The sequence below is a fragment of the Sporosarcina sp. Y1004 genome, from assembly GCF_057669665.1.
On sequence record NZ_JBYHFQ010000003.1, the window covers coordinates 57,672 to 115,342 of the forward strand.

Sequence of the window (57,671 nt, forward strand, 5' to 3'; positions counted from 1 at the left end):
TAATTTCCCTTGCTTCATTTCCTGTTTTTCCTGCACATGTTTAACTTCATCCGATTTCACAACTGGTTGTTTTACATCCTTTTTGCGTTCATACGCTTTTCGGGCGTTGAATGTGAAGGTTGTTTTTATTTTTTCTATCATTGCGTCTTCGTCGATATCACCAACAACGTAAATATCAATTTCATCTTCATTAATCATGCTTTCATACGTCTTGTAAAGATTTGCAGCTGTAATTGCATCCACATCCTTATCCGTTCCGTAGGAAGATGAAGACGCTGCGCTATTAGGCCGAAGCAGTTCGAGCATACGTTTTTGAGCATATCGAGACTTGTCATCATAAACCGAACGAATCCGATCTTTGACTGATCTCTTTTCACGGTCGACAACTGTTTCATCAAATTTCCCATCCACTGCGTTTGGGTCAAATATGACAGTTTGAATTAGGCCAAGAACTTCCTCAAGAACGCCGCCTTCAGATAAATACTCATCGTTCACACATTCTGCAGCCAGTGAGACAATATGTGTTTCCCCGCGCTTTCCTGCATCCGTGTACAATACCGTTCCATACAATTCGTCTAATGCATTTCGGAATTCAGTTTGTGTCCGGTAACGACCATTTGAATCTTCTAAAACATTTGCCAATACAGCACGAAGAGCGGATTTTTTATCATCAAGAACCGATTTCCACTTCACAGAGAAGTTAACGGTTTTGAATTGTTCTGACTTACGGATATATAATGTGACGCCTTCTTGTAGCACTACTTTTTTGAACATATGAACACCTCTGTTTTAGTTAATATGCGGAATCCTAACTTCACTATACATTCCGTGAGTCGAAAGATGCAAATATACCGGCGGAAGTATTGTCATTTACTCAAAAAAACTGCCTAGAAGTCTGTTGTAGCAGACTATCTAGGCAGTATCATTTTTATCGATTTCCTTTAATATACGGTTGTCCGCTTGCTTTTGGCGCATTCGACCTTCCGATAAATCCTGCAAGTGCGAGAATCGTCAACGCATAAGGCAAGATGTATAAATAAACGGATGGTACATTTTCCATGAATGAAATACTAGATGAGCTGATAGCAAGTGCCTGTGCGAATCCGAAGAACAATGCAGCTCCCATCGCACCCATTGGATGCCATTTCCCAAAAATCATTGCAGCCAGTGCCATGAATCCTTGTCCATTAATCGTTGCATGACTGAAATCATTCGTCATCGTCTGTGAATAGATAGCTCCACCGATGCCCGCAAGTCCACCTGAAATGATAACTGCAATATAACGAATTTTGGTTACTTTGATTCCCATTGTATCGGCAGCCATTGGGTGTTCTCCGACGGATCGTAGACGAAGACCAAATGGTGTTTTATAAATGATGAACCAAGCTAAGAAAGCAAGTGCTATAGCGAGTATCGAAGACCCATAAATCCCTTTAAAAAAGAGTGGTCCGATAAACGGAATTTCATGTAAAATCGGAACGTTGAAGCGCGGAATACTATGCTGTATGAAATCCGTCTGTCCTTTGTCGAAAATCATTTTTACCGAGAACAAAGCAATCGCAATTCCGAGCATGTTAATAGCGACCCCTGATACGACTTGGTCAGCACGGAATGTAATCGAAGCGACTGCGTGCATAATAGAGAATATTGCAGAAACAACCATTGCGACTAGTAAAGCAATCCACGGTGTCCAAGCCCCGAATGTATCCGCATAAAACAGATTGAACAAAATACCGATAAAAGCACCCATAACCATAAGACCTTCAAGGCCAATGTTAACAACACCCGCACGTTCTGAAAATACGCCTCCGATTGCAGTGAAGATGAGAGGAGCGGCATATGAAATGGTTAACGGAATGATGAAATATAGTATCTCTAGGAAACTCATATCATTTTGCCCCCTTTTTCTTTTTCATCTTGCTCAGAAGAACTCGGATGATATAACCTGAAGCGACAAAGAATATGATTAGTGCAATAACGATGGAAACGATTTCAACAGGAACTCCTGCTTCATTCGGCATATTACCAGCACCATATTTTAATGATCCAAACAATGAAGCACCGAAAACAACACCAAGCGGCGTATTTGCACCTAGTAAAGCGACGGCAATCCCGTCAAATCCAATACCGGTAAACGCACTACGTGTCACCATATTACCGAAAGTTCCAAGTGCTTCCATTGCTCCACCAAGTCCAGCAAATGCACCAGAGACTACCATCGAAAGAATAATATTCTTCTTTACGTTCATCCCTGCATACTGAGATGCATGGTCATTGAAACCGACCGACTTAAGCTCGAAGCCTGTTTTCGTTTTTTCCAAGATGAACCACATGACTACAACCATCGCAAGTGCAACGAAAATTCCATAGTGCATAGTTGAAAAATCAGTCAGATTGGATAAGAATTCTGAACGAAGTGATGCGGTAGGATGAATTTTTTCTGTCTTGTAGCCACCATCGGAAACTGCTTTTATTAACGCATTAACTGTATGAAGTGCAATATAATTCATCATAATTGTGACAATAACTTCGTGCACGTGAAGTGTTGCTTTTAATATTCCCGGTATCAGTCCCCAGAGCGCTCCTGCGAGTGCCGCCGCAAGAAGCGCAAAAGGTAAGTGGATGATTGTAGGTAATTCAAACGCCATACCCACATAAGCTGCTGCAAACCAACCTACAATTAGTTGACCCTCCACACCGATATTGAACAGTCCTGTGCGGAATGCAAAAGCAACAGCTAGACCAGCTAGTAAATAAGGGCTTATTTGACGGATTGTTTCCCCAATTGAGTACATATCTCCGAAAATACCATTCCATAATGCGATATACCCGGCAATCGGATCGTATCCGCTAAACCACATCACGACTGCTCCTACTAGCAGACCCAGAATAATTGAGATGATAGGTACCAGTATATTTACAAACCTATTCGACATGGAAATCATCACCTTCTTTCAGCTCGGAGGTAGCTTGATCCTTAGATTGGCCTGCCATCAGAAGACCTAGTTGCTGTTCAGTTGTCTCCGTAGGAATAACCGTATCGACAATTACACCATCATAAATAACTGCAATCCGATCAGAAACATTCATAACCTCATCAAGTTCAAATGAAATTAGAAGAACGGCTTTCCCATTATCACGCTGTTCGATTAATCTTTTATGGATGAATTCAATTGCTCCGACGTCAAGCCCACGTGTTGGGAGTGCAGCAATTAGTAAATCTGGATTACGTACTATTTCTCGTCCAATGATAAGTTTTTGCTGATTTCCTCCAGACAACGCACGGGCTAACTCATTCTCCCCTTGCGTCCGTACGTCAAACGTTTCTATGATGTCATTCGCTTTTTCAGACACGAGTTTATAATTCATGATGCCATTTTTGGACAAAGGTTTTTTATAATACGATTGCAATGCCGCATTATAACCAACAGTGAAATCAAGGACGAGACCATGCTTGTGTCGGTCTTGAGGAATATGGCCCAAACCAATTTCAGTTATGTCACGCGGTTTTTTTCCTGTGACATCCTTTGAATCCATCAAAATTTTTCCACTTTTCACTTTTCGCAGACCTGTAATAGCCTCTATCAATTCCGATTGGCCATTGCCGTCAATTCCTGCAATACCTACAATTTCGCCTTTACGGACAGATAGATTCAAGCCTTTCACTTTTGGAATACCGCGGTAATCTTCAACAACAAGATTTTCAATGCGAAGGACTTCCTCTTTTGGATAAGACGGTCCTTTTTCAGTTTTGAATGTTACTTGACGTCCAACCATCAGTGTTGCCAACTCTTCAGGATTGGTTTCGGCAGTTATGACCGTACCAATCCCCTGTCCTTTACGAATAATCGTAACCCGATTGGACACATCCATTATTTCTTGAAGTTTGTGTGTGATGACGATAATCGACTTACCTTCACCAATCAACTTTTTCATAATTGAAATCAGTTCAGTAATTTCTTGAGGTGTTAGAGAGGCTGTCGGTTCATCGAAAATCAAGATTTCCGCCCCACGATAAAGCGTTTTTAATATTTCTACCCGCTGTTGCATACCTACTGATATGTCCTCGATTTTTGCATATGGATCCACATCAAGTCCGTAAAGCTTTGAAATCTCAGCCACTTTTTTCGCAGCGTCTTTCACATTAATCATGCCCATTTTTTTAGGTTCATTTCCCAGAATGATATTTTCAGTAACAGTGAGATTTTCAACCAACATGAAATGCTGGTGAACCATTCCTATTCCTAAACTGTTTGCGACATTGGGATCTGTAATTGCAGTCGCTTTCCCACGTACACGGATTTCTCCGCCGTCAGGTTGATAAAGGCCAAACAGCACATTCATCAATGTTGATTTCCCTGCACCATTCTCTCCTAATAAAGCATGTATTTCACCTTTTTCAAGTTGAAGAGTAATATCATCATTCGCAACAAAATTACCGAATTCCTTTCGGATATTCAGCATTTCAATTACATATTCCACTGGGTTCACTCCCTCGCATATACGTATATAAGTTTAAATTAACACAAGAAAAAATTCCTTTTACGGAATCCTTTATTCTATTAATTTAAATGGAAATCATGAAGACCGAATTGAATCGACCTTCATGATACCTTTTCAGACTTATTTCTTAGTGAATTCCGGAACTTCGATTTCACCATCTGCAATTTTCTTAGTGAATTCTTCCACTTCGTCCATTACTTCTTGTGGAATTGCTCCACGTGAATCTGCAAGTGCGATACCATCGTCAGCAAGACCGAACGTAGTTATTTCGCCGCCTGGGAATTCACCTTTAGCTGCTAATTCAGCAGTGTTTTTAACTGCGATATCAACACGTTTAAGCATTGAAGTCAATGTAATGTTATCGTCGCCTACTTTACCTTCATCATACTGGTCAGAGTCAACGCCGATTACCCATACATATGCATTTGGATCTGCTTTTTTACGTTCTTTTGCTTCAGAGAATACACCTGTACCTGAACCGCCGGCAGCGTGGAAAATAATATCTACGCCTGAAGAGTACATACGGTTTGCCGTTGCTTTACCAAGTTCCGCTTTTGCAAAGTCGCCTGTGTACTGAACGTCAACTTTTAGTTCAGGTTTTACTGCAGCAACTCCCGCAAGGAATCCAGCTTCAAAACGTTCGATTACAGGAATTTCCATACCGCCAATAAAGCCGATTTTATCGGATTTCGTCATACGAGCAGCTGCAACACCTGCAAGGAATGCGCCTTCTTGCTCTTTAAACATAAGACTTGCTACGTTTGGAAGGTCAGAAACCTCGTCTACAAGTGCGAAATTGTTGTCAGTACGCTGTGAAGCAACCTCTTCAATAGACTCTTTCAACAAGAAGCCAACACCTACGATTAGGTCGAAATCACGTTGTACAAGTTTGTTTAAGTTAGGAAGGTATTCAGCGTCTTCTTTTGATGCTAAGTAATCAAAACCGCCATCGCCTTTTTCTAGCTTGTTTTCTTCACCGTATTCTTGGATTCCTTTCCAAGCAGATTGGTTGAACGATTTGTCGTCCACTCCGCCTGTATCAGTTACCATTGCAATTGAAAAAGTATCTTCATTCTTACCGCCTGTAGACTTCGTACCCTCTTTTTCTTTATCCGTTCCGCATGCACCAAGAATTGTACCTGCAGCAAGAACCATTGATAAAGCTAGTCCAAATTTACGTTTGCTCAATTTTGGAACCCCCCTGTTTTTTTATTAGTAGGACGTATGAACGTCTTATACCCTTTTACGAACAACATGAAAACTGAACTTATCAGCCCGAAAATAGTTTTTAGAGTAGAGGACCATTTCGCCTTCCTCACTGTAATGATGCTGTAGGAGGACAAGTAATGGTACATCTATCCCACATCGGAGAATGGATGATGCCTCATCATCATACCCAATTGGTTCAATGTGTGCCACTGCTTGAGCGATATGGATCGCGCCAGATTTTTCTATTGCATCGAAAATAGACTCATTCAATAGTTCTTCCGTTCCTGCTGGAAGATTTTTTGAAAGTACCTGATCAATACAAAAAACAACTGGATCGCTATCTGCAGTCCTAACTCTTTTAATCGTAACGAGATTATCATTTTCACCGCACTCAAATCTCGCTTGACTCTCTTCACATGGAATGGTTTCTGAAACATCCATGAAAATCGTTCCTGGTTCCATCCCCGCATCGCGAATCATTGATGAAACGCTGGATAATTGTTCAATGCCTGATGAAAATAACGGCTTCGGCTTTACGAATGTACCGACACCGTGCTTTCTGAGAATGACTTTGTCCTCTTCCAGCACACGAAGTGCTTCGCGGAGTGTTGCACGGCTTACACCAAGCGTGCGGGCAAGTTCAAACTCAGAAGGGAAACGCTCATTTTCTTTAAAGATACCCAGTTCGATGTCTCTCTTCAGACGTTCAATCACTTGCACATATAGATGCCTTTGATCCGTCTTTACCATCATTACATCTCCCCCTGCGAGGTCAGACCTCTGATGTTAAACGTCAACTACTAATCATCCATACTATATCACTTTTGTCTTATAAAATAAACAACACGAATGAAATTATTATTGGTTCGGATTTTGCGGGTATTTTATTGGACCTATTTTGATTCCTTTTTCATGAGTGGATATCCGTATCGTCTTTCCCCATCAAAACTTGACGTGGTTTACTACCTTCGGGTGGCCCAACAACGCCACGCATTTCCATTTGATCGACTATACGCGCAGCTCTCGAATAACCCACTCTGAATCGGCGTTGCAATAATGAAACTGAAGCAGTTTGCATATCTGTTACAAGTTGGACAGCATCATCATACAAGTCATCCGTTTCTTCATGCGGTGCCACTTCTTCTATTTCTGTCGGAATCATTTCTTCTTGATATTGCGCTTTCTGTTGTTCAATCACAAAATCGACAATGGCCTCTACTTCACTGTCCGTAACGAAGGCGCCTTGAATTCTAACTGGTTTTGCAACACCCGCTGGAAGAAACAGCATATCGCCTCTGCCGAGCAGTTTTTCTGCCCCGCCACTATCCAAAATTGTTCTAGAATCGATAGATGACGATACTGCGAACGCGATTCGAGACGGAATGTTCGCTTTAATAATCCCCGTGATGACATCTACGCTTGGACGCTGTGTCGCAATGATCAAGTGGATTCCTGCGGCACGTGCCATTTGCGCAAGGCGGGTAATCGAGTCCTCCACGTCACTCGATGCAACCATCATAAGGTCTGCAAGTTCATCAACGATGACAACGATATAGGGCATGCGTGGATGCTTTTCTTCATTTTCTTCATTCCATACTTCGATATGATCGTTGTACCCTTCAATGTTTCTTGTACCCGTATGTGAAAACAGTTCGTATCTTCGTTCCATTTCAGATACAACTTTTTTTAGTGCTTGAGATGCCTTTCTAGGATCTGTGACGACGGGTGCAAGTAAATGTGGAACGCCATTATAGACATTTAGTTCCACCATTTTAGGGTCTATCATCATCATTTTCACTTCATGCGGTTTCGCACGCATTAAAATACTGACGATAATCCCATTAATACAAACACTTTTACCACTTCCCGTTGAACCAGCAATAAGCACGTGAGGCATCTTGTTCAATTCTGCTAGCATGGCTTGCCCTGTTACATCGCGTCCCAGCGAAATCATTAATTTTGAATCAGGACGGTTGTTCTCTTTCGCTTCGATAACTTCTCGAAGACTGACGACAGCTACGGAACTGTTTGGTACTTCAATTCCAATTGCAGATTTCCCTGGTATCGGCGCTTCAATTCGGATACCACTTGCTGCCAGTGCCAGTGCGATATCATCTGCAAGGCTTACGATACGGCTTACTTTAACACCTGTGTCCGGCAACACTTCATACTTCGTGACAGCTGGTCCAAGATGTACTTCGGTAACTTTTGCTTTAACCCCGAAGCTAAGGAACGTTTTTTCAAGCTTTTGTGCATTCGCTTGAATGGAGTTGTATTCTTCAGATTGATCAACCAGTGGCGTCTGTCTCAGTAAATTTACTGGGGGCAATATATACGACTCGTTCTCTTCTTCTCCTGTGACACCTTTTATATAAGTACTAATTTCACCAGTGATTTCTTTTTCTTCTTCAACGACTGCTGCCTGCTCATCGCTGGGTGCTTTGTCAATTCGTTCACTGAATGCCGAAATAATTGGTTGTGATACAACTTCCTCAATTTCCGCTTGGGAACTCGGTATGTCTATTTGCGGCGGTTCATCAGCAACTTCAGTTCTCTTCGATTTTGAGCGGGTCGTTCTTGGTGCAGTCCGGTCTTTTTCGACTGTTTGTGCTTTTCTAGTAAAGGTCCCTTTCATATTTCCGGCAACCTTTGGCAATCGTTCAGCAAGATATGGAACGAGCGCTTTCCCAGTTATGAGTATGAGACCAATTATAAATAATAGGACTCCAGCGACCGTTGCTCCAGCAGAGTCGAACAGGGAAAAAAACATGGTGAAAAGAAATGCGCCTGCCATACCACCGCCAAGTGCTCCACTCCTTGACGTAATACCATCATTCGTAATAAGCACTTTCCATGTTTCCCTTAGTACTGAATCAGTCATAAGGACACGACTTTCATACAATTCTTTGAACAAATGGACATGGCTAAAGAGAATCAGACTTGCGAGTATGAAAAGGCTACCTGCGACAATTCGATTTTTCCAGCCGCCCATTTTCTGCTTAATCATAAACATGAGTGCCTGAATAATGAGTAAAAGCGGAATTGCGACATGCCAATTCCCAAAGATGAATCTTGATAATGAGGACAAGCCTCTTCCGGCAACTCCGAATTCAAATATGATGATGATTGCTAGTCCAATCATTGCGATGCCCATCACTTCATATAATAACGGTTGCGATTCAGTGGTCTTTTTTTTCCGTGCATTGGATTTCTTTTTATTGTTCGCCTTCTTTTTTGCCATTTCCTTCCGCTTCCTCCTTTTTACAAAAAAGGGTTTCCCGCCGGTCAGACGGCAAGGAAACCCTTCGAAGCGTTTTTATCGATTCAATTTTCTTGAATCAGTATTCCATGATGATAGGAATAATCATCGGTCTTCTCTTGGTCTGTTGATACAGATAAGAGCTTAGTGTATCGCGTATCTCTTGCTTAATGTTTGTCCATTCAAACGTCTCTTTATTCACATACTTCTCTACAATTTTTCTAACGAGTTTTACTGACTCATCAAAAAGCTCTTCGGATTCACGTACATAAACAAATCCGCGAGAAACAATTTCTGGTCCTGAAGCAATGCGTTTCTGTTTGCGATTCAATGTAACGACCACGGTGAAAATCCCATCTTGTGATAGTAATTTACGGTCCCTTAGGACAATATTTCCAACGTCTCCAACACCGATTCCATCAATCAAAATATTCCCCGCTTGTACTCGTCCACTCATGCGCATTTTATCATTTTTATATTCGACGATATCGCCTTTGTCTGCAATAAATATTTGCGCCTTTTGAAGCCCTGTTTCCTGAGCCAGTTTAGAGTGAGCGATTAGCATCCGGTATTCACCCTGAATTGGAATGAAGTACTTCGGTTGCATCAAGTTCAGCATCAGTTTCAAGTCTTCCGAGCTACCATGCCCCGAAACGTGAACATTCTTACTTGAAGTGAGTACATTTGCACCTGCTTTCGCAAGGTCATTCATAGTCTGGAACATGGATACTTCCATTCCTGGAGATGGTGTGAATGTGATTAGAACAGTATCCGATTCTTTGATGCGAACGTCTCTATGCTGTTTACGGACAATTTTTTCAAGCGCTTCAAGCGGCTCGCCTTGGTTTCCTGTCACGATCACTACGACACGGTCATCATCATACTTTTCAATTTCCTTAACTGGAATGACGATATCATCCTCAATTGTTAAATAACCAAGTTTCATGCCGACTTCGAAATAACTCTCTAAGCTTTTTCCGACGACTGCCACTTTTTTACCTGTTTCAAATGCCGTGTCGAAAACTTGTTGAATCCGGATGAAGTTTGACGCATAAAGCGCAACTAGAATACGACCTTCAGCTCCGTGGAACGTTTTAGATAGGCTTTTTTCGATAACGGACTCGGAAGTTGTATAACCCGGGCGCTCCGCTTCGGAAGAATCTGACATGAGGATGAAAACACCTTCCTCACCAAGTAAGGCCATCTTTGCAATATCTGGACGGTACTTGCCTTTAGCTGACTGATCGAATTTAAATTCTCCTGTATGGACAATTGCTCCCTCACTCGTGTGGAAAACGATTCCAAGCGAATCTGGAATACTATGAGTCGTATTAAAGAATGTAACATGCGTACATTTGAAATTCATGCGACTTTTGTTTGTAACTTCAAAAAACTTGACGTTGGAAGGTGCTGGCATCGCTTTCAGATGTTCTTTTGCAAGCGCAATTGTCAATTTAGATCCATAGACAGGTGCTTGTACTTTTTGCAACAAGTACGAAATTGAGCCGATTGCATCTTCATGGCCGTGCGTTAGGAAGATTCCTTTCACACGTTCTTTGTTTTCTACAATATAACTTATATCTGGTATGACGATGTCAATTCCAAGCATTTCTCCTTCAGGGAACATAAGCCCAGCATCAACGATAAATAGTTCTTCATCGACTTCGACTACGTACATCGCTTTCCCGATTTCCCCAACTCCACCGAGTGGGATGACTCTAATTACTTCATTTTTTGGTTTTGTCACTTTGTTTCCTCCTATTAATAATTCCCGTCCATAACGACTAATTTTCATTATACGGGAGAGTAGCTATCTGTACAAACAAAAAAAGCCGGTATTCGCTACCGGCTTTGATTAATTAAATATATGAGACTGCTTTTTATAGTTATCCCATACTTTATCAAATTGGATATCTACTTCTTCAAAAGGAACTAACGGGAGTCTTACCCCTCCGGTTTCAACACCAATTTTCTTCAATGCATATTTCAGAGGTACTGGATTCGGATCGGAAAACAGTGCGCGGAATAATGGAACCAAAGCCCTGTGCATTACTCCTGCTTGTTCTGTTCTACCCTGTTTAAACGCATTAACCATCTGTTGCATTTCGTTTCCGACGACATGTGCCGCTACCGATACGACCCCTTTTCCGCCGATTGCAAGAAGCGGAAGTGTGAGTGCATCGTCACCGCTATAAACTGAGAACCCATCGTCCGTTCCCGAAATGATTGCTGACATTTGCTCAAGACTACCGCTTGCTTCTTTTATTGCGCGGATATTCTTCACTTTTGACAGTTCAATAACAGTCTCCGGAAGCATATTCACGACGGAACGTCCCGGAATATTGTAGAGCAGTACAGGCAGTTCTGTTTCGCCTGCAATTGTTGAAAAGTGTGCGTACATCCCTTTTTGATTGGGCTTGTTGTAGTAAGGCGTGACAAGCATAATACCATCCGCCCCAAGTTTTTCGGCCTGCTTTGTCAGCAGTATGGATTCAGCAGTACTATTCGTTCCAGTTCCCGCAATTACCGGTATTCTTTTATTTACTTGTTCAATTGTAAAAGCCAGCATAGCTTCCTTTTCTACAGTCGTAACGGTCGGCGACTCACCCGTTGTACCATTGACGACCAGTGTATCTGTTCCATTTGCAATCAAATGCTCTATCAGTTTAGCTGCTCTATCGTAATCGACTTCACCTGTAGATGAAAAAGAAGTGACCATCGCTGTAGCAATCTGTCCAAGTTCCATTTATGATCAACCCTTTACTGAGATTTGTTATTTAATCAAAGCTTCTGCGATTTGTACTGAATTCAATGCTGCCCCTTTTAGAAGATTGTCCGATACAATCCACAGGTGGAATCCTGCTGGATGATTTGGATCTTTCCGTATACGGCCAACAAATACTTCGTCTTTTCCTTCTGCGAATAATGGCATTGGATACAGTTGTTTGGAAGGATCATCTTGGACAACAACGCCTGGCGCATTTTCCAGTAAAGTATGAAGTTCTTCCACGGATACATTTTCTGAACCGATTTCAATATAAACGGATTCGGAATGCCCCGTGACGACAGGCAAACGAACGCATGTCGCTGAAACAGAAATTTCTTGATCACCAAATATTTTTTTCGTTTCATTCATCATTTTTAATTCTTCAAGTGTATAGCCTGACGGATCGAATGAATCGATCTGTGGAATTGCATTAAAAGCAATTGGATAGTGACGTTCCGCTGATGCAGATGGTAAGACAGCTGCTTCAATCTCTGAACGTTTTTCAAACTGCTGGCTTTGATTTTCCAGTTCATCAATCGCTTCGGATCCTGCACCTGAAACCGCCTGATATGTCGAAACAATGATTCTGTTCATACCGAACTTTTCACGGATTGGCTGTAGCGCTGTTACCATCTGAATCGTTGAACAGTTTGGATTCGCAATGATTCCGTTATGGTCATTTAAAGCATTCGCGTTCACTTCTGGCACTACTAGAGGAATTTGGTCTTTCATTCGGAATGCGCTCGTATTATCTATAACGACCGCGCCTCTTTTCACTGCTTCAGGTGCAAATTTTTCTGAAATCGATCCTCCTGCACTGAAAAAAGCGATATCAATGCCTTCGAATGATTCCGGTACTGTTTCTTCAACGATATATTTAAGGCCACCTGCAGTAATTTCTTTTCCTGCAGATCGCTTCGAAGCTAATAGTTTAATTGTTTGTACAGGATAATCACGTTCCAGTAACTTTTCAAGTATTTTTGTACCAACTGCCCCCGTCGCGCCTACTATTGCTACATTCACTTTTTTCATCTCTATCTCCCTTTCAGCTTATACAGATGTATAAATAACCAGGACGTGTATAAATAAGTCTTATTTCCGCATCGCTACATTATGTAGCATATTTAATGGAAATACTTTAGTCCTTAACATCGTTAGCAGTTCATTGGAGGAATTATATCATATAAAAGAATATTCTGCCCTGTATTTTTATATTTTTTTATGAATAATCAATAATGGTTGGAGTTGTCTTTTTTCGAGGGCTGCAACAGTTGCGGGTACCATAAGTGTAAAATCAGAGATAAGTGAATTCGGTTTTTTGATTGGATCGTCCTGTCCGAACGGAATAAAAAAGACATTTTTCATATTTACCAGCTTCATGAGGTTCATCGCATTTAAACCGAGTGCATCGTTCGTTGAAATTCCAATGAGTACTGGACTATCATTGCGCAACGTAGCTTTTGCCGCCATCAATACAGGCGAATCCGTGGCAGCATTCGCAAATCTACTCATTGAATTTCCTGTCATCGGTGCGATAATCATGCAATCGACAGGGGTACTTGGACCGAATGGTTCTGCTCCAACAATGGTAGAAATTACTTTTTCTCCCGTCGCCCCTTCGATACGTGCAATCCATTCTTCCCCTGTGCCGAAGCGCGTTGCAGCTGTTAAAACTGAGTGAGTGATAACTGGTATAACGGTCGCTCCAGCATCTTTTAGTGAATCGATAACCGGAATGATTTCCTCATACGTACAATGTGAAGCTGTAATCCCCAGTCCTACTCTTTTTCCCTTTAACATGGAGTTCCCCTTTCATCTTCTATAGATCCTCTCTAGCGCATCCGCTAATGCGGCTGCGGCGTCAACAGGAAAATGTTTTCCCGGTAATCCTAGGAGTACTGTATAGTATTCAGACGAAAGCCGTTCCTTTAGGCAACCCGGGGCTGATGCGAGGTCGAAAATATGCATACCCGGGGTTTCTGAAATCTCCAACCATTTTGCGGGAATCGTATTAATGAGCGTACCTTCTAGCATTGACCACTTACTCGTTAAACGTTCGGTCTTATATCCATGAATGGATGCTTCCCCCAGTTGTTCATCGGACCTAGCGACAACGGTAATATGGGCTCCTAGGGATGCCAGTGCATGCGCAGTCGTCTTTCCAACTTTACCAAAACCCGCAATGTGGAAAGATCTACCGGAAATGCATCTGCCCGTGCGTGAATAATAGTCGTGGATGAACCCCTCCGCAGTGAGTAGTGCATTTTGCCAGATGAACTGTTCTTCTTTAAGATAGGTATGGATTTTAAGTCCAGCCTCTTTGAAGGGCATCAGCCATTCGTCTGATGCCCTTCCTGTATACAGTTCTGTATCTTTTCCTAGCAATGCGGGTGGTAGCGACCCACCCATTTGTAAAATCGGAAAAACGATATGCTGTGGTTTAAGTTCCTCAATCTGTTCACGAAGTTTTTCAGAAAAATCATCAGTCGCACTATGGTGACTGATGAATCCTTTCTCAGACCATATTCGACTACAAGCTGCTAATCTATTATCTGTTCCTATAAAAAGCCACTTATTCTCTGTCATCGCTATCCAACATTTCCATACTATGCGTTTTTCCAAACAGAATGCGGTGTTCTCCAATTAAGACAATCTCATGCCAAGGTATGAATTCATCGGAAGTTTCTTGACGGTTCTTGAATGAAAAGCGACCGAATTTCTTCTTTATTTCAAATCCGATAATATCACCTGTTTTCCCATTAAAAATAAGGTCGGTATCCGCCAAAAAACCATAGCGAACACCGTCCTCAACTTGAATAAGCTCCTTTTGAGCAAGTTCTGATAGTAGCATCGTCAAATCCCCTTTCTTTCATCTCCATTCATCATATGAGTTGAACAAGGAAAAACTGACTGACACGAAAATCATTTTTTATATTCGTTTATAATGTCTTTTGGTGCAATTATTGAAATAGCTCGCTTTCCTGTAAAAATATCATTTGCCATTCTATAAACTTGATTCAATTCGACTTTGTCAATCAGGGAAACGACTTCATCGGCTGTTTTATGTTCTTGCAAAATAAGCTCATTTTTACCATTGCGATGCATCCTAGCTTCTGAACTTTCTAATCCTAGCAGGAATCCACCTTTTAGCTGCTCTTTCGCATTATATAATTCTTTTTCAGTAATGCCTTCATTCAAAACTGAATGGATGACTTCATCGATTGTCTCGGATAATATCTTTAGGTTTTCGGGTGATGTCCCGCCGTAAATCATGAAAGTTCCAGCATTTCGATAGGCCGAGAAATAGGAATGGATCGAGTAAGCCAGGCCACGCTCTTCACGGACTTCCTGGAATAGGCGCGAGGACATCGAGCCACCAATTATACTGTCTAGAACTACTAATTCATGAATCCGTTTATCATCTACAGGAAGACCTGGAAAGCCTAGACAGATATGTGCTTGTTCAATATCTTTAGCTTTAAGCGAAAGACCTTCATGAAATGTTGGAATCGTAGAAAAAGCCTGTTCTTCAACCTTTTCAGTCCGTTTGAATGAACCAAATTGGACTTCAATGAGCCTGATTAGTCGTTCATCATAGTTTCCTGCAAGAGAAATAACAATCCGTTCGGGCGTATAATTGTTCTCCATAAATTCTTCTATCATTTCACGGTTAAATTTGTTGATTGTTTCTTCATTGCCGAGAACCGGTTTGCCGATTGGCTGTTCTGGATACATGGTTGCCCAAAGTCTTTCGTCCACATCATCATCAGGTGCGTCTTCAACTGCCGCGATTTCATCAAGGACAATCGATTTCTCTTTTTCTATTTCCACTTCATCAAACTTCGAGTTGAAAAACATATCCGTCAAAATGGAAAGTGCGCGTGGGGCCTGGTGTCCAAGCACTGTCGTATAATAGCACGTCATTTCTTTGGATGTGAATGCATTGACGTCACCACCGATACGGTCAAATTCCTCTGCGATCGTCCGTGCGCTTCTTGTTGCCGTTCCTTTAAAGAGCATATGTTCAATGAAATGGGCAATCCCTGCTTCTGATTCCATTTCATCCCTTGAACCCGTGCCGACCCATATACCGAGTGCTACCGAGCGTACATGAGGCATCGTTTCATGGATGATTCTAACGCCATTCTGGCATAGATGTGTTTTTATCATTTCTCTGATTCCCCCTTTTAATCTTAATTCTATTATAGCTGTTCCTAGTATAATTAATGAAAGAACAAAAAGCCTCCATCTTCACTTGAAGAGGGGCTTTTCAATCTGTAATTGTAATTCGATTCAGTTATTCGCTTTTTCTGCTGCTTCTTTTTCTTCAAGTATAACAACTTTTCTAGACAAGTTAACTCGTCCTTGGTTATCAATTTCAATTACTTTAACAAACATTTCATCATTCAGTTTTAGAACGTCTTCAACCGCTTTTGTGCGTTCTTCTGCAATTTCCGAAATATGAAGCAGTCCATCTTTCCCTGGGAAGAGTTCGAGGAATGCACCGAATTTTTCAACTCGTTTCACTTTCGCCATATAATATTCGCCGACTTTTGCTTCGCGAACAATATTTTCAATCATTGCTTTCGCTTTTGTATTCATGTCATTATTTGGAGAAGAAATGTAAATCGTACCATCTTGTTCCGTATCGATTTTGACATTTGTCTCTTCGATAATTTTATTGATAACTTTCCCGCCTGGTCCAATTACGTCACGAATCTTATCTGGGTTGATTTTGATGACAATAATTTTAGGTGCGTATTGCGAAAGCTCTTCACGTGGTCCTGAAATTGCTGTAATCATATGATTCAATATTACCAAGCGCCCTATTTTTGCTTGTGTCAATGCTTCTTGCAAGATTTCTCTAGATAGACCTTCGATTTTAATATCCATTTGAAGTGCAGTAATTCCTTTTTCAGTTCCTGCTACTTTAAAGTCCATATCGCCGAGATGATCTTCCATCCCTTGGATATCAGACAGGACAGAGTAGTTATCCCCTTTTTTCACAAGACCCATTGCGATACCCGCAACCGGTGCTTTAAGTGGTACCCCTGCATCGAGCATCGCCATTGTTGAAGCACAAATGGATGCTTGTGAAGAAGAACCGTTTGACTCGAGCACTTCTGCTACAAGACGGATTGTGTATGGGAAGTCAGTATCATTCGGGAGAACTGCTGAAAGTGCGCGTTCTCCAAGTGCACCGTGTCCGATTTCACGACGACCTGGTCCACGAATTGGACCTGTTTCACCGACACTGAAATTCGGGAAGTTATAATGGTGCATAAAACGTTTTGTTTCTTCCAGGCCGAGGCCATCAATGATTTGTACTTCCCCAAGTGCTCCTAGTGTACAAACACTAAGCGCTTGCGTTTGGCCGCGCGTAAAGAGACCAGAACCGTGTGTACGTGGCAAAATGCCTACTTCTGATGCAAGTGGACGAATTTCATCGAGACCACGGCCATCAGGACGGATCTTATCATCTGTAATAAGACGACGCACTTCTTCTTTAACGATGTGCTCTAATACGCCTTTTACTTGTTTCATTGTCGCATCGTCCGCTTCGTTTTCTTTGTAGCGTTCAATGACTTCGTTTTTCACAGCATTGATAGCATCTTCGCGTGCATGCTTCTCAACTGTCTGGATTGCATTAACAAGATCGGTTTCGCAGCTATTTTTAATATCAGACATAATTGTTTCGTCCAATGTGAATAGTGCAACATCTGTTTTTGCTTTGCCAACTTCAGCAATAATTTTTTCCTGGAACTCAATCAGTTTAATGATTTCACCATGACCAAACATGATGGCTTCAAGAATGATGTCTTCAGCGACTTCTTGTGCGCCTGCTTCAACCATGTTGATAGCATCTTTCGTACCAGCGACAACAAGGTCAAGCTCACTTTTTTCCAATTGTGCCGGTGTTGGATTGACGATGAATTTTCCGTCGATTAGTCCAATTTGAATACCAGCAATCGGTCCTTCAAAAGGAATGTCAGAAATCGACAATGCAAGTGAAGAACCGAGCATTGCTGCCATTTCAGATGAACAGTCTTGATCAACTGACATAACCATTGAGATGACTTGTACATCATTACGGAATCCATCTGCGAATAAAGGACGTATTGGACGGTCAATCAGACGGCTTGTTAAAACAGCCTTATCAGATGGACGTCCTTCGCGCTTAAGGAAGCCACCGGGGATTTTCCCAACCGCATACATACGCTCCTCGTAATTCACTGTAAGCGGGAAGAAATCTAACCCCCGTGAATTTTTAGAAGATGTTGCAGTTGAAAGTACTGTTGTTTCTCCGTAGCGTACGAGTACTGCTCCATTCGCCTGTTTTGCAAGTTGTCCCGTTTCAATTGTTAACGGTCGTCCTGCCCAATCAAGTGTGTATACTTTTTTTTCGGTCATAATTGAACCCCTCTCCACATCTCAGCCTGAACTGTTTACGTGTATGTATTAATAGTAGTGTAAGTGATAGCGCTCAGTGAACACAAGTTTTTATCATCATTAACCGTCGTCATGGCACATTTGTATAGTATACCACTTTATTGTCGTTTCTAATATAGAACAAGGTAATTAATGAAGTTTTGATTTTTTGTGGAGATTTGAACAGGTCGAAACGCATTGTACCAGTTACTGACACCAAACACTTTAAAAAACACAAAAAAAAGCGGGCACAAGGCCCACTTTCGATAGTCATCTTATTAACGGCGAAGGCCGAGTTTAGCAATAAGATCACGGTAACGCTGAACTTCATTGTCTCGTAAGTATCTCAAAAGTCTTTTACGAGTTCCGATCATTTTGTAAAGACCACGACGTGAGTGGTTGTCTTTCTTATGAAGACGGAAATGTTCTGTCAGGTTATTGATCTCTTCTGTAAGTACTGCGATCTGGACATCTGCTGACCCAGTATCAGTTTCATGAATTTTGTATTCACTGATCAATTCATTTTTACGCTCTTGTGTTATAGCCATCTTCTTCACCTCCAATAGTAAGATATCCCCGGTTCCCGAGCAAGCGTTGGTGATTCGCGATGCCAAGGAATGGTTTGTGCACATTGGCACGTATTTATAGTACCATGCCTATTTTTGAAATGCAACCATCATTGATGCGCTTCTAGAATGTCTTGTGCGCTAATTTTATCTTTGGCAATTTGTTCAACTAGCAGATCGATAGAAGCGAATTTTTGCTCGTTGCGGATATGCCCAATCCAGTCTACAGATGCTTCTTTGCCATAAAGATCTCCGGTAAAATCGAGTACATGCACCTCGATGACAGCGGGCCTACCGCTCGGATCATGGAACGTCGGTTTAACGCCGACATTGCACACTCCCTTATAAGTTTTTCCTTCCACAATAAACCACACTGCATAGACACCATTTGCAGGTAACACTGTACTACTCTCAGGCATGACGTTGGCAGTTGGAAATCCAAGGAGTCTTCCCCTCTTCTCACCATCAACGACTATGCCCACAGTCCGAAAAGGTCTACCTAGAAGCAATTTCGTCTCTTCAACATTACCTTCAGACAAAAGCTTCCGAATTCGTGTTGATGAAATCTTTTCCTCGTTATCCGTCACTTTATTAATAACCGTTGTACCGAATGCTTCGTCTGCCAATGCAGCCATCTGTTCCATCGTACCTACACCCTTTGAACCAAATGTAAAGTCAAATCCTGCAGTGACATGCAAAACATTGAGTTCCTTCAAGAAAATATCAACAAATTGCTTAGGCGAAAGCGAGGCAAGCGCCCAGTCAAACGTTACGATGAACAAAGCATCAATCCCCATAGCACTAAGCAGCCGAACTTTTTCCTGATGCTGCGTGATATAACCTACCTTATTCTCACCATCACCAAATAGATGAGAGGGGTGTGGATCAAATGTCATAACTGCCGAACGGATGCCAAGTTCTTCAGCCTTTCTCTTCGCTTCGTTGATCACTGTCTGATGACCTTTATGCAAGCCGTCAAAGAAACCGATTGCAAGGGAATAATGCGAGTCGTTATCAACCATTATTGTTCCTGGATAATGTAATTTGTAAATGTCCATTGTAATCGCTCCCCTTACCTGTTCAATGGAAACATTTTTTCAGGCTTCATAAGACCAAGCTTGGTAGGATGCTTCCTGTAAATTGCGAGTGCCTTACCTTCATTCATAAATACGATTACCTCTTCACTTTCAAGCAGTGGATGCTCAGTTAGCACTTGTCCATTTTCTACTTTTTCGAGAAGCTCTTTAGTGACTTCAATGGCAACGAAATCGCTCAGTGCATCTTCCAGCGGACGAAGTATCGTGGAAATTTGTCCTTCTTCCTGAAGTGACCTGACTTCATCCAACGTACGACAATCGTCCTGCACATACGTCCCTGAAGATGTACGGACGAGGGCTGCCATATGTGCAGGATAGCCCAATAGCTCGCCAATTTGTACCGCAAGTGTTCGGATGTATGTTCCTTTCCCGCATGCGACCCTAATACGGAATGAAATCGATTCTCCTGCGTACCATTCTACAGGGTCTAACAATTCGATTTCATGTATAAGAACTTTTCGCTCTGGCCTTTCAACCTCTATTCCTTTTCGTGCATATTCGTAGAGTTTACGGCCGTTCACTTTCACAGCGGAGTACATGGGTGGAATTTGAGTAATTTCGCCTGTTAATTTTGTGAGAACTGCTTCAATTTCGGCCCTTGTAATATGTTTTGGCGATAAGTCTGAAGCTACAATCGCTCCATCCGCATCTTCCGTTTCCGTTGAAGTCCCTATGGAAACAAGTGCCACATATTCCTTCCCAGAGTCCGTTACGTATTCAGCTACTTTTGTCGCTTGCCCGATACAAATCGGTAATACACCTTCTACGCTCGGATCCAGTGTACCCGTATGTCCCACTTTTTTAGTACCAAGAATTTTTCGCAATTTGAATACACAGTCATGCGAAGTCATCCCTTTTTCTTTCCATAAAGGAAGTATTCCATTCATTCATGTCGCCACCTTAGAAGTTACATTAATATGTAAAAATAGGAAGTCGGAAAGTCCTTAGGGACACCGACTTCCTACTCATTTCTTATTGATTGTCCTCGTTCTTCACCTGTTTAAGAAGTGATTCAATCCGAGTTCCGTATGCTACGGAACTATCGAATTCGAATTTAATCTCAGGTGTAATGCGAAGTCTGATACGTTGGCCGATTTCAGTGCGAATAAATCCTTTCGCCTGATTGAGCCCTTTCAACGTATCTTCTTTTTCCTTTTCATGTCCTAGAACTGAAATGTAAATAGTCGCATGTTGAAGATCTCCGGTCACCTCGACATCGGTTACTGTAACAAAACCGATCCGTGGATCTTTCAATTTTTGGCCGATGATTCCACCAAGTTCTTTTTTCATTTGTTCTGCAACGCGATTAGCACGCATTGACATGGGCGGTCACCCCAATCCTGTATTAATAATGGTCAAGCGTCAAGTTGGATAATTCCCAGTCCGGATTTGACTCCAGGAACCGTATCGCTCGTCTAACTTCACGCTCAGCTGCATCTTTTGATGAAGCCACGGCAACTAGAGCGATTGTTGTACGTTGCCACAAATCTTGATGATCTATTTCTGCAATGGAGACATTATAAGCATTTTTCACTCTGTCTGTCATCCGTTTCAAAACTGACCGCTTGTCTTTTAGAGAAGCAGCCATCGGAATGAAGAATGAACATTCCGCATAGACAATCATACTCGTTTAATTTCTTCCATAATGAATGCTTCAATGACATCACCAACATGTATATCATCAAAGTTCTTGATTGTAATACCACATTCGTATCCTTTTGCCACTTCTTTTGCATCATCTTTAAAGCGTTTCAAAGTATCAATTTCACCTTCGAAAATGACGATGTTGTCGCGAACAATACGAACGCTTGAATCACGAGTAATTTTACCACTCGTTACATAGCTTCCCGCAATCGTACCGATTTTAGACACTTTAATTGTTTCGCGCACTTCAATTTGTCCGATAACTTTTTCTTCGTATTCAGGGTCTAGCATACCCTTCATTGCCAATTCTATTTCTTCAATTACTTTATAGATAACACGGTGTTGTCGAATGTCTACGCCTTCTTCGTCCGCCGCACGTTTCGCATTGACGTCAGGACGAACGTTAAATCCGATAACGATAGCATTCGAAGCAGCAGCAAGAGATATATCAGATTCATTAATCGCGCCGGCACCTGTATGGATAATTTTCACGTTAACACCTTCGACTTCAATTTTCATAAGTGAAGAGGCCATCGCTTCAACCGTACCTTGTACGTCCGCTTTAACGATTAAGTTCAATTCTTTAATTTCACCCTGTTTCATATGATCGAACAGGTTATCGAGCGTGACACGCGTTTTCTCAACACGTTGATCTTGCAGCGCTTCACCGGCTCTTGTTTCTCCGATTTGACGTGCTGTTTTTTCATCTTCAAAGACAACAAAACGATCTCCGGCTTGTGGTACGTCGCTTAGCCCAGTAATTTCGATCGGTGTAGATGGTCCTGCTTCTTTCACACGGCGGCCGATATCACTCACCATTGCGCGAACACGACCGTATGTGTTACCTACAACAATTGGGTCTCCAATATGAAGTGTTCCGTCTTGTACAAGAAGCGTTGCAACGGCTCCGCGTCCTTTGTCAAGAGATGCTTCAATAACACTTCCGCGTGCACGGATTTTTGGATCCGCTTTGAGTTCAGCAACTTCAGCAACGAGAAGGACCATTTCTATCAACTGGTCAATCCCTTCACCTTTCAACGCTGAAATTGGTACGAATATTGCATCGCCGCCCCAAGCTTCAGCTACAAGACCCTGATCTGTCAATTCTTGCATAACACGATCGGGATTTGCAGAAGGTTTATCCATTTTATTTACTGCAACGATAATCGGAACATCAGCCGCTTTTGCATGGTTGATGGCTTCAATCGTTTGTGGCATAACACCATCATCCGCTGCAACAACTAGAATTGTAATATCAGTCACTTTTGCTCCACGTGCACGCATTGTCGTAAATGCTGCGTGACCTGGTGTGTCAAGGAAAGTTATTTTCTTGCCATTCTCTTCAATTTGGTATGCACCAATATGTTGAGTAATTCCACCCGCTTCGCCTTGCGTAACTTTTGTATGTCGAATCGAATCCAGAAGTGTTGTTTTACCATGGTCTACGTGACCCATGATTGTTACAACTGGTGGACGTTCAATTAGTTCAGTCGCAACTTCTTCATGTTCTTCAAAATATGTTTCAAGATCAGTTACATCAATACGAATTTCTTCTTCTACTTCAACTTCGTAGTCTGCGCAGATAAGTTCAATCGCATCTTTGTCTAGTTCTTGGTTGATTGTAGCCATAATACCAAGCATGAATAGTTTTTTAATAATAGCGGATGGCTCACGACCTAGTTTATTCGCAAGTTCTGCTACTGAAAGCGACTCATAGTAAGTAATTTTTTCCGGTAATGGTTTCTCCACCTTCGGAATCGGGTTAGCCGGACGGTATCTTCTACGCCCTTGGTTTATACCACGTGCTGGTGGACGTCCACCACGACCTCCACCTGAGCGGTTAGGTGCTCCGCCTGCCGGTCGGCTTGGTCCGCCAGAACTTGGCCGATTTTGACCACCTGGCGCTCCTTGCGCCGGACGGTTACCACCTGTTGAGCCTTGTGCTGGACGGTTGCCACCTGTCGAGCCTTGCGCCGGACGGTTGCCACCTGTCGAACCTTGTGCTGGACGGTTGCCACCTGTCGAGCCTTGTGCTGGACGGTTGCCACCTGTTGAGCCTTGTGCTGGACGGTTGCCACCTGTTGAGCCTTGTGACGGACGGTTGCCGCCTGTAGAGCCTTGTGACGGGCGGTTGCCACCTGTTGAGCCTTGTGATGGACGGTTGCCGCCTGTTGAACCTTGTGATGGACGGTTGCCGCCTGTTGAACTTTGCGCTGGACGGTTGCCGCTAGTAGATTGCGCAGCTTTTGGCGTTTCTTTTCGTTCAGCAGCTTTTGGATATACTTTAGGAGCATTTGGTTTATTCACATTGCCTCCAAATTTACTATCCAGTTTCATAATTACATCATTATCAATTGTTGACATATGATTTGACACACTCACATTTATCTTTCCTAATTCATCAATAACTTCTTTACTCGACCGATTCACTTTTTTCGCATATTCGTGTACTCGAATTTTCGTCATTAGTCCACCCCCGGTTATATTCGTTGAGTAGCCCGGATATTTTTCTGGCAAAACCAGCATCCGTTAGGGCAAGTACTACCCGTGACTCTTTCCCAACTGCATGCCCGAGCTCTTCTCGATTCCCGAAGACATGCTTCTCAACGTTGTAAAACGTACTTTTATCAGTTAACTTTTTCATTGTATTTTTAGATGCATCTTCTGAAACAATTACTAGACGCGCGTTGCCGGAACGGATTTCCCGTACAACCAAATCTTCACCCATGATAAGCATCCTTGCTCTAGCCGCCATTCCAAGCATTTGATAAATCCTTTTCGGATCTGTCATTTTAATGCCTCCCGGCGGATAGCATGAAGAAGATCATCGTATACCTGTTCAGGTACAGCTGTTCCAAGCTGGCTTTCAATCGATCTGTTACGACGCGCGGATTCAACTGCTTCTTCGGATTTAGACACATATGTCCCACGGCCTGACTTCTTGCCAGTGAGATCGACTGAAACTTCCCCTTCTTTTGGGCGGACGATACGAATCATTTCCTTTTTCGGGAACATACCGCCAGTCGCCGCACATTTACGTAAAGGAACTTTTTTCATGTTTGTCATGTGTGCTCATCCTTTCTTTTCAGTTTTCGTTGTCCGTATACAGATCGATTGAATCAGTACTACTAATTTCTGTAGCATCATCCTCAACAAAATATGGATCGATTTCAGTTGACTCTTCTTCTAACAGACTCTCTTCAATCGGCTCTTTGAAAGCTGGCGGATAAATTCCTAGTTCACGTGCATCCGTTTCACTCTTAATGTCGATTTTCCAACCAGTCATCTTAGCCGCGAGTCTCGCGTTCTGTCCGCGCTTACCTATTGCAAGTGACAATTGATAGTCAGGAACCACAACAGTGGTAGATCGATCTTCTTCGTTTACCTGAACATCAATTACTTTCGAAGGACTAAGTGCATTTGCCACAAATATAGCCGGATCCTCGGACCATTCGACGATATCAATTTTCTCGCCATTCAGTTCATTTGAAATCGATTGTACCCGGGCACCTCTTGCACCTACACATGAACCGACCGGATCTACTGCATCATTATTCGTATGAACTGAAATTTTGGAACGGTCTCCCGCTTCTCGTGCAATCGATTTGATTTCTACGATTCCTTCAAAGATTTCAGGCACTTCAACTTCAAACAATCTACGGAGAAGTCCGGGATGTGTTCTTGAGACAAACACTTGCGGACCGCGTGATGTACGTTCAACTTTTGTAATATACACTTTGATTCGGTCATGGGGCTGATAGGTTTCAGTCGGTATCTGTTCACCAACCGGCAATACAGCCTCCACTTTACCGAGGCCGACATATAAGTTACGAGCGTCAAGCCGTTCAACAATACCGTTGACGATATCATCTTCTCTGTCGACGTACTCCTCAAAGATGATACCGCGCTCGGCTTCCCGCACTCGCTGTGTGACAACCTGCTTAGCAGTTTGCGCAGCAACGCGACCAAAATCGCGCGGAGTTACTTCTTCCTCAACAATATCTTCAAGTTCGTAGGCAGGATTGATTTTATGTGCATCTTCAAGACTGATTTGTAAACGATCATCTTCAACCTCTTCGACGACATCTTTTCTGGAATAAACTTTCATCGTCCCTTTATCAAGATTCAAGTCAACTCGCACGTTCTGCGCCTGATTGAAATTTCGTTTATATGCAGTTACTAGTGCCGCTTCAATCGCTTCTACCAAGACATCCCTTGAAATACCTTTTTGTTTTTCAAGGGCAGTCAATGCATCGAGTAGATCACTACTCATATTAATCACTCCTACTATTCAATTATGCGGAAAAGTCAATTGCCAAACGGGCAAATGCGATTTTTTCCTTGTCAATAACGACCGTCAATTTTCTTGTTTTAATACTTACTTCAACTTCTGCGCCTTCAGGACCGTATGCTAACAGATAACCTTCGAATTCTTTCATGCCATCGATGGCCTCGTACGTCTTAATGAATACGAATTGTCCAATTGCTTTTAGGAAGTCTTCTTCCTTCTTCAACGGACGCTCTGCACCAGGTGATGATACTTCTAGGAAATAGTTTTGTGGAATCGGATCAGTACGATCAAGTTCTTCACTTAACTTTTCACTCACCTGAGAACATTGCTCAATATCGATGCTCCCGTTAGGTGTATCAATATAGACTCGTAGAAACCAATCTCTGCCTTCTTTTATAAATTCCACGTCGACAAGTTCCAAGTCCAGTTCTGTAACAATTGGAATAACGAGTTTTTCGACTTCTTCCGTAATATTGCTCATCTTACCCCTCCCGAAATAGTAATCAAATACGCCTCGGCGTATTTGCGACCAGATTAAGTAGAGAAGTCAGTCTAGAAACGTCGCATCTCTGCGACAACCAGGGGGATTAAAACTCAATTCCACCTAGCCAACCAACCTGCATCATGCAGCTACGTGCACGATTAACTTCCCTACAAAATCCGTGGCATCCGCCGGAAGCTTTAACCAAAGCCGAAAATGAATTTAGACTCCCCTCCGACTTTGGTAAAAAACAGTACAGAACAACAGAAAAGAGCGGGAAATCCCACTCTTTTTGCGCAAGACTATTACAAAAGTTGTTCCCATCATACCATAGGATAAATGATGTAGCAAATAATGTGCTAGAAGAGGGAAAGTTGATTCGCCTCAGGCATTCCTTCCAAACAACCTAAAGTGTCCATATACTCGACAATTGTCTTCGAAACACGGCCACGCTGCTGGAAATCCTCTTTTGAAAGAAACTCTCCATCTTTCCTGGCTTCTACGATCGAATTAGCTACATTCGTCCCAAGAGACGGGACGGCATTGAACGGAGGAATTAGTGTGTTACCTTCAATTAGGAATGTCGCTGCATCAGATTTGTATAAGTCAGGTCTCGCCAAGGTAATTCCGCGCTCCCACATTTCAAGCGCAATTTCAAGTACGGTTAATAAGCTTTTCTCTTTTGGTGTTGCATCCAGGCCTTTAACGTTAATCTCTTTAATTTGTGCTCGTATGGAGGCAGAACCTTTCGTCATCGTCAACAAATCGAAATCAGTCGCCCGTACTGTGTAATACGTTGCATAGTATAGTATCGGATGATGCACTTTGAAATATGCGATGCGCAGTGCCATTAGTACATAGGCCGCTGCGTGCGCTTTCGGGAACATATATTTAATTTTTTTACATGATTCAATGTACCAGTGCGGCACACCCTGAACCTTCATTTCCGCCTCAAACTCAGGAGTAAGTCCCTTACCTTTACGAACAGATTCCATAATTTTAAATGCCATCGAAGGTTCTAACCCTTGATAGATTAAGTACACCATTATATCATCCCGGCAACCGATAACATCGGAAAGTTCGCATGTCTTATTTTGAATCAATTCCTGTGCGTTGCCTAACCAGACATCAGTTCCATGGGAAAGCCCTGAAATCTGAATCAGTTCCGAAAATGTTGATGGTTTTGTTTCTTCAAGCATCTGGCGTACAAATCTCGTTCCGAATTCAGGTACGCCTAGCGTTCCTGTTTTACATCCGATTTGTTCCGGTGTGACACCAAGTGAAGTCGTACCACTGAATAATTGCATGACTCCTTCATCATCCGGTGGAATCGTCAATGGATCAATTCCCGAGAGATCTTGCAACATCTTAATCATTGTTGGATCATCGTGACCTAGAATATCAAGTTTCAACAAGTTGTTGTCGATTGAATGGAAGTCAAAATGAGTCGTCTTCCAACTTGAATTCAAGTCATTCGCAGGAAATTGGATAGGCGTGAAATCAAATATTTCCATATCATCAGGAACAACGATTATTCCACCTGGATGCTGCCCTGTATTCCGTTTAACTCCTGAACAACCTTGTACGAGTCGGTCTATTTCTGCTCCACGGAAATTCAAATTGTTGTCATTCATATAACCACGGACGTAACCATAAGCAGTCTTTTCCGCAACCGTACCGATTGTCCCTGCGCGATAGACAAAATCTTCGCCAAAAAGTTCCTTCGTATAGTTATGTGCCTTCCCTTGATAATCACCGCTGAAATTTAAATCGATATCCGGAACTTTATCGCCATTAAAACCTAGGAAAGTTTCGAACGGTATATCTTGACCATCTTTTTTGAAAGCGGTCTTGCATGCTGGACACATTTTATCAGGTAAATCGTAGCCTGAACTGACGGACCCATCATCGAAAAACTCCGCAACTTTACACGTAGGACAAACATAATGCGGCGGCATTGGGTTCACTTCAGTTATCTCCATCAGTGTTGCGACTAGTGAAGAACCAACGGATCCCCGAGATCCCACAAGATACCCGTCATCCAGTGATTTCTTTACAAGTTTATGGGATATTAGATATATGACCGCAAACCCATGACCAATGATTGACTTTAACTCTTTTTCAATGCGTGCCTCGATGATTTCGGGTAACTGCTCACCGTATATTGCATGTGCCATCGAATATGTCAATTCTCGAACGTCATCGTCCGCCCCTTCAATGGTCGGCGTGTATAAGTCATCTTTAATCGGTTTTACCTCACCGATTCTCTCCAAAATGGCATGTGGATTATCAATGACTATTTCCTGCGCGATTTCTTCTCCAAGAAACGCGAACTCCTCAAGCATTTCATCGGTTGTCCGAAATTGGACCGCAGGTAGTGAGTGCCTGTTCATGGGATTGGCTCCCCCTTGCGATCTAACAAGCACTTGACGGAAAGTTGCATCCGTTTCGTCAATATAATGGACATTCCCCGTTGCACATACCGGGAGACCAGTATTTTTCCCGAGTTTGATCATTTTTCGCATGATATCTTCCATGTTCCACTCATCGCGAATCAATTCAAGTTCTAAGAGATGTGAGTAAACCGGTTTGGGATGGACTTCAAGGTAATCATAAAACTTTGCAATCTCCTCTACCTCATCCATCGGTTTCTGCATCAGCCCCTCGAACACTTCCCCTTTGTCGCAACCAGAGCCGACGAGCAAACCTTTTCGATACTTGACGAGTAAAGAACGCGGAATGCGTGGAACCCGGTAAAAATAATCCATATGGGAATAAGACACGAGTTTAAATAAATTTTTCAACCCTTCGTCATCCGTTGCTAATAGTGTACAATGCGACGGCCTCGCTCGTTTGTAAGAATCACCTTTACCAATATGGCGATTAAAATCATCCAAGTATTCGATGCCTTTCTCTTGCGCATCCTTCAACAAACGTAAAAATAGATGGGCAGTTGCTTCGGTATCATAAATGGCCCGGTGAGCCTGTGTCAGCTCGATTCCAAACTTTTTCGCCAACGTACCCAACCGGTGATTCCCCATTTCCGGATAAAGGAAGCGAGCGAGTTCAAGCGTATCTATGACGGGATAAGCAGCTGCTTCTAAACTAGATTTCTTACATGCTTCGTAAAAGAAGCCCATATCGAATTTTGCATTGTGTGCAACAAGAATTGAATCTCCTATAAACTCAATAAAATCCTTCGCGACATCCCCGATTTCCGGTGCATCTTTTACCATTTCATCTGTAATACCAGTAAGTTTTGTAGTGGTAGATGACAGGGGATGATGCGGATTTGAGAACCTCTCAAACGTTTCAACAATCTCACCGTTTTTCAATCTGACCGCAGCCAGTTCGATAATGGTGTCATATACCGCAGAAAGCCCTGTCGTCTCAACGTCAAATACAACATATGTATCTTCTTCAAGCTTCCGGTGTTGTTCTTCAAAAACAATCGGTACTCCGTCATCCACTAAATATGCTTCCAGTCCAAAAATAACTTTTACGCCATTTTTCTTTCCTGCAGAATAAGCTTCCGGAAATGATTGAACGTTCGCGTGATCTGTAATCGCGATGGCAGGATGTCCCCATTTTGCTGCTTGTTCAACAAGAGCTGTTGCGGAGACAACTGCATCCATCTGACTCATCGTTGTATGTGCATGTAGTTCAATGCGTTTACGATCCTTTGGTGCTTTGTCCTGTCTTATAATAGGTGATACTTCCATAACATCTTGAGCCATCATAATAAGGTCGCGTACGAATGTATCGTTTTGAATACCTCCACGCGCACGAATCCAGGCTCCTTTTTTCAAAGTCTTCATCATTTCTGCATCTTCATCATCCCGCGAGAACATTTTCACAAGAATGGAATCCGTGTAATCGGTCACTTTGATTGTCAGGAGTGACCTTCCGCTGCGCAATTCACGCACGTCCGTATCAAACACATACCCTTCAATTGTCACTCGGCGTTCTTCATCTTGAATTTGTTGAATTTCCAACATTGGCTCGTCAGGTTTGATAGGTGTACCAAGTCTGAATGGTCCAGAAACATTACCATTTTCCTTCTTGGTTGTTTCACGCAGTTTCAAATCAGCTAACGCTTTTTGACCATACGCTTCTTCTTCTGCATCACGTTGTGCAACAAATGCTTTACGCGCATCTATGGCACCACTATCTTCCTCTGTCAATTTGAAATCGACGGCAGGTCTTGGAAAACCGAATGAAGTGTAGACATCCGAAATGATAGAAGCGTATTTACTTTTCATCGTTTGCAGTTCCATATCACTTGTACAAAGTAGCGTCATTTTACCACCTTGCATAACCGGCTTTTGGCTTATCAGCCGCTCTCTAATCGGTGGCGACATGTCGCTCATTTCTTCAATAATAAACGGCCAATAGTCTGTGATTAACTTGTTGTCCACATCTTGGGTTTCAGACGATATATGAATCTTGACCGTTGCGATAGCAGAGAATGTTTCATTGATGCGCTGAGAAAAAATTGTATATATATCTACCGGTAGTGGCTTATTTAAAGTTATATTGAATTGCCACACTCTTGATTTCCGGTGAATGTTCACACGGTTCAGTTCTGCATTTTCAAAGTGGATGACAAATTGGTCATCTGTCATTCCGATTTGCTGTAACAATATATATAATTTATTTAAAGCGTCCATAAGCCTCTCCAATCTTTCATTAGTGAAAAAGAAGGGAAGTACCGATGTGCGGCCTTCCCTCCTCTAACTTATTCCGCTGTGAAGTACGCCTGTAGTTTTTCGGTAAGTTCTTCTTTTTGCCATTCAGTCGATTCACCAGTTTGTCTGAATTTAACTTCAACAATTCCTTCAGAAGCTCTCTTTCCAACTGTAATCCGGACTGGCAAGCCAATCAAATCTGAATCAGCGAATTTGACTCCCACACGTTCAGGGCGATCATCATAGAGAACATCATATCTGTAAGATTCCAAAATAGTATATAATTCATCGGCCAATTCTTTCTGACTGTCATCTTTGACATTCACAGTAATGAGATGGATATCAAATGGGGCAATTTTCTTAGGCCATTTCAAACCATTCTCGTCATTGAACTGTTCTGCGACTGCTGCAAGTATACGGGATACACCAATACCGTAACAACCCATAATATACGGTTTAGCCCTGCCGTTCTCATCAAGGAATGTTCCTTCCATCGGTTCGCTGTAAGTCGTCCCTAGCTTAAAGATATGTCCAAGTTCAATTCCTTTAGCGAACTTAATTGTACCAGTTCCATCTGGAGAAATATCTCCTTCGTGGATGAATCGAAGATCCGCATAGCGATCAACTGCAAAATCGCGTTCAGGATTGATGTTCGTTAAATGGAATCCATCTTCGTTCGCGCCGCAGACACCATTCACGACGGACGCAACTGAGTGATCTGCAATTACTTTAAGATCAATTGGCAATTTAACAGGACCGATTGAACCGACTTCACAAGAAAGAAGTTCTTGAACCTCAACCTCGCTAGCAAGTTCCACAAGTGTTGCACCAAGCGCGTTTTTAAGCTTGATATCATTAATTTCATAATCCCCACGGCACAGCACTGCAATTAGTTCATCATCTGCTTTAAAAACAAGCGTTTTAATGATACGCGATGCGTCAACGTCCAAAAACGTAGCTACATCGCTAATCGTACGTTGTTCGGGAGTTGCAACTTTCTCGACCTCTTGTAAGTCTTCATCAATCTTTTCATATGCCATATTAACTTCAGCCATTTCAACATTGGCTGCATATGATGATGCGTCACTATATGCAATGGTGTCTTCACCGATATCAGATAGCGCCATAAATTCATGCGTATCTGTCCCACCGATTGAACCACCATCCGCTAAAACAGCACGGAAATCGAGGCCTAGTCTTGTGAAGATGTTCACATAGGCTTGTTTCATTTCCTGGTATTTCTCGTCAAGACTTTCTTCTGTCGCATGGAAAGAATACGCATCTTTCATGATGAATTCGCGTCCTCGAAGAAGGCCAAAACGTGGACGCTGTTCGTCTCTAAACTTTGTTTGAATCTGGAACATCGTAAGCGGTAACTTCTTATAGGATTTCACTTCGTCACGGACGAGGGAAGTAATCACTTCTTCATGCGTTGCTCCTAGAGCAAATTCTCTATTATGACGATCTTTCAGTCTAAACAACTCAGGTCCGTAATTAAACCATCTTCCCGTTTCCTGCCAAAGTTCGGCTTGTTGCAAAGCAGGCATCAATACTTCTACGGCTTCAATCGCTTCCATTTCTTCGCGGATAATCGATTCAATCTTCCGAATCACTTTAGTGCCAAGTGGAAGGAAGGAATATACCCCACTCGTATTTTGCCGGATAAATCCTGCACGTAAGAGTAATTGATGTGAAATAATATCAGCGTCAGAAGGTACTTCACGCATTGTTGGTATGAATGTTCGTGATTGTTTCATCTATGTTTCCCACCTCAAGTAATGTTTTTGAAATCCTGAACTATTGGCTAGACGTCAACGCCCTGAATTGCTTCAGAGCTGTATGTCTACTTTTACTACTTTCATTAGAAGAAAAAGCGCTGTATATCATTCCAGGTTACAACGAGCATTAGTACCATCAGGAGCATAATCCCGACAAAATGTACCATTCCTTCTTTTTGTTTGTCGACTGGCTTGCCGCGAATGGCTTCCAGTAAGAAGAACAACAACCTTCCACCGTCAAGTGCTGGTAATGGTAGTAGGTTCATAATTCCAAGGTTAATGCTTAAGATTGCTGCCCAGTTCATGAGTTGGTATACGCCGTATTGCGCGACTTCCTCCGTCGCTTTGTAAATGCCAACTGGACCCGATAAAGCGTCAATTGTGAACTTACCTGTTACAAGCATACCCAGTAATTCAAATATCCTGACAAACCAAGTTACCGTTTCTTCCGCTCCATATTGAACTGCTTTCAGCGGATTTTTAATCACCGGGCTTGTATAGCGCACACCGATTTGGCCGATTTCTTCTCCCGACTCTTTAACTTTAACTGTGTCTGGCACAACATCCAGCGTCAGCAAATCGCCGCTTCGATCCACTTCAAATTGGAGAGGCACGCCGGCACTCTCTTGAATGATAGCAGCAAACTCCTGCCATGTGCTAATTGGATTGCCGTCAACTGCTTTGACATAATCTCCATCTTGCATTCCAGCTTTTTGCGCGGAACCCTCACTTATGACGTCCGAAATAATAGGTTCATATGTTGGAACGCCTTGTAACAAACCGATTGCAAGGAATATGAAGAAAGATAAAATAAAGTTAAACATAGGACCTGCAAATATTGCCATCGCACGAGCGCCAACAGATTTCGATTCAAATTGACGGTCGTATGGGGCAATAAGTGTCTTCTGCCCCTTCTCAAAAATGATAGCCTTTCTAGATACGTTATAACGTACTAGCTGCCCTTCATCATCATATCCTTCAATGAATAGTTCTTTTTCCAAATCTGAGGATTCTGTTTCCAGAAACAGAACATCCGGATTTGCAACATTACGGTTCAAATAAATTTTCTCAACTTCATTAGAAGCATTAATCAGGAGACCAACGCGATAACCCGGTTGTAATTCAACCGTATCGAAATCTTCTCCTGCCATTCTGACATAACCGCCAAGCGGCAGAAGTCGGATTGTATATAAAGTTTCACCTTTTTGAATTCCAATAATTTTAGGGCCGAATCCAATTGCAAATTCGCGCACCATGATTCCCGCCTTTTTCGCAAACAGGAAATGTCCTAGTTCATGAAAAAAGACCAAAGAACCGAATATGATGATAAACGCTATAACGGTTTCCATGAAAAACCACCTTCACTGACCTTATTGGCCTTTTCTAAAAAACTTATTCTATCATAGCATACACCATTTTTCGAGTCAGTGAATCCGTTTCTAAAATCGATTCTAGTTCCAGAGCAGAACTTGTTTGATGCGTGTCCATCACTCGTTCAATAATGTCTTCAATCTGTACAAAAGGTATGCGTCCATTCATGAACAGCGATACCGCTACTTCATTCGCTGCATTCATGGCTGCTGGCATTGTCCCACCCTCTTTACCGGCTGCATAGGCAAGCGCCAATGCTTTGAAACGGACCAAATCCATTTTTTCGAAATGGAGCTTGCCAATCTCCTCAAGACGAAGCGGTTTTGCGTTTTGCATTGGGATTCGATCTGGAAACGTTAAGGCGTACTGAATAGGAACTCGCATATCTGGTGACCCCAGTTGAGCCATAATACTTGTATCTTCGAACTCAACCATGGAATGGATAATACTTTCCTTATGAAGCAAACAATCTATTCTTTCATAAGGCATTCCAAAAAGATGATGGGCTTCGATTACTTCAAGACCTTTGTTCATCATTGTCGCTGAATCTATTGTTAATTTGTTCCCCATAGACCAATTCGGATGAGCAAGTGCCTGTTCTAAGGTCACATTTGTAAGTTCATCTCTTGTAAGATCCCTGAAACTCCCTCCTGACGCCGTCAAAATAAGCCGAGAGACACGTTTAGGATTTTCTCCATTCAATGCTTGGAAAAGCGCTGAATGTTCACTATCTACCGGTAAAATGGGTACACCATGTTTACGAGCTTCATTCATAACGACATCCCCGGCTGCTACAAGCGTTTCCTTGTTGGCGATAGCAATTGTAATTCCCGCACGTATTGCTTCAAGTGTAGGTTTGAGTCCCACACTTCCAATAACTGAGTTAACCAAAATGTCAGCGCCTGTGTGCCCTGCGATTTCAATCAAACCCGCTTCGCCGTATAAAAAGTGACTACTCGGGAATTCAGCTTGCAACTTCTCAGCATCTTCTCGTCTTATTACCGATACCGTTTTCGGTTGAAACGCAGAAACAATTTCCCGTACCTTATCAATATTCAAACCAGCCGAAAAAGATACGAGCTTAAATTTCTCAGGGTTCGAACCGATGATATCGAGCGTCTGTAAACCAATGGATCCTGTAGCACCTAATAAACTAATATTCTTCATCATAAGACATCCTTTCCGTTAACCCACGAAGTGTAAGAAATGAAGCAATGGCAAAACGAAAAGGAGACTGTCGAACCTGTCTAGGATCCCACCATGACCAGGCAGAAGTTGTCCTGAGTCTTTCACCTCGAAATGCCTCTTTAGTGCTGATTCGACAAGGTCACCCAGTTGTCCAATAATTGAGGCTATAATTGTCACTACAATAAGTATTATGTAAGTTGAAGCTACCGGGAAGAAGTATTGAAAGATGAATGCAAAGACAACTGCGGACAATACTCCGCCAATAAAACCCTCAACGGTCTTATTCGGGGATATTTCTGGCCATAGCTTACGCTTCCCTATTTTTCTGCCTATGAAATAAGCACCCGAATCAGTTGTCCAAATCACCATTAGTGCATATACGACATATTCGATTCCATAAACCCGTGTTTCAATCAAATAATAAAACCCGATTCCAACATATAATGCGCCCAAAACAGAAAACGCTGCATGGTCGAACGTAAACCGATTTTTAACAATGACAGTATAGATTAATAAAATAAGTACAATGGCGAATGTCAATTCGATTTTTGTATAGCCAATCATTTCAAATAGATTGTCACTGGTAACTGCAGGCATTAATAATACTGCTAGCGCTATCCATGTCAAAAAACCTTCAATTGAAAATAGATGTATGTCTTTCATTCGCAATAGCTCGTATAGTCCAATTGTTGCAATTACATATACCGCAATTGTGAATGGTATTCCTCCCATGATGACTAGCGGAACGAATAAAATTAACGCAACGATTGCAGTCATTATCCTTTGTTTCAAACGTCCCCATTCCCTTCCACACTTCCAAACCGCCTATTTCTCAGTTGGAATTCTTCGATTGCATTCAACATGCATATGTCATCAAAATCTGGCCATAACACATCAGTGAAAGAAAACTCAGCATATGCCAACTGCCATAACATGAAATTAGACAATCTTACTTCACCGCTAGTTCGGATTAGCAGGTCTGGTTCCGGTAAATGGGCAGTCATTAGATGGGAACCGATGAGTGTTTCATCAATATCTTCAGGTTTAATAGAACCGTCCGCAATGAGTTCAGCAATTTCTTTTACAGATTCAACTAGCTCGAGTCTGCTTCCGTAGTTCATGGCGAAATTTAAAGTCAAACCGTCGTTGTGTTTCGTTTCTTCAATCGCTTTGCTAATTGCATCTTTTGTATGTGTCGGCAACATATCAAAGTTCCCAATCATCTCAACTTTCACGTTTTGCTCGATTAGTTCTGGGAGATATGTGCTTAAAAACTCACCAGGTAACTTCATTAAGAAATCTATTTCGAGTTTCGGTCGTTTCCAGTTTTCTGTAGAGAATGCGTAGAGTGTAAGTACTTTAATGCCCAGATCATTTGCAATACGCGTTATTATACGAACTTTTTTCATACCTTCATGGTGACCTGCAACTCTTGGTAAATTACGTTGTTTTGCCCATCTTCCATTTCCGTCCATAATAATTGCTACATGGGCAGGGATTGGCCTACTTTGAATTTTGGCAATTTTGTCCAATAACAAGCCCTCTGGCACCACTGTTTTTTTCCGAAAAAGTTTATCCAGCATATTGTTTCCTCCACTCAGCTACTGTCAGAGCAAGTTCATACTCTATCGTAACAAATTAGACGGTTAATTTCATTTTTTATTGCTGTTCAAAGAACAAACGCGGAAATACCTATTCTGAGATTATAGCCAAAAGGCGACTTAAGGAAGGCTGTCTAAGTTAGCGACAAGGAGTGATAAAGTTCAATCTTTCCACTCCATAACCTGCGTACTGCAGGCAATCGCGGCGTCATTTACCATAAGCCTGGACTGACTCATAACCTAATCCTCGCCTCTAGATGTTGGAATCCAGACATGGAATATCGCCTATTTAAGGTTTTCCACGGTCCGTGAACTTTATAGTTTCCTTAGCAAAAGAAAAAGACGTCCTGAAATTAGGACGTCCAGAAATATAGAAAGTTCTTCTATCAGATTTCCATGATTTCATTCTCTTTATCTTTCGCGATTTCATCGATTCGCAAAATCTGTGAATCCGTCAGCTTCTGAATTTCATCACCATATCTGTGTAATTCATCTTCAGTAATTTCACTGCTTTTTTCAAGCTTCTTGAAGCCTTCATTTGCGTCACGACGAACATTACGTATTGCAACTTTTGCTTCTTCAGCTTCTTTTTTCACAGACTTCACTAGTTCTTTACGACGATCTTCCGTCAATGCTGGAACTGCAAGGCGAATGACAGTCCCGTCATTCGAAGGTGTAATTCCGATATCTGATTTCATGATTGCCTTTTCAATATCAGCCAATATTGTTTTGTCATATGGTTGAATGACAAGAAGGCGCGCCTCAGGTACTGAAATCCCAGCCATCTGTGATACCGGAGTAGATGCACCATAATACTCAACCGTTAATCTATCCAGCATAGAAGCGCTTGCACGCCCTGCACGAATTGATGCCAGTTCTCTTGTATATCCACCAATTGCTTTTTCCATACGGTCTTTCGCTTCGTTCATAACTTCGTTTGCCATTATATATTCCTCCTGACGACCGTCCCGATTGGCTCACCAAGGACAGCTCTCTTAATATTTCCATTTTCCATAATAGAGAATACTACGAGCGGGATATCGTTGTCCATACATAGGGTTGAAGCTGTTGAATCCATAACTTCAAGTCCTTGGTTAATGACATCCAAAAATGATAGTTCTAGGTATTTTACTGCATTTTTATCTTTCGCTGGATCAGCGGAATAGACACCATCCACATTGTTTTTTGCCATAAGGATAACATCTGCTTCAATTTCAGCCGCACGTAGTGCTGCTGTCGTATCTGTAGAAAAGTAAGGATTCCCTGTACCCGCGGCAAAAATAACGACCCGTTTTTTTTCGAGATGTCGAATAGCTTTCCGGCGTATGTATGGTTCCGCAACCTGTCTCATTTCAATAGATGACGATACGCGCGTTTCAACACCGATTTTTTCTAGTGAATCCTGTAGAGCGAGGGAATTCATGACTGTAGCAAGCATGCCCATGTAATCCGCCGTTGCGCGGTCCATCCCCATTTCGCTGCCAACTTTACCACGCCAAATATTTCCGCCACCGACAACAACAGCAACTTCGACATCGAGATCGACAACTTCTTTCACTTGCGTTGCAACAGTTTTGATAACTTCTGGCGATAGACCGAAACCTTTATCACCTGCAAGCGCTTCTCCGCTTAATTTCAAGACGATACGTTTATATTTTGGGATGCTCATTTGTACCCTCCATCTACTATTTTTCTTAAAAAATGAGGAACACACGCGTGTGTTCCTCATTTTACTTTATAATGGATCAGTTACCTTTAACTTGATTCATAACTTCGTCAGCGAAGTTATCTTCAGGTTTTTCGATTCCTTCACCAACAGCGTAACGAATAAACTCTTTCAATGTTCCGCCAGTTGATTTTACGAAGTCCCCAACTTTTTGATCGGAATTTTTGACGAATGACTGATCAAGAACACAGATCTCTTCGAAATATTTTCCGATGCGGCCTTCGACCATTTTCGCTACGATATTTTCAGGTTTACCTTCATTAAGTGCTTGTTCTGTAAGGATTTTACGTTCGTGTTCAACTTCCTCAGCAGAAACTTCATCACGTGAAACGTATTTAGGATTTAATGCAGCAATATGCATCGCAACATCTTTTGCAGCATCTGAATCAGTTGAACCTTCTAAGAGAACAAGAACACTGATACGACCACCCATGTGCAAGTATGGACCAAATGCATCGTTGTCTGTTTTCGTACGGATTTCATAACGGCGTAGTGAAATCTTCTCACCAATTTTAGCAACAGCATTAGAAATGTGATCTGCTACTGTTAATCCGTTTGGTAATTTCGATTCAACCGCTTCCTCAACTGTTGCAGGTTTTGTAGCAAGAATGTGCTCAGCAAGTTCATTTACAAGTGTTTGGAAACCTTCGTTTTTAGCTACAAAGTCAGTTTCAGCATTCACTTCTAAAATAATCGCTTCGTTGCCGTCAACAAGGATGTATGTTGTACCATCTGCTGCAATACGGTCCGCTTTTTTAGCTGAACTAGAAAGACCTTTTTCACGTAAGAAGTCAATTGCTGCTTCCATATCACCATTTGTTTCAGTTAACGCTTTTTTACAATCCATCATACCTGTACCTGTTTTTTCACGCAGTTCTTTAACCATTTGTGCTGTAATTTTCATTTTTCCATTCCTCCTATATTAAGCCGTCAATTCCGAAAAAAGACGATAAGGGTATAAGCCGCTTATCGTCTTTTCATTTACTGGATTTACTCTGCAGCTACTACAGTTTCCTCTTGAGTCGCTTCTTCGTCTTCGCCTTGTCTAGATTCGAGCAAAGCGTCAGCCATTTTACTTGTTAACAGACGTACCGCACGAATCGCATCATCATTCGCAGGAATGATGTAGTCGATTTCATCCGGATCACAGTTCGTGTCAACAATTCCGACTAGAGGAATTTTTAATTTAATTGCTTCTGCAACCGCGATGCGCTCTTTGCGTGGGTCAACAACAAACATAACATCTGGAATTGCTTTCATATCACGGATTCCGCCAAGGAATTTCACAAGACGTTCGTGTTGTTTTTTAAGTTGTCCAACTTCTTTTTTAGGAAGTACGTCGAATGTACCGTCTTCTTCCATTTTCTCGATTTGTTTCATGCGTGCAACACGTTTTTGGATTGTACCAAAGTTTGTAAGTGTTCCACCAAGCCAGCGTTGGTTAATATAAAACATTCCAGCGCGTTCAGCTTCTTCTTTAATTGCATCTTGTGCTTGTTTCTTAGTACCGACGAATAGAACTTTCCCGCCATCAGCACCCACTTGACGCATGAATGCGTAAGCTTCTTCTAATTTCTTCACCGTTTTTTGAAGATCGATGATGTAGATACCGTTACGTTCTACGAAAATAAATTTCTTCATTTTCGGGTTCCAGCGACGTGTTTGGTGACCGAAGTGCACCCCTGCTTCAAGCAGTTGTTTCATTGAGATTACTGACATTTGTTATTCCTCCTGTTTGGTTTGATTCCCTCCGTGTACTTCATCCGACAGAACGACCTCTCGGCACCATTTCTGACGTCCGTGCACGTGTGTAGTAATACCACTTGCTAATATAACATAGAGCTTTTACATTTGCAACAAGTTCATCGGAATTTCAAGATAAGTTCTATTTCCGTAAGTCCTTTACCTAGTTTCTTTGCAATTTCCTCATCAGAATGACCGGCGTCATGCAGGACAAAAGTCCTCGTCCTGTCATCCTCCACTACCGTTTCAATCACATCGGTCTGCTTAAGGTTCTGTGAGGTCGAGGCAGCATAGGACTTCAATGCAAGATTAACTGGCATTTTAGGCCTTTTCACAAGCAAAGTAGGATTGACCTCTTCTGATTCAGCGGTTTTTTCTGCAGAAAATGTACTCTTGTCAACCTTTTCAAACTTAGACGGTCTATCGCTTTCGGAAAGACGTTCTATTAAACGTTCATTCTCATCTTTCAATTCTGATAAATATGCTCCAATTGTATTGTCCATCTCTACCATAAGCTTTTGTTGTTTTTTTTCAAGATCATCGAACTTAGTCACTTTGGTATATAGCAAAGCTAGAAAATAAAAGCTTATTATTTGTATGATGAATAAAAACACTAAGAAAATTGTAGTCATTTAAATCAACCTGTAAAGTCAACGAATGAACCTTTATACGGGTGCACTGTCTTCTCTTCCTCTTCGTTTTGTTGGCGGTCCCCGTCCAGCAATTGACTTTGGTCCTGGGATTGACCATCCGCTGACGTCTTCATGCTATTCTCCAATTCAGTCACGGACTCTCTTCCCTTTAAAGTCTGCCTTTCTGTAAGGGAGTTGGCATGGTCCATGTCCAATTGGGTTTGCTGGTGTTTTTGTTCTGCTAGCTTACCAGCATCAAATGTTTTTGGTATGGCAATTTGCAGTTCAATACCCTTCAAACTCATAGTATCCCTCCATCGACTATTTCAGATGATAATAGTTTGCGAAGTTTAAACAACGCTTTCGAATGAATTTGAGAAATACGTGATGTGGATAAACTCAGAATCTCTCCAATCTCCGTCAGTGTCATTTCTTCCGTATAAAAAAAATCCAATACTAGCTGCTCATTCTTATTCAGTTCGGTGATTTTCGTTGCCAAGTCACCGATTAATTCACTCATCATTGTTTTTTGCTCCGGTGTTTTGGATTCCTGATCTACAATAACGAAGGATTTGTGTCCGTCATCATCACCTTCATTCATTTTTTCATCGATTGATAAAACATTTGAAAAGTAATGTTCATGGACAGTTTGATATACCTGGTCAACACTTATTCCCATATGACTAGCAATTTCATCTACAGTGGCATGGCGTTGCAGTTTCTGCTCCAGTTTTGTAATCTCTTCTTCTTGTTTTTTAGATTTCTCTCTTGAAGAACGCGGTAACCAATCCTCTTTCCGCAAGCCATCAATAATGGTCCCGCGAATTCGAAAAGAGGCATACGTTTCAAATTTCAAATCCCTACCAGGATCGAATTTCGTCAATGCATCAAATAAACCATGAAGTCCGAGACTCATAATATCATCGCGTGAAACATTTCGGGGTAATCCCGAGCTGATTCGCTGCACATGATAGGTAACAAGTGGAGTGTATTTTCGAACAAGTAAGTCACCTGCCTCGGGATCACGATTACGAATCCACAGGTCCCAACCTATATTCTCTTCCATTAAATCCTGTTTCGACATCGAATCCCTCACTTTCCATGATGATTCTGTCATAATTACTGCTATTATAGCAAACTAGCACGAAAAAAGGCGACTGAAGCGATCAGCCGCCGTCTTAATTCCTAAGCGGCCAGACGATTCCGCTTTTATTAATCAATCACACCTCGGTGTGATTGCGTCAAGATTTTGAATTGAGCTTGAGACCTACAGGGGGAAGGATTGAACTGCATCCTTCCTTGTAGGTCATGCAGTGGGGAAGGATGTATTTCAATCCTTCCTGTTTGCGACAGGACGTCGCGAACTTAGACTGCCTTCCTCATAACTCCCTTCAAAATCTGTGACATCCGCCGGAGGCTTTAACAAGGAGAAATGGAACTTAATATCTCCTTGTTAAATCTCTTTAGTAGCTTTATTGACTGTTCGGACGCTAAGAATTGTTTGTGCAGGGTCAAATTCAATCGTTCTGCCACTTGAACCGCCTGTGTCCTCCCCTGTAATTGGAATGGACAACCGTTTTAATTCTTTTTTGACAGCCTCGACATTACGTGGTCCAATTCGAATTGTATCGCTTGATCCGAATTGAAACATTTGTGAACCGCCGGCAATTTTTGCTTTCAAAGCCATCGGGCGGACCCCTTCCGTTTTCAGCAATTCCATCAATGCATAAATGCCCGTATCTGCAAATTTAGCAGCGTTCTGTTTATTTAATTTTCCCAGACTGGAATCTGGAAGCATTATATGTACCATACCCGCAATTTTCTTTTTATCATCATACAACACTACCCCTACACAAGAGCCAAGTCCAGATGTCCGAATTGTATTCGGTACCCTGACAACATTCATATCTGCAATTCCAACTCTGACGACCTCTTTCAATATAATCATGTCACAAAACACCCAACGAGCGAAAAATCGTTCCATAAGAAGAAGGGTCAGGGAGTAGGAAAAAATGACCGTTAACGCTCGAGGCTCCATTAATGCCTTCCTCACGAATTTGCGTATCAATGACAATGACTTCATCGCTGTATTGGGATACTTCGATTAAGCCAAAGCTGACAATTGCTCCAACCATGTCAACACTCAAAGATGGAACGGTTGGGTAAATTTTCAAACCTGTTAAGTCAGAGAGTGCAGACAAATAAGAACCTGAAAGGATATTGCCAAGTTCCTGCATTGCAGATAGTCCTATTTCCGATACTTCGGGTGACGTAAAATCAAATGTTTCGTCCTGAATCAGTTTCTTTATGAAGTGGTTAGCGGAATCCAATTGTAATACAAAAAACATGCTTCCGGTCAAAACCCCTTCAATCCGAAGATATATTCCAGCTACAATCGTTTCTGCGCCTCCGGCGAGTTCAAACATCTCATCAAATGAAACCAGTTCGACATTCGGAACACGCATGTCTATTTTGCGATCAAGCAACTGCGACAATGAAGTTGCTGCATGTGCTGCACCGATATTTCCGACTTCTTTCAATACATCTAGATGCATATCAGTGATCGAAATTTCAGAGTTCATCAGTCGTCACCCGCTTAATAGGTTCTAGGAGCTTATCTAGGTTTAACATTATTAGAAGGTGTTTCCCTACCTTAGCAACACCCGATATGAAGTCTGATTCAATGGAGCCGACGACTTCCGGTTGCGGTTCGATTGAATCGACAGGAATATCCAAGACATCGTTTGCGGCGTCAACAATAAGTCCGACTTCATAATCTTCCAATGTGACGATAATTATCCTTGTGCTGTCGTCCAACTCACTAGTAGCCAGTCCAAACCTTTCACGCAAGTCTACAATGGGTGTTACGAGCCCTCTAAGATTAATGACACCTTTGACATACGGAGGCGTCTTCGGTATACGTGTAATCGATAATACTTTCTCGATGGATTGGACGGCATCAACATTAATGGCATACTCCATATCCATTAGTTGGAAAACAATGACTTTTATTTCTTTCTGATTTAACTTGTCAGTCATTCTAGTTCCCTCCCGCCTATTTAATCAATGCGTTACAATCGACTATTAACGCAACTTGTCCATTTCCTAGAATCGTTGCGCCAGATATCGCGAATACGCTTTGTAAATAATTCCCCAGTGACTTCAAGACAATTTCCTGCTGCCCAATAAAACCACCGACAACAAGTCCTGCTAACTTATCACCTTTTCGTACGATAACAATTGACTGATGTTCGTCAGAAACACTAGCTGTTTCCGGCATATCAAAAATTTCCATCAAGTTGACAAGTGGTATAATATTGCCACGGAAATCAATTACTCTTTGGTTGTGGGCATTCATAATTTCCGTTGTTTGAATAATTGCCGTTTCAATGATAGATGATAGTGGAATTGCGAATACTTCATCTCCCAATTCCACAAGCATGACGGAAATAATAGACAGTGTTAACGGGAGCTGTACTTGGAACAAAGAACCTTGACCTTCTTTCGATTCAATCGAAATGAAGCCTCCGAGAGACTCAATTGTGTTTTTCACTACATCCAGACCAACTCCTCGGCCCGAGACATCCGAAATTTTTTCAGCTGTCGAGAAACCGGATGCAAGAATGAGTTCTGCTACTTGACGGTCCGTCAATGTCTCAGACATTTCCTCCGAAATGATACCGCTCTTTATTGCTTTTGCCAGAACACGTTGACGATTAACACCTGCACCATCGTCCTCAAGTTCAATAAAGACATGATTCCCGGAATGGTATGCGCGTAATGTTACTGTACCTTCTTCATGCTTGCCTTGTGCTAGCCGTTCGGCCGGACTTTCAATTCCATGATCCAATGCATTACGGATTAAATGGACAAGAGGATCGCCGATTTCATCAATAACTGTCCGGTCCAGCTCTGTTTCTGCTCCAATAATTTCGAGATTGATTTTCTTATTCAAATCACGCGCTAGCTGTCTTACCATTTTAGGAAAACGATTAAAAACTGTCTCAATGGGTATCATACGCATATTTAAGATAATTGTTTGCAAATCACCTGATATTCGTGTAATCCTTTCGACAGTTTCATTCAGTTCCGAATTATGGATTTCGCTAGCAATTGATTGGAGTCTGCCTCGGTCTATAACCAACTCTTCAAACAAGTTCATTAAGACATCCAGTCGATCAATATTCACTCGAATCGTTTTGTTGCCTGATTGCACACCTGTATTTCGTTTACCCTTTTGTTCATCTGGACTTTTACTCACGTCAGGGACATTTGAAATAGCCTTTTTGTTTTCCATAACTTCTTCTACCTGATCGTCATTATCCTGCTTCAGGTAATCATTTGTAATTTGCGTCACAGTAACATTTTGGATTTCAGATACTTTCATTACTTTAGTCTTTAATGCATCCGCATTTTCTTTTGTAATTAATGCAACAGTAAAGATTTCTTCAAAGTTTTCATTCTCAAGTTGTTCCACTTTCGGTTCCGACTTGATAATTTCTCCGGACTTCTCAAGTATTTCAAATACCATAAAAACCCTCGCTGCTTTTAATAAGCAGTCCTCACGCAGCTGAACGGTAATTTCAAACGCATTAAATCCTTGTTCAAAAGATTGGCTGATGACAGTCATTTCATATCCATCATAATGAAGGGGATTTCCTTCATCTTTACCATTTATAACAGGCGCTTCAGCAGTTGCTGCGGTTTCTGATGTAGCTTTGCTGACAGGATCTTTTCCAGCTTCGATTCTGTTGAGTGATTGGACAAGGTCCTGTACATCTTTCTTACCAGTCCCACCCGATGCAATATCCAAGACCATCTCTTCAAGATAGTCAACAGCCCTAAGTACAACGTCCAAAATTTCAGTTGTAACACGTATCTTTGAGTTACGGATTGCATCCAACACATTTTCCATCATATGGGTCAGTGCGGCGATGTCTTCATATCCCATCGTTGCCGACATCCCTTTCAATGTATGGGCGGATCGGAAAATTTCATTTACTATGCCAAGATCTTGCGGATTCTTTTCGAGTTCTAACAGATGTTCGTTGCATGATTGAAGATGTTCCTTACTTTCTTCAATAAACATTTCCAAGTATTGACTTGTATCCATCATGCCACCCCCTTCAATACTTTAAATTTTGCACTATCAGTCCTGCTATATTTTCCAAGTCTGCAACTTGATCAGCCAGTCCAGCTTCTTTTATGGCTTTTGGCATACCGTAAACGACTGATGACTTTGCTGATTCGGCTATAGTGATTGTCCTGCAGCTTTCCCGAAGAAGCACCATTCCATTTCTTCCGTCAAACCCCATTCCTGTCATGATAACGGTCAAATAGTTTAATTGATTACTTTTTGCTGCTGACTCAAGAAGTACGTCGACGGATGGACGATGTCCCATACGTGGTAGTTCCACTGCATCCAGATGAGCGTAGTAATTCATGCCTATTTTTTTAATTTTTAAATGCTTTCCCCCTGGTGCAATATACGCTGTCCCATTTTCAAGCAACTCGGCATCTTCTGCCTCTTTGACATGGATATCACAAAGACCGTCCAGTCTATCTGCCAAAGACTTTGTAAAACCTGGTGGCATATGTTGAACAATAAGTATGGGCGCGGATATGGATGCGGGCAAACCCGTAAGCACTTCTTGCAATGCCCTAGGTCCCCCGGTCGATGTACCTATTATAACAAATGTTTTAGTTGTTATTTTACTATTTATTCTGGAAACATTTATCGACTCTTTCTGATTATTAGAAGTCAAAGCAATCTCAGATGTAGTTCTGATTGGTTGATTAGTCAATTTTGATGGTGCCGGCTCGATTAACCGCAGATTAGTGAATTTCTTTGTTACTTTAGATATATCAACTTCTGCGGCCGCAATGACTTTTTCAATTATTTCTTCCTTCACCTCGTGAAGATTTAAGGAAATTGCCCCACCCGGCTTAGCGACGAAGTCAATTGCTCCGTATTCCATTGCCAGCATCGTATTTTCCGCTCCAATTTTTGTTGTGCTGGAAAGCATGACGACTGGTACCGGGTGATCAGTCATCATTTTTTCAAGTGCTTCGAGGCCATTCATAATTGGCATTTCAATATCTAGCGTAACTACGTCAGGTTTCAAAGACAGCACTTTTTCAACCGCATCCTTACCATTGCGAGCGGTCCCAATCACTTCGATTTCAGGATGCCCCGAAAGGAAATCTGATATGAGCTTACGCATAAACGCTGAATCATCCACGACAAGCACTTTCTTACGGTTGTCTCTATTCAAATTATCCACGCCCTTTCGTAAATAGGCTCCTAAGTTTTCTAAGGAACCTTTCTTCTATTTTGACCGCTTCAGTAGAGCTAGGGCTAATAAAAGTTTCTGCAATTGCAAATATTCTCTTGGAAATAGGGGCGTTTGGAAATAGAAGCAAAAATGGTTCTTGTGCAATAACCGCTTTATGAACAACCGGGTCTTCAGGAAGGAAACCTAGAATTCTCGTCTCTTTACCAAGAAACTTACGCATTGCATACTGAAGTCTTGTAATGGCATCGTTTCCATCATCTCCTTTTGTAACCCGATTGCTTACAATGCTGAACACTTTTTCAGAATCTTGAAGACAGATGAATTTCATCATAGAGTATGCATCTGTGATGGAAGTCGGTTCGGATGTCGAAATCACAATGATTTCATCAACCGCAACAATCAATTCAATCGAATTTTGAGTCGCACCGGCTCCCATGTCAAACAATATGAAATCATATTGTTTTTGCAGATACTCAAATGCTTGAATGAGTCTCTCGAACATTTCCGATGACCACTCCATCACCGTATCAAGGCCAGAACCTCCTGATATGAAAGACAGACCCCCAGGCGCCTCATTAATCACTACGTCCAATTCCTGTGTTCCTAACAAATAATCTCTCAAACTATATTGTGGTGTCGTACCGAGAAGGATATGAATGTTACCCATTCCGATATCCATATCGATAATAAGCACTTTCTTCCCTTTTGAAATAAGCGCATAGGCAAAATTTGTTGAGAAGTTTGATTTTCCGACTCCGCCTTTTCCACTTACTATTGCAATCGATTTTGATATTTCACCTTGGGACTCCATCATCTTAAGTCTGAGCGTTTCAGCCTGATCACGCATCATAAGCACCCTTTAATAATAAAGTGATAAGTTTCATGCTATCTGCTTCAATGATATCTTCCGGCACTTCTTGACCGTCGGTGTAATATGCGGTTCCAATTCCATAATCCTTCATCAAATTAATGACGGGACCCATTGAGCCTGTTTCGTCCATTTTTGTAAAAATGAATTTCTCGATTGGAAATGCATTGAACTGTTCTACAATTACCCTCATATCTTCTTCCTTTGAAGTCACAGATAATACCAGATATGATTCCATATCCAGTGAAAAATCGATGAGGCGTGTCAAATCTTCTACGAACTTAGCCTCCTTATAATTCCGGCCAGCCGTATCGATAAAAACCAAATCCAAGTCTTTCAGTTTCTCAATCGCTTTTTCAAAATCATTGCTGTTGTATGCGACTTCCACTGGTGCTTGTAGTAGGTTCGCATATGTACGTAGCTGCTCGATTGCCGCGATTCTGTATGTGTCAGTAGTAATAAAACCGATTTTCTTCTTTTTTTCAAGTAGTGCTCTTGCAGCAATTTTAGCGATTGTAGTCGTTTTCCCTACCCCTGTGGGTCCCAGCACATTAATGTATTTTTTGTTGAAAGATATTCCGCCGAACGGTAAACTTCCAATTTCTTGGTCCAAAAATTGCTTAACAATCTGAAGTTGCTCTTCCACAGTAAAATCTTTTTTATCAGCTTTCATCCGATTAAAAAGATTTTCACCTATTTGATGAATAGTGTTCTCCGACAACCCCTGTTTACGGAGATGCGCGAGCAACGGTTTGATTTCATCAGGAAACCGAGAATAAGATGCAGTTTGCTGCATATCCCTCAGCATTTTTTTCACTTCAGTCATTTCTTTCTTCAATTCAACAGACTCGACTCTATCCACGTCTGATGCAATCAATGGAACTACAGTTTCTGCTACATTCATTACCGGTTCATCAAAGCCTGCGACTACTTCCACGGATTTCTTTTTAAATAGCCCTAGAAAACCTTTAGATTTAACGACAGATGAACTAAGAATGATCGCATCATCCCCAAAATCCATGCGTACTTTTTTCATGGCATCTACCATCGAATCAGCCGAATACTTTTTCATTTTCATCAGATATCCACCACCCCGACACTTTGGACTTCAATTGAAGATTCAAGTTCATTGTATGATAACACTGGAATTTGCGGAAAATACCGCTCAGTTATTTGTCTCAAGTACATTCGGATTGCCGGAGTACAAAGAACAACTGGAGATTGATCCATCAATGCAACACGCTCTACTTCGCCTGCGATTGATTCTAGAATTCCCTGTGAATGTTGCGGGTCAATTGATAAATAATTACCTTGTTCAGTCTGTTGAATATTGTCAGCAATCATTTTCTCCACTTTTCCAGACACCGTCAGTACTTTAAGTGATTGACCAGTTGCTGCATATTGATTCGTAATTTGCCTAGCAAGTGCTTGCCTGACATACTCCGTTAAGACATCAACATCAGACGTGAATTTAGAATAATCCGCGAGTGTTTCAAAAATAATTGGTAAATTCCGCACTGAAACATGCTCATTAAGTAATTTCGCAAGTACTTTTTGAATTTCACCAATCGATAATGGTGTAGGTGTCAACTCATCTACAAGGATTGGGAACGTTTCACGCACGTGATCAACAAGTTGTTTTGTTTCTTGACGCCCAATCAATTCTGCAGCATTCGCACGAATCACTTCGGTCAGATGCGTCGAAACGACACTTGGCGGATCAACAACTGTATAGCCAAGAATTTCAGCGTCTTCTTTCACCTCTTCAGTAATCCACTTAGCTGGGAGTCCAAACGACGGCTCGATTGTATCAATGCCTTCGATTGAATCATCTCCTCCTGGGCTCATTGCAAGATAATGATCCAGAAGCAGTTCACCTCTCGCCAATTCACTTCCTTTAATTTTGATCCTATACTCATTTGGTTGTAGTTGGATATTATCTCGTATACGGACAACAGGGATAACAAGCCCAAGCTCAATTGCAAGTTGCCTACGGATCATGACAACACGGTCAAGTAGATCCCCGCCTTGAGTTGCATCAACAAGCGGGATAAGCCCATAACCGAATTCAAATTCAATCGGATCGATATTGAGTAGATTAACAACGTTTTCAGGACTTTTCAGACCTTCCGTTTCTATATCCTCTTCCATTTCCAGCAATTCTTTGGGATCTTCTTCAACTTTTTTAGACATCACGTATGCTCCCACCGCTAATGCAAGTGCAATTGGCATTGTGAAAATGTCATTAATTGGTGTAGCTAGACCAAGCAATAGAACTGTAGCAGCAGCGACATAAAGCAGTTTTGGCTGTCCTAGTAGCTGTGAAGTTATATCCGCACCCAGATTACCTTTAGATGCGGCGCGAGTGACGACAATACCCGTAGCTGTCGATGTGAGTAAGGCAGGTATTTGGGAAACAATCCCGTCACCGACTGTTAGTTGTGAGAAGAGTAATGCCGCTTCCCCGAACGGCAGTCCCATTTGGGCTACACCGATTATCATACCGACGAGTAAGTTTATAATAACGATGATAATACCGGCGATTGCGTCCCCTTTGACGAATTTTGTTGCTCCATCCATTGCACCGTAGAAGTCGGCTTCATTACTAACTTTTTCACGTCTAGTACGTGCTTCTGTTTCCGAAATCATACCTGCGTTTAAATCGGCGTCAATACTCATCTGTTTCCCTGGCATTGCATCTAGTGTGAAACGGGCAGCTACTTCAGATACCCGCTCCGCCCCTTTTGTAATGACGATGAACTGGATGATTACTAGAATGATGAAAATGACGAGACCAACGACGATATTCCCGCCTGTAACGAACGTCCCAAATGTCTCAACGACACTCCCCGCATCACCGTTCGCTAAAATTGCACGCGTTGTTGAAACGTTGAGGCCGAGTCGGAAAAGCGTAAGAAGAAGAACTAATGTGGGGAAAATTGAAAACTGTAACGCTTCCTGCATATTCATGGCTGTTAAAAGAACTAAAAGTCCGAGTGTAATATTTATAATAATTAAGAAACTTAAAAGCCATGGTGGAAGCGGGATGACAAGCATCGCAACAATCATGATGACCGCCGCGAGCACTCCTATATCTCTGAATTGCATGTCATCCCTACTTTCTTGTATGTAATCAAATACGCCAAAGCATATTTATTTTCAGATTTTGAATTGAGCTAGTGATAGTAGGAAGGATGCAGTTCAATCCTTCTTAGAAGGATATAGTTCGATCCTACCTTAAAGGATGCGGTTCAATCCTTACTACTTGTGACTGAGTTAAATTTTGCGCTGAATTCTATACACGTACGCAAGTACTTCAGCAATTACTTTAAAGAACTCTTCCGGGATCCTCCCGCCAATTTCGACATCATCATAAAGCGATCTGGCAAGTGGGCGATTCTCGACCATTACGACGTCATGTTCTTTAGCAATCAATTTAATCTTTTGAGCAATGAAGTCAACGCCTTTTGCAACAACAATTGGCGCGTCCATATCTCCATCCTTATACTTTAACGCAATCGCATAATGGGTAGGATTTGTAATGACGACATCTGCATTTGGTACTTCCTGCATCATGCGCCTCATCGACATTTCACGTTGAAGCTGCTTAATACGTGATTTGATGATAGGATCACCTTCAGAGTTTTTATATTCATCCTTGATATCCTGTTTAGACATCCGGAGATTTTTTTCATAGTCAAATTTCTGATACATAAAATCCAATAAGGAAATGAATAACAATACCAATGCTGCTACGATTCCCATTAACGCCGTCAGTTGGGCTACAGTCGTTAACGTATCCCATGGACTTTTGAACGCCAATCCAAGTACTTTGTCGATATTTGCCATGACGATAAGGGTTGTAGTTGTACCAATAAATGAAATTTTCAATATGGATTTCATTAATTCCACAATGGCACGAATGGAAAAAATACGTTTGAATCCTTTGATAGGGTCAATTTTTTTTAAATCCACTTTTAACGGTTCACCTGTGATAAGTAAGCCGAATTGGAACACATTCCCCGCTATGCCCGCAACGACAGCAATGAGCATAACAGGCAACAGGATAAAAGCCATTTGAATCAATACATCACTGTAAATAAGCATTGCCTGGGCTTCATCCAATTTAGGTATTGTGATGAATTCACTAAACGCCTGATGGAAAAACACGAAAAAGCGGTCCCTCATCATTCCAGCCGAAAAAAACAGGAAAAGGAACACGGAAAGTAGAAGAATTGCACTTGTAACGTCCTGACTTTTAAGCACTTGCCCTTTCTTACGAGAATCTTGGCGCTTTTTTGGAGTGGCTTTTTCGGTTTTTTCCCCTGCAAAAAATTGCAGATTAAGCCGCAATAACATATTAACCACCTCCAAGAATAATCATCAAGTCCCTCATACTCAAAATCATCACTTCAAACAATTTCTTCATCACCTGAATCATAACGCCCATCATAATAAATAGAACGATGAAACTGACGCCAATCTTGATTGGAAATCCAACGACGAAAATGTTTAATTGCGGTACTGCCCTTGCTGTAATTCCAAGTGCCAAATCGACTAGGAATAAGGTTGCCACTATCGGTATTGACATTTGGAAAGCAATTGCAAATGTAGTCGCAAACGTTTTTATAACGAACTCAACCAACCGCTCTTCTCCAAAAGCTGGCCAAAGTTGATCCGCTGGAATGAATTGATAGCTGTAATAAATTCCATCCAACAACAAATGATGTCCGTTCAATGCGAGCAATAAAAGAATTGCTAGGGAGTTGAAAAACTGTCCTAACAACGGAGATTGTGCCCCCGTTTGAGGATCAATGACGTTCGCAATGGCGAAGCCCATCTGAAAATCGATGAACCCGCCAGCAATCTGAATTGCAGACATGACGATGAATGCTATGACCCCAATAAATAATCCAGTCATTGCTTCTTTCATAATCAAGAGAAAATAGGCTCCATTTATCTCTAAATCAGGAATATCAATCGTATAGACCATTATCCAAGCAAGCACCACTCCGAAAATAATGCGATGCGTCGCGGGGATTGCCTTATAAGAGAACAGTGGAAGTGTTACAAAAAAGGCCGTGACCCGTGTTAATACGAGTAAATATGCTGCGAATGAAGGTACTAGTTCTTCCATCTAATCATCCGATATACCGACCAAGATTCTCAAAAATATCAGCCGTAAACGAAGTAACCCTCGCAAGCATCCATGGACCGAAAAAAACGACTCCTACGAGGACAGCAACTATTTTAGGAACAAATGCCAATGTCTGTTCTTGAATTTGCGTTGTAGCCTGAAATATACTGACAGCAAGTCCCGAAACGAGTGCAAGAATTAGAAGTGGTCCTGAAGTCAATAGAATGACCCAGATTGCACGCTCAGCTATTGATATAACCATTTCTTGTGTCATTCAAAACTCCTCCTAAAAACTCTGCAGCAATGATTTGATGATGAGATACCATCCATCTACCAGGACGAAAAGCAGTATTTTAAACGGTAAAGATATCATAACTGGTGGCAACATCATCATCCCCATTGACATTAAAATACTTGCCACAATCATGTCAATGACTAGAAATGGGATGAAAATCATGAAGCCCATTTGGAATGCTGTTTTTATTTCACTCAGCGCGAACGCCGGGACAAGCATCGTTAGCGGAATATCTTCAAGTGATTCAGGTCGATCTGCTTCATTGTATCGGAGGAATAACTCTAAATCTTTCTGCCTGGTATGTTTACTCATGAATTCTTTAAATGGCATACTGGCCAACTCATAGGCTTCTTCGAGTGTTATCTCTTCTTCAAATAAAGGTGTAAGTGCTTCTTCGTTCACTTGCTGAAATGTCGGTGCCATGATAAAAAATGTTAGAAAAAGCGCGAGCCCCACGAGTACTTGGTTTGGAGGCATTTGGTTTGTAGCGAGTGCTGTTCTGACGAATGATAGAACAATTATGATTCTCGCAAAAGAAGTCATCAAAATTAAAATCGCCGGAGCAAGTGATAAAACGGTCAGCAACAACATCATTTTAATGGATGTCGATACGTTGGATGGGTCACTATCCGAAAAAAATTGAGTAATATCATTCATCTCGGTTGCGCTCCTTTTCTGTCAAGCGGCCGATATGCCGTTTCCTTTCCTCTTTCATCTCCTCAATCCTCGATTTAAAGAGACTGCTAAAATCAGTTGACTCTTCCGAATTTTCATAAGGTGATTTTTTTGATTTCCCTGCTACTCTAACTAGTAATTGATTGAGCATTCCATTCGGCAAATCTGTAGTATCTGTATTGTAGAACTCAACAAGCTTGTCAATTTCTTCAGGGTCTGTAATCTCTTTTAATAATCGGATGTCATCACCTACACCAATGAGGTAGTAGGCTTCTCCAATAACGACCAGCTGAATTGATTTATGCTGCCCAAGTGAGATACCACCCATATTTTTCATGAATCGACTTTTGTCGTAAAGTTTATTTTTCCGATTAACGAACTTCAGAAGCCCAAATAATAAACCGATGACGAAAAGTAAAGCAAACATCGTTTTTATATAATCTCCAGCTGACGTACCAACGGATTCTTTTTCTGTAGGAACGTTATCTATCGGAACATCTACTTCAGAATCCGAACGGTCTTCCGTTTCAGTTTCCGGGTCTCTAGTAAACAAATCTGACACAGGCTTATCGGGATCCGGCTCTGTGTCAGCATAAGTAGTTATTAATGAGAATTGATTCACTAAAATAACGATTAAAATGAGAGCTAAAAAAAGCTTTTGTACATTCATTAATTTCACCCTTCGGTTATCCTAATGCTTTTTCAATTGCTTCGACGACTCGGTCTGCCTGGAACGGTTTGACAATGAAGTCTTTCGCTCCTGCTTGAATCGCATCGATAACCATACCTTGTTGTCCCATTGCCGAACACATAATGACCAGTGCAGTTGGGTCTTTCTCTTTAATCGCTTTCAGAGCAGTTATTCCGTCCATTTCAGGCATTGTGATGTCCATCGTAACGAGATCAGGCTTTAATTCTAAATACTTTTCAACCGCTTGTGCACCATCCGCCGCTTCTCCAACAACCTCAAAGTTGTTTTTTGTCAAAATATCTTTTATCATCATACGCATGAAAGCTGCATCATCTACTATTAATATACGTTTACCCATTTCCATGACCCCCTGTAAGTTATCTTAAATTATTCAAACGATCTGTTTGGCTTAAAATATCTGTAATTCGCACACCGAAGTTTTCGTCGATTACGACAACTTCACCTTTTGCGATATGTCGATTATTTACTAAAATATCAACCGGCTCGCCAGCAAGTTTGTCTAGTTCTATAATAGAACCGCTCGACATCTCCAAAATCTCTTTAACAGAACGTTTTGTTCTTCCCAGCTCAACCGTAACTTGCAGAGGAATGTCCAAAAGCATATTCAAGTTATTCGTTTCCGAACTTTTCAATGTGGGACTATCAAAACTAGCAAACTGCGCCTGCTGAACTTGCACTTGAGGCTGTTGCTCGCGCATAGGCATTTGCTGTTGCGATACGGCTTGTCCATATTGTGCTTCATAAGCGGGTTGTTCCATGCTTTGATATGACTCTTGCTGAATAGGGGAAGAAGGTTGTTGCAGCTTAGGAGGAGCCATTTCTGCAACTGCAGCGGTTTCTTCCTCAACATCCCCGCCCATGAGCGAGGCAACTAAATTCTTTCCAAACCCAAGTGGAAGTAATTGCATGATCTTCGAATCGATTAACGAGCCTACTTTAAGTGTAAAGGATACTTTTATCAATAAATCGTCTTTCGGAATTAATTCCCGGCCCTTGTTTTCCAAGACATTCATCAAATCAATTGACGGGGGAGAAATATCAACTTTTTTATTAAACAAGGTAGACATCGATGTGGCAGCTGAGCCCATCATCTGATTCATGGCTTCTTGAACGGCACTTAAATGGATTTCTCCAAGATCCATATTTGGCTCGGAACCGTCGCCTCCCAACATCAGATCTGCGATAATAGCTGCATCACTCAGTTTGATAACAAGTAGGTTCATCCCACTAAGCCCTACTGTATAGTCCACTTTGACGGCAACATACGGATGGATGAACTCCGCTTCTAATTCTTCCTTACTAACTACTGAAATAGTTGGTGTCGTAATTTCAACTTTTTGTCCAAGTAATGCAGATAATGCCGTCGCTGAACTTCCGAAGGAGATATTACCAATTTCACCAAGTGCATCCTGCTCCATTGCATCCAGATAGTCTTCGGTTATCACACCTTTTTCCGGTTCAACCACAGACTCACTATTCGGTAATGGTTCCCCTCGTAACAACGCTTCAATTTCTTCCTGCGAAAGAATATTATCACTCATCATCTTCATCCCCTCTAATCTTCAAATCAATTATCTGAACAGCCATACGGTTTTTCAGATGCCCTGGCTGTGCTGTGAATTTGGGTACTTCACCGATTTTGATAATGAGCGGATCATCAATCTTACTATCTAACTTAATGACATCCCCTAATTGGAGATATAGAAAATCTTCAACTGACATTTCACCAACCCCAAGCTCAGCAATAACGGACAGCGGAGCCTTTTTCAATCTGTTTTCGAGGACTACACTTTGCTCTGGGGTCGGCTCTTTTTTATTGGACTGCATAAAATAACGGACTGATAGTTGTGGAACGATTGGCTCCAAAACAACATGTGGAATACAAATGTTAATCATACCGCTAGATTCCCCAATAATAATATTAAAGGAAATGACAACGACCGTTTCGTTTGGCGATATCATTTGGAGGAATTGCGGATTCACTTCAATCTCTGTAAGAAAGGGATCGATATCAATGATTCCGGACCACGCTTCACGTAAGTTATCAAAAGAACGTTCAAAAAGATTCGTCATAATCTTCAATTCAATTTCAGTCAGATTATCAACCTTTCCTGGGCTAGCTCCAACTCCTCCCATCAGGCGGTCTAGCATCGTATAGGCAATGTTTGGATTCACTTCCATTAGAATATTACCATCCAGGGGTGGAACTTCAAAAATATTAATTAATGTCATATTCGGGATTGAACGAATAAATTCCTCAAACGGAATCTGATCGACCGACGCGACATTTATTTGGACATACGTTCGTAATTGTGCTGAAAAGTAAGTCGTCAAAAGTCTTGCAAAGTTTTCGTGAATCCTAGTTAAACTGCGAATCTGATCTTTGGAAAATCGCAGGGCACGTTTAAAATCATACACTTTAACTTTTCGAGTCTCATCTTCCTTCTTCATGTCTTCTGCAGACATTTCCCCTGTCGAAATCGCGGATAATAAAGCATCGATTTCGTTTTGGGATAATATATCCCCGGACATACGGTCACCTCCCGGCTTCTGAATTTAGTGTACTAATAATCATTCGTTATTGAATGATATAAGATACGATATAGACTTTCACAACTTTCCCCTCTTGCATAAGGGGATTAAGTTGGGATTTCAATGCGTCCTCAAACGACATTTTCCCTATTTTCCCCTCAAGGTCTTTCTCCGTCATTTCAG

General features: G+C 41.7%; 55 protein-coding genes (2 of these 55 cut by a window edge). All 55 read right to left on the reverse strand.

Going from position 1 to position 57,671, the window contains the following annotated elements:
• Positions 1-774 carry the 5' portion of an EF-P 5-aminopentanol modification-associated protein YfmF gene (yfmF, locus tag AC25Y6_RS03140; RefSeq protein ID WP_488142032.1) on the reverse strand. 501 nt of this gene lie to the left of the window's left edge, so only the first 774 of its 1,275 coding nucleotides appear in the window; it begins with the start codon at positions 772-774; its stop codon lies beyond the left edge, outside the window.
• Between the two features lie 154 nt (positions 775-928).
• Positions 929-1,888 carry an ABC transporter permease gene (locus AC25Y6_RS03145; protein WP_482100498.1) on the reverse strand — a complete coding sequence of 320 codons (960 nt, stop codon included), beginning with the start codon at positions 1,886-1,888 and terminating at the stop codon, positions 929-931.
• Position 1,889: 1 nt separating this feature from the next.
• A complete protein-coding gene (locus tag AC25Y6_RS03150; protein ID WP_488142033.1) occupies positions 1,890-2,936 on the reverse strand; it encodes an ABC transporter permease in 1,047 nt (348 codons plus the stop codon).
• A complete protein-coding gene (locus AC25Y6_RS03155) occupies positions 2,926-4,482 on the reverse strand; it encodes an ABC transporter ATP-binding protein (protein WP_488142034.1) in 1,557 nt (518 codons plus the stop codon). Before AC25Y6_RS03155 ends, AC25Y6_RS03150 begins: the two co-directional genes overlap by 11 nt.
• A 141-nt stretch (positions 4,483-4,623) precedes the next feature.
• Positions 4,624-5,691 carry a BMP family lipoprotein gene (locus tag AC25Y6_RS03160; RefSeq protein WP_488142035.1) on the reverse strand — a complete coding sequence of 356 codons (1,068 nt, stop codon included), beginning with the start codon at positions 5,689-5,691 and terminating at the stop codon, positions 4,624-4,626.
• A gap of 45 nt (positions 5,692-5,736) precedes the next feature.
• Positions 5,737-6,465, reverse strand: coding sequence for a GntR family transcriptional regulator (locus AC25Y6_RS03165; RefSeq protein WP_488142036.1), 729 nt, complete (start codon positions 6,463-6,465; stop codon positions 5,737-5,739).
• A 157-nt stretch (positions 6,466-6,622) separates the two neighbouring features.
• A complete protein-coding gene (locus AC25Y6_RS03170) occupies positions 6,623-8,953 on the reverse strand; it encodes a DNA translocase FtsK (protein ID WP_488142037.1) in 2,331 nt (776 codons plus the stop codon).
• Positions 8,954-9,050: 97 nt separating this feature from the next.
• Entirely contained in the window at positions 9,051-10,718 is a 1,668-nt protein-coding gene (locus AC25Y6_RS03175) for a ribonuclease J (RefSeq protein WP_482100492.1), read from the reverse strand.
• Between the two features lie 108 nt (positions 10,719-10,826).
• Positions 10,827-11,717, reverse strand: a complete 891-nt coding sequence (dapA, locus tag AC25Y6_RS03180) for a 4-hydroxy-tetrahydrodipicolinate synthase (RefSeq protein ID WP_488142038.1) — start codon at positions 11,715-11,717, stop codon at positions 10,827-10,829.
• 27 nt (positions 11,718-11,744) lie between these two features.
• A complete protein-coding gene (locus AC25Y6_RS03185) occupies positions 11,745-12,770 on the reverse strand; it encodes an aspartate-semialdehyde dehydrogenase (RefSeq protein WP_488142039.1) in 1,026 nt (341 codons plus the stop codon).
• A 177-nt stretch (positions 12,771-12,947) separates the two neighbouring features.
• On the reverse strand, positions 12,948-13,538 hold the full coding sequence (locus AC25Y6_RS03190; RefSeq protein ID WP_482100489.1) for a dipicolinate synthase subunit B: 591 nt from the start codon (positions 13,536-13,538) through the stop codon (positions 12,948-12,950).
• A 12-nt stretch (positions 13,539-13,550) separates the two neighbouring features.
• A complete protein-coding gene (locus tag AC25Y6_RS03195; RefSeq protein WP_488142040.1) occupies positions 13,551-14,324 on the reverse strand; it encodes a hypothetical protein in 774 nt (257 codons plus the stop codon).
• Entirely contained in the window at positions 14,311-14,589 is a 279-nt protein-coding gene (locus AC25Y6_RS03200) for a YlmC/YmxH family sporulation protein (RefSeq protein ID WP_482100487.1), read from the reverse strand. Before AC25Y6_RS03200 ends, AC25Y6_RS03195 begins: the two co-directional genes overlap by 14 nt.
• Before the next feature lie 71 nt (positions 14,590-14,660).
• On the reverse strand, positions 14,661-15,908 hold the full coding sequence (locus AC25Y6_RS03205; RefSeq protein WP_488142041.1) for a M16 family metallopeptidase: 1,248 nt from the start codon (positions 15,906-15,908) through the stop codon (positions 14,661-14,663).
• Between the two features lie 123 nt (positions 15,909-16,031).
• Positions 16,032-18,149: a polyribonucleotide nucleotidyltransferase gene (gene pnp / locus AC25Y6_RS03210; protein WP_482100485.1), complete on the reverse strand. Its 2,118-nt coding sequence runs from the start codon at positions 18,147-18,149 to the stop codon at positions 16,032-16,034.
• 296 nt (positions 18,150-18,445) lie between these two features.
• Positions 18,446-18,715 carry a 30S ribosomal protein S15 gene (gene rpsO, locus AC25Y6_RS03215; RefSeq protein ID WP_482100484.1) on the reverse strand — a complete coding sequence of 90 codons (270 nt, stop codon included), beginning with the start codon at positions 18,713-18,715 and terminating at the stop codon, positions 18,446-18,448.
• Positions 18,716-18,843: 128 nt separating this feature from the next.
• The gene (locus AC25Y6_RS03220) at positions 18,844-19,791 is read right to left on the reverse strand and encodes a bifunctional riboflavin kinase/FAD synthetase (protein ID WP_488142042.1); all 948 of its coding nucleotides are present in this window, start codon (positions 19,789-19,791) and stop codon (positions 18,844-18,846) included.
• Positions 19,792-19,805: 14 nt separating this feature from the next.
• The gene (gene truB / locus AC25Y6_RS03225; protein ID WP_488142043.1) at positions 19,806-20,717 is read right to left on the reverse strand and encodes a tRNA pseudouridine(55) synthase TruB; all 912 of its coding nucleotides are present in this window, start codon (positions 20,715-20,717) and stop codon (positions 19,806-19,808) included.
• Between the two features lie 85 nt (positions 20,718-20,802).
• On the reverse strand, positions 20,803-21,153 hold the full coding sequence (gene rbfA, locus AC25Y6_RS03230) for a 30S ribosome-binding factor RbfA (RefSeq protein WP_482103957.1): 351 nt from the start codon (positions 21,151-21,153) through the stop codon (positions 20,803-20,805).
• 22 nt (positions 21,154-21,175) lie between these two features.
• Positions 21,176-21,454, reverse strand: coding sequence for a DUF503 domain-containing protein (locus AC25Y6_RS03235; RefSeq protein WP_482100480.1), 279 nt, complete (start codon positions 21,452-21,454; stop codon positions 21,176-21,178).
• A complete protein-coding gene (infB, locus tag AC25Y6_RS03240) occupies positions 21,451-23,940 on the reverse strand; it encodes a translation initiation factor IF-2 (protein WP_488142044.1) in 2,490 nt (829 codons plus the stop codon). The genes AC25Y6_RS03235 and infB overlap by 4 nt, the downstream gene beginning before the upstream one ends.
• Positions 23,888-24,265, reverse strand: a complete 378-nt coding sequence (locus AC25Y6_RS03245) for a YlxQ family RNA-binding protein (RefSeq protein ID WP_482100478.1) — start codon at positions 24,263-24,265, stop codon at positions 23,888-23,890. The genes infB and AC25Y6_RS03245 overlap by 53 nt, the downstream gene beginning before the upstream one ends.
• Entirely contained in the window at positions 24,262-24,540 is a 279-nt protein-coding gene (gene rnpM, locus AC25Y6_RS03250) for an RNase P modulator RnpM (RefSeq protein WP_482100477.1), read from the reverse strand. The genes AC25Y6_RS03245 and rnpM overlap by 4 nt, the downstream gene beginning before the upstream one ends.
• 19 nt (positions 24,541-24,559) lie before the next feature.
• Positions 24,560-25,747, reverse strand: coding sequence for a transcription termination factor NusA (gene nusA / locus AC25Y6_RS03255; RefSeq protein ID WP_482100476.1), 1,188 nt, complete (start codon positions 25,745-25,747; stop codon positions 24,560-24,562).
• A 22-nt stretch (positions 25,748-25,769) separates the two neighbouring features.
• Positions 25,770-26,246 (reverse strand): ribosome maturation factor RimP, encoded by a 477-nt coding sequence (gene rimP, locus AC25Y6_RS03260; protein ID WP_488142045.1) that lies wholly within the window; start codon positions 26,244-26,246, stop codon positions 25,770-25,772.
• A gap of 359 nt (positions 26,247-26,605) precedes the next feature.
• Positions 26,606-30,916, reverse strand: a complete 4,311-nt coding sequence (locus AC25Y6_RS03265; RefSeq protein WP_482103954.1) for a PolC-type DNA polymerase III — start codon at positions 30,914-30,916, stop codon at positions 26,606-26,608.
• Between the two features lie 68 nt (positions 30,917-30,984).
• Positions 30,985-32,691, reverse strand: coding sequence for a proline--tRNA ligase (locus AC25Y6_RS03270; RefSeq protein ID WP_488142046.1), 1,707 nt, complete (start codon positions 32,689-32,691; stop codon positions 30,985-30,987).
• A gap of 104 nt (positions 32,692-32,795) precedes the next feature.
• A complete protein-coding gene (rseP, locus tag AC25Y6_RS03275; protein WP_482103952.1) occupies positions 32,796-34,061 on the reverse strand; it encodes an RIP metalloprotease RseP in 1,266 nt (421 codons plus the stop codon).
• Between the two features lie 43 nt (positions 34,062-34,104).
• On the reverse strand, positions 34,105-35,250 hold the full coding sequence (locus AC25Y6_RS03280) for a 1-deoxy-D-xylulose-5-phosphate reductoisomerase (RefSeq protein WP_488142047.1): 1,146 nt from the start codon (positions 35,248-35,250) through the stop codon (positions 34,105-34,107).
• An 18-nt stretch (positions 35,251-35,268) separates the two neighbouring features.
• Positions 35,269-36,063, reverse strand: a complete 795-nt coding sequence (locus AC25Y6_RS03285) for a phosphatidate cytidylyltransferase (protein ID WP_488142048.1) — start codon at positions 36,061-36,063, stop codon at positions 35,269-35,271.
• The gene (gene uppS, locus AC25Y6_RS03290; protein ID WP_488142049.1) at positions 36,060-36,854 is read right to left on the reverse strand and encodes an undecaprenyl pyrophosphate synthase; all 795 of its coding nucleotides are present in this window, start codon (positions 36,852-36,854) and stop codon (positions 36,060-36,062) included. The genes AC25Y6_RS03285 and uppS overlap by 4 nt, the downstream gene beginning before the upstream one ends.
• A 404-nt stretch (positions 36,855-37,258) precedes the next feature.
• Positions 37,259-37,816: a ribosome recycling factor gene (gene frr / locus AC25Y6_RS03295; protein ID WP_482103948.1), complete on the reverse strand. Its 558-nt coding sequence runs from the start codon at positions 37,814-37,816 to the stop codon at positions 37,259-37,261.
• Positions 37,816-38,541 carry a UMP kinase gene (gene pyrH, locus AC25Y6_RS03300; RefSeq protein ID WP_482100467.1) on the reverse strand — a complete coding sequence of 242 codons (726 nt, stop codon included), beginning with the start codon at positions 38,539-38,541 and terminating at the stop codon, positions 37,816-37,818. The genes frr and pyrH overlap by 1 nt, the downstream gene beginning before the upstream one ends.
• 76 nt (positions 38,542-38,617) lie before the next feature.
• Positions 38,618-39,502, reverse strand: coding sequence for a translation elongation factor Ts (gene tsf, locus AC25Y6_RS03305; protein ID WP_482100466.1), 885 nt, complete (start codon positions 39,500-39,502; stop codon positions 38,618-38,620).
• An 86-nt stretch (positions 39,503-39,588) separates the two neighbouring features.
• Positions 39,589-40,317: a 30S ribosomal protein S2 gene (gene rpsB, locus AC25Y6_RS03310; protein WP_482100465.1), complete on the reverse strand. Its 729-nt coding sequence runs from the start codon at positions 40,315-40,317 to the stop codon at positions 39,589-39,591.
• A 143-nt stretch (positions 40,318-40,460) separates the two neighbouring features.
• Positions 40,461-40,895, reverse strand: coding sequence for a hypothetical protein (locus AC25Y6_RS03315; RefSeq protein WP_488142050.1), 435 nt, complete (start codon positions 40,893-40,895; stop codon positions 40,461-40,463).
• Positions 40,896-40,978: 83 nt separating this feature from the next.
• The gene (locus AC25Y6_RS03320; RefSeq protein WP_488142051.1) at positions 40,979-41,278 is read right to left on the reverse strand and encodes an RNA polymerase subunit sigma; all 300 of its coding nucleotides are present in this window, start codon (positions 41,276-41,278) and stop codon (positions 40,979-40,981) included.
• Complete coding sequence (locus AC25Y6_RS03325; protein ID WP_488142112.1) at positions 41,275-42,057, reverse strand: FliA/WhiG family RNA polymerase sigma factor; 783 nt, start codon at positions 42,055-42,057, stop codon at positions 41,275-41,277. The genes AC25Y6_RS03320 and AC25Y6_RS03325 overlap by 4 nt, the downstream gene beginning before the upstream one ends.
• Before the next feature lie 369 nt (positions 42,058-42,426).
• Positions 42,427-42,921: a chemotaxis protein CheD gene (locus tag AC25Y6_RS03330; protein ID WP_488142052.1), complete on the reverse strand. Its 495-nt coding sequence runs from the start codon at positions 42,919-42,921 to the stop codon at positions 42,427-42,429.
• Position 42,922: 1 nt separating this feature from the next.
• Positions 42,923-43,555 (reverse strand): chemotaxis protein CheC, encoded by a 633-nt coding sequence (locus AC25Y6_RS03335; protein WP_488142053.1) that lies wholly within the window; start codon positions 43,553-43,555, stop codon positions 42,923-42,925.
• Complete coding sequence (locus AC25Y6_RS03340; protein WP_488142054.1) at positions 43,545-44,012, reverse strand: chemotaxis protein CheW; 468 nt, start codon at positions 44,010-44,012, stop codon at positions 43,545-43,547. The genes AC25Y6_RS03335 and AC25Y6_RS03340 overlap by 11 nt, the downstream gene beginning before the upstream one ends.
• A gap of 16 nt (positions 44,013-44,028) precedes the next feature.
• Entirely contained in the window at positions 44,029-46,086 is a 2,058-nt protein-coding gene (locus AC25Y6_RS03345; protein ID WP_488142055.1) for a chemotaxis protein CheW, read from the reverse strand.
• A 13-nt stretch (positions 46,087-46,099) separates the two neighbouring features.
• Positions 46,100-47,248, reverse strand: a complete 1,149-nt coding sequence (locus AC25Y6_RS03350) for a protein-glutamate methylesterase/protein-glutamine glutaminase (protein WP_488142056.1) — start codon at positions 47,246-47,248, stop codon at positions 46,100-46,102.
• A gap of 1 nt (position 47,249) precedes the next feature.
• Positions 47,250-48,116 carry a MinD/ParA family protein gene (locus tag AC25Y6_RS03355; protein WP_488142057.1) on the reverse strand — a complete coding sequence of 289 codons (867 nt, stop codon included), beginning with the start codon at positions 48,114-48,116 and terminating at the stop codon, positions 47,250-47,252.
• On the reverse strand, positions 48,109-49,215 hold the full coding sequence (flhF, locus tag AC25Y6_RS03360) for a flagellar biosynthesis GTPase FlhF (RefSeq protein WP_488142058.1): 1,107 nt from the start codon (positions 49,213-49,215) through the stop codon (positions 48,109-48,111). The genes AC25Y6_RS03355 and flhF overlap by 8 nt, the downstream gene beginning before the upstream one ends.
• Positions 49,215-51,245 carry a flagellar biosynthesis protein FlhA gene (gene flhA, locus AC25Y6_RS03365; protein ID WP_488142059.1) on the reverse strand — a complete coding sequence of 677 codons (2,031 nt, stop codon included), beginning with the start codon at positions 51,243-51,245 and terminating at the stop codon, positions 49,215-49,217. Before flhA ends, flhF begins: the two co-directional genes overlap by 1 nt.
• A gap of 168 nt (positions 51,246-51,413) precedes the next feature.
• A complete protein-coding gene (gene flhB / locus AC25Y6_RS03370) occupies positions 51,414-52,496 on the reverse strand; it encodes a flagellar biosynthesis protein FlhB (RefSeq protein ID WP_488142060.1) in 1,083 nt (360 codons plus the stop codon).
• A 1-nt stretch (position 52,497) separates the two neighbouring features.
• Positions 52,498-53,274, reverse strand: a complete 777-nt coding sequence (fliR, locus tag AC25Y6_RS03375; RefSeq protein ID WP_488139355.1) for a flagellar biosynthetic protein FliR — start codon at positions 53,272-53,274, stop codon at positions 52,498-52,500.
• Positions 53,275-53,278: 4 nt separating this feature from the next.
• Positions 53,279-53,548 carry a flagellar biosynthesis protein FliQ gene (gene fliQ / locus AC25Y6_RS03380; RefSeq protein ID WP_482100451.1) on the reverse strand — a complete coding sequence of 90 codons (270 nt, stop codon included), beginning with the start codon at positions 53,546-53,548 and terminating at the stop codon, positions 53,279-53,281.
• Positions 53,549-53,560: 12 nt separating this feature from the next.
• The gene (fliP, locus tag AC25Y6_RS03385; RefSeq protein WP_482100450.1) at positions 53,561-54,226 is read right to left on the reverse strand and encodes a flagellar type III secretion system pore protein FliP; all 666 of its coding nucleotides are present in this window, start codon (positions 54,224-54,226) and stop codon (positions 53,561-53,563) included.
• On the reverse strand, positions 54,219-54,914 hold the full coding sequence (locus tag AC25Y6_RS03390; protein ID WP_488142061.1) for a flagellar biosynthetic protein FliO: 696 nt from the start codon (positions 54,912-54,914) through the stop codon (positions 54,219-54,221). Before AC25Y6_RS03390 ends, fliP begins: the two co-directional genes overlap by 8 nt.
• A 16-nt stretch (positions 54,915-54,930) precedes the next feature.
• Positions 54,931-55,293 (reverse strand): response regulator, encoded by a 363-nt coding sequence (locus tag AC25Y6_RS03395; protein WP_488142062.1) that lies wholly within the window; start codon positions 55,291-55,293, stop codon positions 54,931-54,933.
• Between the two features lie 19 nt (positions 55,294-55,312).
• Positions 55,313-56,497 carry a flagellar motor switch phosphatase FliY gene (gene fliY, locus AC25Y6_RS03400; protein WP_488142063.1) on the reverse strand — a complete coding sequence of 395 codons (1,185 nt, stop codon included), beginning with the start codon at positions 56,495-56,497 and terminating at the stop codon, positions 55,313-55,315.
• The gene (gene fliM / locus AC25Y6_RS03405; RefSeq protein WP_488142064.1) at positions 56,490-57,488 is read right to left on the reverse strand and encodes a flagellar motor switch protein FliM; all 999 of its coding nucleotides are present in this window, start codon (positions 57,486-57,488) and stop codon (positions 56,490-56,492) included. The genes fliY and fliM overlap by 8 nt, the downstream gene beginning before the upstream one ends.
• A gap of 46 nt (positions 57,489-57,534) precedes the next feature.
• Positions 57,535-57,671, reverse strand: partial view of a flagellar basal body-associated protein FliL gene (fliL, locus tag AC25Y6_RS03410; protein ID WP_488142065.1) — the end only. 289 nt of this gene lie beyond the right edge of the window; the window shows 137 of its 426 coding nt (coding positions 290-426); its start codon lies off the right edge, out of view — the gene reads right to left on this strand; the stop codon is at positions 57,535-57,537.

Excerpts from the sequence above, each read along its gene's own strand:
- AC25Y6_RS03150 (WP_488142033.1), bottom strand. The coding sequence starts at position 2,936 with ATGTCGAATAGGTTTGTAAATATACTGGTACCTATCATCTCAATTATT.
- fliP (WP_482100450.1), bottom strand. The coding sequence starts at position 54,226 with ATGAATGATATTACTCAATTTTTTTCGGATAGTGACCCATCCAACGTA.
- AC25Y6_RS03185 (WP_488142039.1), bottom strand. The coding sequence starts at position 12,770 with ATGAAAAAAGTGAATGTAGCAATAGTAGGCGCGACGGGGGCAGTTGGT.
- fliQ (WP_482100451.1), bottom strand. The coding sequence starts at position 53,548 with ATGACACAAGAAATGGTTATATCAATAGCTGAGCGTGCAATCTGGGTC.
- AC25Y6_RS03195 (WP_488142040.1), bottom strand. The coding sequence starts at position 14,324 with ATGACAGAGAATAAGTGGCTTTTTATAGGAACAGATAATAGATTAGCA.
- pnp (WP_482100485.1), bottom strand. The coding sequence starts at position 18,149 with ATGACCGAAAAAAAAGTATACACACTTGATTGGGCAGGACGACCGTTA.
- AC25Y6_RS03340 (WP_488142054.1), bottom strand. The coding sequence starts at position 44,012 with ATGACTGACAAGTTAAATCAGAAAGAAATAAAAGTCATTGTTTTCCAA.
- rimP (WP_488142045.1), bottom strand. The coding sequence starts at position 26,246 with ATGAGCAATATTACGGAAGAAGTCGAAAAACTCGTTATTCCAATTGTT.
- AC25Y6_RS03330 (WP_488142052.1), bottom strand. The coding sequence starts at position 42,921 with ATGATTATATTGAAAGAGGTCGTCAGAGTTGGAATTGCAGATATGAAT.
- uppS (WP_488142049.1), bottom strand. The coding sequence starts at position 36,854 with ATGCTGGATAAACTTTTTCGGAAAAAAACAGTGGTGCCAGAGGGCTTG.
- AC25Y6_RS03200 (WP_482100487.1), bottom strand. The coding sequence starts at position 14,589 with ATGCTACTATCAGAACTTGCTCAAAAGGAGCTTATTCAAGTTGAGGAC.
- AC25Y6_RS03145 (WP_482100498.1), bottom strand. The coding sequence starts at position 1,888 with ATGAGTTTCCTAGAGATACTATATTTCATCATTCCGTTAACCATTTCA.
- rpsB (WP_482100465.1), bottom strand. The coding sequence starts at position 40,317 with ATGTCAGTAATCTCAATGAAACAACTGCTTGAAGCAGGGGTGCACTTC.
- AC25Y6_RS03165 (WP_488142036.1), bottom strand. The coding sequence starts at position 6,465 with ATGATGGTAAAGACGGATCAAAGGCATCTATATGTGCAAGTGATTGAA.
- infB (WP_488142044.1), bottom strand. The coding sequence starts at position 23,940 with ATGACGAAAATTCGAGTACACGAATATGCGAAAAAAGTGAATCGGTCG.
- flhA (WP_488142059.1), bottom strand. The coding sequence starts at position 51,245 with ATGCAATTCAGAGATATAGGAGTGCTCGCGGCGGTCATCATGATTGTT.
- AC25Y6_RS03265 (WP_482103954.1), bottom strand. The coding sequence starts at position 30,916 with ATGGACGCTTTAAATAAATTATATATATTGTTACAGCAAATCGGAATG.
- AC25Y6_RS03355 (WP_488142057.1), bottom strand. The coding sequence starts at position 48,116 with ATGCGTGATCAGGCTGAAACGCTCAGACTTAAGATGATGGAGTCCCAA.
- AC25Y6_RS03345 (WP_488142055.1), bottom strand. The coding sequence starts at position 46,086 with ATGGATACAAGTCAATACTTGGAAATGTTTATTGAAGAAAGTAAGGAA.
- nusA (WP_482100476.1), bottom strand. The coding sequence starts at position 25,747 with ATGAGTAGTGATCTACTCGATGCATTGACTGCCCTTGAAAAACAAAAA.
- AC25Y6_RS03390 (WP_488142061.1), bottom strand. The coding sequence starts at position 54,914 with ATGAATGTACAAAAGCTTTTTTTAGCTCTCATTTTAATCGTTATTTTA.
- tsf (WP_482100466.1), bottom strand. The coding sequence starts at position 39,502 with ATGAAAATTACAGCACAAATGGTTAAAGAACTGCGTGAAAAAACAGGT.
- fliM (WP_488142064.1), bottom strand. The coding sequence starts at position 57,488 with ATGTCCGGGGATATATTATCCCAAAACGAAATCGATGCTTTATTATCC.
- fliR (WP_488139355.1), bottom strand. The coding sequence starts at position 53,274 with ATGGAAGAACTAGTACCTTCATTCGCAGCATATTTACTCGTATTAACA.
- rbfA (WP_482103957.1), bottom strand. The coding sequence starts at position 21,153 with ATGTCAATGCGTGCTAATCGCGTTGCAGAACAAATGAAAAAAGAACTT.
- flhB (WP_488142060.1), bottom strand. The coding sequence starts at position 52,496 with ATGTTATTGCGGCTTAATCTGCAATTTTTTGCAGGGGAAAAAACCGAA.
- rpsO (WP_482100484.1), bottom strand. The coding sequence starts at position 18,715 with ATGGCTATAACACAAGAGCGTAAAAATGAATTGATCAGTGAATACAAA.
- truB (WP_488142043.1), bottom strand. The coding sequence starts at position 20,717 with ATGAATGGAATACTTCCTTTATGGAAAGAAAAAGGGATGACTTCGCAT.
- AC25Y6_RS03325 (WP_488142112.1), bottom strand. The coding sequence starts at position 42,057 with ATGTCGAAACAGGATTTAATGGAAGAGAATATAGGTTGGGACCTGTGG.
- AC25Y6_RS03245 (WP_482100478.1), bottom strand. The coding sequence starts at position 24,265 with ATGACAGATCCGAAAAGGATTTATCAAATGCTTGGAATGGCGGCTAGA.
- AC25Y6_RS03280 (WP_488142047.1), bottom strand. The coding sequence starts at position 35,250 with ATGAAGAATATTAGTTTATTAGGTGCTACAGGATCCATTGGTTTACAG.
- AC25Y6_RS03270 (WP_488142046.1), bottom strand. The coding sequence starts at position 32,691 with ATGAAACAATCACGAACATTCATACCAACAATGCGTGAAGTACCTTCT.
- frr (WP_482103948.1), bottom strand. The coding sequence starts at position 37,816 with ATGGCAAACGAAGTTATGAACGAAGCGAAAGACCGTATGGAAAAAGCA.
- AC25Y6_RS03170 (WP_488142037.1), bottom strand. The coding sequence starts at position 8,953 with ATGGCAAAAAAGAAGGCGAACAATAAAAAGAAATCCAATGCACGGAAA.
- rnpM (WP_482100477.1), bottom strand. The coding sequence starts at position 24,540 with ATGACAAACATGAAAAAAGTTCCTTTACGTAAATGTGCGGCGACTGGC.
- AC25Y6_RS03235 (WP_482100480.1), bottom strand. The coding sequence starts at position 21,454 with ATGATTGTCTATGCGGAATGTTCATTCTTCATTCCGATGGCTGCTTCT.
- fliY (WP_488142063.1), bottom strand. The coding sequence starts at position 56,497 with ATGAGTGATAATATTCTTTCGCAGGAAGAAATTGAAGCGTTGTTACGA.
- AC25Y6_RS03320 (WP_488142051.1), bottom strand. The coding sequence starts at position 41,278 with ATGAGTTTGAAGGGTATTGAACTGCAAATTGCCATACCAAAAACATTT.
- rseP (WP_482103952.1), bottom strand. The coding sequence starts at position 34,061 with ATGGAAACCGTTATAGCGTTTATCATCATATTCGGTTCTTTGGTCTTT.
- dapA (WP_488142038.1), bottom strand. The coding sequence starts at position 11,717 with ATGGAACTTGGACAGATTGCTACAGCGATGGTCACTTCTTTTTCATCT.
- AC25Y6_RS03205 (WP_488142041.1), bottom strand. The coding sequence starts at position 15,908 with ATGATAAAAACACATCTATGCCAGAATGGCGTTAGAATCATCCATGAA.
- AC25Y6_RS03395 (WP_488142062.1), bottom strand. The coding sequence starts at position 55,293 with ATGGGTAAACGTATATTAATAGTAGATGATGCAGCTTTCATGCGTATG.
- pyrH (WP_482100467.1), bottom strand. The coding sequence starts at position 38,541 with ATGAGCATCCCAAAATATAAACGTATCGTCTTGAAATTAAGCGGAGAA.
- AC25Y6_RS03190 (WP_482100489.1), bottom strand. The coding sequence starts at position 13,538 with ATGTTAAAGGGAAAAAGAGTAGGACTGGGGATTACAGCTTCACATTGT.
- AC25Y6_RS03220 (WP_488142042.1), bottom strand. The coding sequence starts at position 19,791 with ATGGACATTTACAAATTACATTATCCAGGAACAATAATGGTTGATAAC.
- AC25Y6_RS03335 (WP_488142053.1), bottom strand. The coding sequence starts at position 43,555 with ATGAACTCTGAAATTTCGATCACTGATATGCATCTAGATGTATTGAAA.
- flhF (WP_488142058.1), bottom strand. The coding sequence starts at position 49,215 with ATGAAAATGAAAAAGTATTCGGCTGATTCGATGGTAGATGCCATGAAA.